Origin of the sequence: Clostridium oryzae, from assembly GCF_002029235.1 — a bacterium.
GTDB lineage: Bacteria > Bacillota > Clostridia > Clostridiales > Clostridiaceae > Clostridium_AE > Clostridium_AE oryzae.
On sequence record NZ_MZGV01000028.1, the window covers coordinates 1 to 57,671 of the forward strand.

52 protein-coding genes, 1 rRNA gene and 1 pseudogene (1 of these 54 running past the window's edge) are annotated in these 57,671 nt (G+C 33.1%); 11 read left to right on the forward strand and 43 right to left on the reverse strand.

The features are described from left to right. The 16 genes from CLORY_RS13005 to CLORY_RS13080 all read right to left on the reverse strand — a co-directional run. Nucleotides 1-131 (reverse strand): 16S ribosomal RNA (locus CLORY_RS13005); the annotation flags it as partial. Nucleotides 132-1,163: 1,032 nt separating this feature from the next. After that, the gene (locus tag CLORY_RS13010; protein ID WP_079425130.1) at nucleotides 1,164-3,392 is read right to left on the reverse strand and encodes an ABC transporter permease; all 2,229 of its coding nucleotides are present in this window, start codon (nucleotides 3,390-3,392) and stop codon (nucleotides 1,164-1,166) included. Then, nucleotides 3,382-4,149, reverse strand: coding sequence for an ABC transporter ATP-binding protein (locus CLORY_RS13015; protein ID WP_079425132.1), 768 nt, complete (start codon nucleotides 4,147-4,149; stop codon nucleotides 3,382-3,384). Before CLORY_RS13015 ends, CLORY_RS13010 begins: the two co-directional genes overlap by 11 nt. 361 nt (nucleotides 4,150-4,510) lie before the next feature. Beyond that, nucleotides 4,511-5,524, reverse strand: coding sequence for a sensor histidine kinase (locus CLORY_RS13020; RefSeq protein WP_079425134.1), 1,014 nt, complete (start codon nucleotides 5,522-5,524; stop codon nucleotides 4,511-4,513). Next, on the reverse strand, nucleotides 5,521-6,189 hold the full coding sequence (locus CLORY_RS13025) for a response regulator transcription factor (protein WP_079425136.1): 669 nt from the start codon (nucleotides 6,187-6,189) through the stop codon (nucleotides 5,521-5,523). Before CLORY_RS13025 ends, CLORY_RS13020 begins: the two co-directional genes overlap by 4 nt. A gap of 18 nt (nucleotides 6,190-6,207) precedes the next feature. Next, nucleotides 6,208-7,389 carry a pyridoxal phosphate-dependent aminotransferase gene (locus CLORY_RS13030; RefSeq protein ID WP_079425138.1) on the reverse strand — a complete coding sequence of 394 codons (1,182 nt, stop codon included), beginning with the start codon at nucleotides 7,387-7,389 and terminating at the stop codon, nucleotides 6,208-6,210. 14 nt (nucleotides 7,390-7,403) lie between these two features. Continuing rightward, nucleotides 7,404-8,393 (reverse strand): 2-hydroxyacid dehydrogenase, encoded by a 990-nt coding sequence (locus tag CLORY_RS13035; RefSeq protein ID WP_079425140.1) that lies wholly within the window; start codon nucleotides 8,391-8,393, stop codon nucleotides 7,404-7,406. An 85-nt stretch (nucleotides 8,394-8,478) separates the two neighbouring features. Further along, the gene (locus tag CLORY_RS13040) at nucleotides 8,479-9,903 is read right to left on the reverse strand and encodes a sensor histidine kinase (RefSeq protein ID WP_079425142.1); all 1,425 of its coding nucleotides are present in this window, start codon (nucleotides 9,901-9,903) and stop codon (nucleotides 8,479-8,481) included. Then, nucleotides 9,881-10,576, reverse strand: coding sequence for a response regulator transcription factor (locus CLORY_RS13045; RefSeq protein WP_423236523.1), 696 nt, complete (start codon nucleotides 10,574-10,576; stop codon nucleotides 9,881-9,883). The genes CLORY_RS13040 and CLORY_RS13045 overlap by 23 nt, the downstream gene beginning before the upstream one ends. A 14-nt stretch (nucleotides 10,577-10,590) precedes the next feature. After that, entirely contained in the window at nucleotides 10,591-12,909 is a 2,319-nt protein-coding gene (locus tag CLORY_RS13050) for an ABC transporter permease (protein ID WP_079425144.1), read from the reverse strand. After that, on the reverse strand, nucleotides 12,896-13,564 hold the full coding sequence (locus tag CLORY_RS13055) for an ABC transporter ATP-binding protein (RefSeq protein WP_079425146.1): 669 nt from the start codon (nucleotides 13,562-13,564) through the stop codon (nucleotides 12,896-12,898). The genes CLORY_RS13050 and CLORY_RS13055 overlap by 14 nt, the downstream gene beginning before the upstream one ends. A gap of 426 nt (nucleotides 13,565-13,990) precedes the next feature. Beyond that, a complete protein-coding gene (locus CLORY_RS13060) occupies nucleotides 13,991-14,914 on the reverse strand; it encodes a cation diffusion facilitator family transporter (protein ID WP_079425148.1) in 924 nt (307 codons plus the stop codon). Nucleotides 14,915-15,219: 305 nt separating this feature from the next. Then, nucleotides 15,220-16,215, reverse strand: coding sequence for an NADH:flavin oxidoreductase (locus CLORY_RS13065; RefSeq protein ID WP_079425150.1), 996 nt, complete (start codon nucleotides 16,213-16,215; stop codon nucleotides 15,220-15,222). A gap of 115 nt (nucleotides 16,216-16,330) precedes the next feature. After that, complete coding sequence (locus CLORY_RS13070; RefSeq protein ID WP_079425152.1) at nucleotides 16,331-17,980, reverse strand: glycoside hydrolase family 43 protein; 1,650 nt, start codon at nucleotides 17,978-17,980, stop codon at nucleotides 16,331-16,333. A 225-nt stretch (nucleotides 17,981-18,205) separates the two neighbouring features. Further along, nucleotides 18,206-19,858, reverse strand: coding sequence for a M4 family metallopeptidase (locus CLORY_RS13075; RefSeq protein ID WP_079425154.1), 1,653 nt, complete (start codon nucleotides 19,856-19,858; stop codon nucleotides 18,206-18,208). Between the two features lie 124 nt (nucleotides 19,859-19,982). Continuing rightward, a complete protein-coding gene (locus CLORY_RS13080; RefSeq protein ID WP_079425156.1) occupies nucleotides 19,983-20,876 on the reverse strand; it encodes a LysR family transcriptional regulator in 894 nt (297 codons plus the stop codon). Nucleotides 20,877-20,997: 121 nt separating this feature from the next. On the opposite strand from CLORY_RS13080, the gene CLORY_RS13085 reads away from it, so the two are divergent. After that, nucleotides 20,998-21,942, forward strand: a complete 945-nt coding sequence (locus CLORY_RS13085; RefSeq protein WP_079425158.1) for a phosphoglycerate dehydrogenase — start codon at nucleotides 20,998-21,000, stop codon at nucleotides 21,940-21,942. Nucleotides 21,943-22,019: 77 nt separating this feature from the next. Here the strand turns inward: CLORY_RS13085 and CLORY_RS13090 are convergent, their stop codons facing one another. The 4 genes from CLORY_RS13090 to CLORY_RS13105 form a co-directional block, all read right to left on the reverse strand. Continuing rightward, nucleotides 22,020-22,205 carry a hypothetical protein gene (locus CLORY_RS13090; protein ID WP_079425160.1) on the reverse strand — a complete coding sequence of 62 codons (186 nt, stop codon included), beginning with the start codon at nucleotides 22,203-22,205 and terminating at the stop codon, nucleotides 22,020-22,022. Nucleotides 22,206-22,379: 174 nt separating this feature from the next. Then, nucleotides 22,380-24,551 carry a M4 family metallopeptidase gene (locus tag CLORY_RS13095; protein ID WP_079425162.1) on the reverse strand — a complete coding sequence of 724 codons (2,172 nt, stop codon included), beginning with the start codon at nucleotides 24,549-24,551 and terminating at the stop codon, nucleotides 22,380-22,382. A 221-nt stretch (nucleotides 24,552-24,772) separates the two neighbouring features. Continuing rightward, nucleotides 24,773-25,192 (reverse strand): arsenate reductase/protein-tyrosine-phosphatase family protein, encoded by a 420-nt coding sequence (locus CLORY_RS13100; RefSeq protein ID WP_079425163.1) that lies wholly within the window; start codon nucleotides 25,190-25,192, stop codon nucleotides 24,773-24,775. A gap of 147 nt (nucleotides 25,193-25,339) precedes the next feature. After that, nucleotides 25,340-26,584, reverse strand: coding sequence for a helix-turn-helix domain-containing protein (locus CLORY_RS13105; protein WP_242954411.1), 1,245 nt, complete (start codon nucleotides 26,582-26,584; stop codon nucleotides 25,340-25,342). A gap of 165 nt (nucleotides 26,585-26,749) precedes the next feature. Here CLORY_RS13105 and CLORY_RS13110 point away from each other — a divergent pair, with 165 nt between their 5' ends. Together CLORY_RS13110 and CLORY_RS13115 are read left to right on the forward strand one after the other, a co-directional pair. Then, the gene (locus tag CLORY_RS13110; protein ID WP_079425167.1) at nucleotides 26,750-27,976 is read left to right on the forward strand and encodes an MDR family MFS transporter; all 1,227 of its coding nucleotides are present in this window, start codon (nucleotides 26,750-26,752) and stop codon (nucleotides 27,974-27,976) included. Nucleotides 27,977-28,051: 75 nt separating this feature from the next. After that, complete coding sequence (locus CLORY_RS13115) at nucleotides 28,052-29,284, forward strand: MFS transporter (RefSeq protein ID WP_079425169.1); 1,233 nt, start codon at nucleotides 28,052-28,054, stop codon at nucleotides 29,282-29,284. 151 nt (nucleotides 29,285-29,435) lie between these two features. Here CLORY_RS13115 and CLORY_RS13120 read toward each other — a convergent pair whose 3' ends face one another. From CLORY_RS13120 to CLORY_RS13130, 3 genes and pseudogenes are all read right to left on the reverse strand, one after another. After that, nucleotides 29,436-31,106, reverse strand: coding sequence for a ribonuclease J (locus tag CLORY_RS13120; RefSeq protein WP_079425171.1), 1,671 nt, complete (start codon nucleotides 31,104-31,106; stop codon nucleotides 29,436-29,438). Nucleotides 31,107-31,793: 687 nt separating this feature from the next. Continuing rightward, entirely contained in the window at nucleotides 31,794-32,330 is a 537-nt protein-coding gene (locus CLORY_RS13125; protein WP_079425173.1) for a GNAT family N-acetyltransferase, read from the reverse strand. 138 nt (nucleotides 32,331-32,468) lie between these two features. Further along, nucleotides 32,469-33,531 (reverse strand): annotated as a pseudogene (locus CLORY_RS13130) (IS1595 family transposase). Nucleotides 33,532-33,969: 438 nt separating this feature from the next. On the opposite strand from CLORY_RS13130, the gene CLORY_RS13135 reads away from it, so the two are divergent. Then, the gene (locus tag CLORY_RS13135) at nucleotides 33,970-34,383 is read left to right on the forward strand and encodes a hemerythrin domain-containing protein (RefSeq protein ID WP_079425175.1); all 414 of its coding nucleotides are present in this window, start codon (nucleotides 33,970-33,972) and stop codon (nucleotides 34,381-34,383) included. Nucleotides 34,384-34,542: 159 nt separating this feature from the next. Beyond that, nucleotides 34,543-34,668, forward strand: a complete 126-nt coding sequence (locus tag CLORY_RS24000) for a hypothetical protein (RefSeq protein WP_278335335.1) — start codon at nucleotides 34,543-34,545, stop codon at nucleotides 34,666-34,668. A 19-nt stretch (nucleotides 34,669-34,687) separates the two neighbouring features. Here CLORY_RS24000 and CLORY_RS13140 read toward each other — a convergent pair whose 3' ends face one another. The 3 genes from CLORY_RS13140 to CLORY_RS13150 all read right to left on the reverse strand — a co-directional run bounded on the left by CLORY_RS13140 (nucleotide 34,688) and on the right by CLORY_RS13150 (nucleotide 36,383). Next, nucleotides 34,688-35,224, reverse strand: coding sequence for a GNAT family N-acetyltransferase (locus CLORY_RS13140; RefSeq protein ID WP_079425177.1), 537 nt, complete (start codon nucleotides 35,222-35,224; stop codon nucleotides 34,688-34,690). A gap of 176 nt (nucleotides 35,225-35,400) precedes the next feature. Continuing rightward, nucleotides 35,401-35,736, reverse strand: coding sequence for a CD3324 family protein (locus CLORY_RS13145; RefSeq protein WP_278335336.1), 336 nt, complete (start codon nucleotides 35,734-35,736; stop codon nucleotides 35,401-35,403). 215 nt (nucleotides 35,737-35,951) lie between these two features. Further along, nucleotides 35,952-36,383, reverse strand: a complete 432-nt coding sequence (locus CLORY_RS13150) for an N-acetyltransferase (protein WP_079425182.1) — start codon at nucleotides 36,381-36,383, stop codon at nucleotides 35,952-35,954. Nucleotides 36,384-36,583: 200 nt separating this feature from the next. Here CLORY_RS13150 and splB point away from each other — a divergent pair, with 200 nt between their 5' ends. Beyond that, nucleotides 36,584-37,606 carry a spore photoproduct lyase gene (gene splB / locus CLORY_RS13155; RefSeq protein ID WP_079425229.1) on the forward strand — a complete coding sequence of 341 codons (1,023 nt, stop codon included), beginning with the start codon at nucleotides 36,584-36,586 and terminating at the stop codon, nucleotides 37,604-37,606. A gap of 64 nt (nucleotides 37,607-37,670) precedes the next feature. Then, nucleotides 37,671-38,120, forward strand: a complete 450-nt coding sequence (locus CLORY_RS13160; protein ID WP_079425184.1) for a staygreen family protein — start codon at nucleotides 37,671-37,673, stop codon at nucleotides 38,118-38,120. Between the two features lie 481 nt (nucleotides 38,121-38,601). On the opposite strand, the gene CLORY_RS13165 is transcribed toward CLORY_RS13160, so the two are convergent. Genes CLORY_RS13165 through CLORY_RS13180 form a run of 4 tightly spaced genes read right to left on the reverse strand, consistent with a single transcriptional unit; the run spans nucleotide 38,602 to nucleotide 42,058 of the window. After that, on the reverse strand, nucleotides 38,602-38,883 hold the full coding sequence (locus CLORY_RS13165) for an STAS domain-containing protein (protein ID WP_423236522.1): 282 nt from the start codon (nucleotides 38,881-38,883) through the stop codon (nucleotides 38,602-38,604). Nucleotides 38,884-38,893: 10 nt separating this feature from the next. Beyond that, complete coding sequence (locus tag CLORY_RS13170) at nucleotides 38,894-40,174, reverse strand: methyl-accepting chemotaxis protein (protein WP_169911620.1); 1,281 nt, start codon at nucleotides 40,172-40,174, stop codon at nucleotides 38,894-38,896. A 26-nt stretch (nucleotides 40,175-40,200) separates the two neighbouring features. Continuing rightward, complete coding sequence (locus CLORY_RS13175; protein ID WP_169911621.1) at nucleotides 40,201-40,587, reverse strand: ATP-binding protein; 387 nt, start codon at nucleotides 40,585-40,587, stop codon at nucleotides 40,201-40,203. 19 nt (nucleotides 40,588-40,606) lie between these two features. After that, complete coding sequence (locus CLORY_RS13180) at nucleotides 40,607-42,058, reverse strand: SpoIIE family protein phosphatase (RefSeq protein ID WP_169911622.1); 1,452 nt, start codon at nucleotides 42,056-42,058, stop codon at nucleotides 40,607-40,609. Between the two features lie 191 nt (nucleotides 42,059-42,249). Here CLORY_RS13180 and CLORY_RS13185 point away from each other — a divergent pair, with 191 nt between their 5' ends. Next, entirely contained in the window at nucleotides 42,250-42,795 is a 546-nt protein-coding gene (locus CLORY_RS13185; RefSeq protein WP_079425194.1) for a dihydrofolate reductase family protein, read from the forward strand. 38 nt (nucleotides 42,796-42,833) lie between these two features. Here the strand turns inward: CLORY_RS13185 and CLORY_RS13190 are convergent, their stop codons facing one another. Further along, nucleotides 42,834-43,556: an alpha/beta hydrolase gene (locus tag CLORY_RS13190; RefSeq protein ID WP_079425196.1), complete on the reverse strand. Its 723-nt coding sequence runs from the start codon at nucleotides 43,554-43,556 to the stop codon at nucleotides 42,834-42,836. 210 nt (nucleotides 43,557-43,766) lie between these two features. Between CLORY_RS13190 and rfbB the strand changes: the two genes are divergently transcribed. Genes rfbB through CLORY_RS13205 form a run of 3 tightly spaced genes read left to right on the forward strand, consistent with a single transcriptional unit; the run spans nucleotide 43,767 to nucleotide 46,248 of the window. Continuing rightward, entirely contained in the window at nucleotides 43,767-44,759 is a 993-nt protein-coding gene (gene rfbB / locus CLORY_RS13195) for a dTDP-glucose 4,6-dehydratase (protein ID WP_079425198.1), read from the forward strand. A 39-nt stretch (nucleotides 44,760-44,798) separates the two neighbouring features. After that, complete coding sequence (locus CLORY_RS13200) at nucleotides 44,799-45,989, forward strand: MerR family transcriptional regulator (protein WP_079425200.1); 1,191 nt, start codon at nucleotides 44,799-44,801, stop codon at nucleotides 45,987-45,989. A gap of 16 nt (nucleotides 45,990-46,005) precedes the next feature. After that, nucleotides 46,006-46,248, forward strand: a complete 243-nt coding sequence (locus CLORY_RS13205; RefSeq protein WP_079425202.1) for a PadR family transcriptional regulator — start codon at nucleotides 46,006-46,008, stop codon at nucleotides 46,246-46,248. Nucleotides 46,249-46,301: 53 nt separating this feature from the next. Here the strand turns inward: CLORY_RS13205 and CLORY_RS13210 are convergent, their stop codons facing one another. The 12 genes from CLORY_RS13210 to CLORY_RS13265 form a co-directional block, all read right to left on the reverse strand. Then, nucleotides 46,302-47,156, reverse strand: coding sequence for a MurR/RpiR family transcriptional regulator (locus tag CLORY_RS13210; RefSeq protein WP_079425205.1), 855 nt, complete (start codon nucleotides 47,154-47,156; stop codon nucleotides 46,302-46,304). Between the two features lie 29 nt (nucleotides 47,157-47,185). Continuing rightward, nucleotides 47,186-48,331, reverse strand: a complete 1,146-nt coding sequence (locus CLORY_RS13215) for an exo-beta-N-acetylmuramidase NamZ family protein (protein ID WP_079425207.1) — start codon at nucleotides 48,329-48,331, stop codon at nucleotides 47,186-47,188. A gap of 1 nt (nucleotide 48,332) precedes the next feature. Beyond that, on the reverse strand, nucleotides 48,333-49,316 hold the full coding sequence (locus CLORY_RS13220) for a GNAT family N-acetyltransferase (RefSeq protein WP_079425209.1): 984 nt from the start codon (nucleotides 49,314-49,316) through the stop codon (nucleotides 48,333-48,335). Then, on the reverse strand, nucleotides 49,306-50,232 hold the full coding sequence (locus tag CLORY_RS13225) for an N-acetylglucosamine kinase (RefSeq protein ID WP_079425211.1): 927 nt from the start codon (nucleotides 50,230-50,232) through the stop codon (nucleotides 49,306-49,308). The genes CLORY_RS13220 and CLORY_RS13225 overlap by 11 nt, the downstream gene beginning before the upstream one ends. 11 nt (nucleotides 50,233-50,243) lie before the next feature. Continuing rightward, nucleotides 50,244-51,824, reverse strand: a complete 1,581-nt coding sequence (gene nagZ, locus CLORY_RS13230) for a beta-N-acetylhexosaminidase (RefSeq protein ID WP_169911623.1) — start codon at nucleotides 51,822-51,824, stop codon at nucleotides 50,244-50,246. Nucleotides 51,825-51,840: 16 nt separating this feature from the next. Beyond that, on the reverse strand, nucleotides 51,841-52,899 hold the full coding sequence (locus tag CLORY_RS13235) for a serine hydrolase domain-containing protein (protein ID WP_079425213.1): 1,059 nt from the start codon (nucleotides 52,897-52,899) through the stop codon (nucleotides 51,841-51,843). A gap of 13 nt (nucleotides 52,900-52,912) precedes the next feature. Then, nucleotides 52,913-53,821, reverse strand: a complete 909-nt coding sequence (murQ, locus tag CLORY_RS13240; protein ID WP_079425215.1) for an N-acetylmuramic acid 6-phosphate etherase — start codon at nucleotides 53,819-53,821, stop codon at nucleotides 52,913-52,915. Between the two features lie 227 nt (nucleotides 53,822-54,048). Then, nucleotides 54,049-54,237: a hypothetical protein gene (locus CLORY_RS13245; protein WP_079425217.1), complete on the reverse strand. Its 189-nt coding sequence runs from the start codon at nucleotides 54,235-54,237 to the stop codon at nucleotides 54,049-54,051. A 3-nt stretch (nucleotides 54,238-54,240) separates the two neighbouring features. Beyond that, the gene (locus CLORY_RS13250) at nucleotides 54,241-55,215 is read right to left on the reverse strand and encodes an ABC transporter ATP-binding protein (protein ID WP_079425219.1); all 975 of its coding nucleotides are present in this window, start codon (nucleotides 55,213-55,215) and stop codon (nucleotides 54,241-54,243) included. Further along, nucleotides 55,216-56,193, reverse strand: coding sequence for an ABC transporter ATP-binding protein (locus tag CLORY_RS13255; protein WP_079425221.1), 978 nt, complete (start codon nucleotides 56,191-56,193; stop codon nucleotides 55,216-55,218). An 11-nt stretch (nucleotides 56,194-56,204) separates the two neighbouring features. Then, a complete protein-coding gene (gene opp4C, locus CLORY_RS13260) occupies nucleotides 56,205-57,119 on the reverse strand; it encodes an oligopeptide ABC transporter permease (protein WP_079425233.1) in 915 nt (304 codons plus the stop codon). 17 nt (nucleotides 57,120-57,136) lie between these two features. Then, nucleotides 57,137-57,671, reverse strand: partial view of an ABC transporter permease gene (locus CLORY_RS13265; RefSeq protein WP_079425223.1) — the 3' portion only. 434 nt of this gene lie beyond the right edge of the window; 535 of the gene's 969 nt are visible here — the last part of the coding sequence; the start codon falls outside the window, past its right edge — the gene reads right to left on this strand; it ends in the stop codon at nucleotides 57,137-57,139.

The following is a 57,671-nucleotide window of genomic DNA, read 5'->3' on the forward strand; positions in this document are numbered from 1 at the left end:
CCCTCTATGAGGCAGGTTACCCACGTGTTACTCACCCGTCCGCCGCTAGAAACCGAAGTCTCTCGCTCGACTTGCATGTGTTAGGCACGCCGCCAGCGTTCGTCCTGAGCCAGGATCAAACTCTCAATTTAAAAGTTTGTCTTGCTCTTACTTACTTTATCTCAAGTATCTCTTTCGAGATCTCTCAGAATTGCCGGTTTATTTTAACAAATTCCTTTGTCTTACCTTTTTCCTCTGTTCAATTTTCAAAGACCATAAGTTCATTTAATTATGAACTAAATATCGCTAATTCTCATATTGTATTAACCAACCTGTCGTTAAGCGACTTTTACATCTTAGCATGTCCATTTCTTAATGTCAAGACATTTTTCGAAGTTTTTTTACTTCGTTTTCGGACAGCTTTCATATATTAACACGTTCATTTTCTTGTGTCAACATATTTTTTGAAGTATTTTTTATTGGACTTTCCGTTTCCGGAAACCCCTCGTCTGTACTTCAGCACCAGACGGTTTTTATATAATATCACATTATCTCTGCATGTTTGTTACCTTATCAAGTTTCCAACGAAGTTAAATTATCTATAATAGCTTATTCATCTTTTTTCTCTACTTTTCGCATGCTGATACACTAGGAAGAGTTTTTATACAACAATTTACATTCATTGTGATTCTTTGTTAAAAACCAAACACAACTTTTATAAATTGTTCAAAACGATATTAAATCATTTACTATATTTCTAAGTATATTATGTTAATTATCTGCCAAATATCTACAATATGCTCTTAACTTTGTTAAATTTTTAGTGTAGATACGCTTTCCAAACTTGTTGCAAAGTTCAGAATATAAAAAAGGAAATGTTGTAGCACTACAAAGATTGATCCATTCATTAAGTAATTACACCATATCTCTTTTTAACCTAATATTTACTTAACATTGAAAGTTCTCTTGAACATAGGAGTATCTATACAATCAAAATTCAGCCATGCTGAATTTGGGTCGTATAGATACTCCTAATTATTTTAATAATCCTTTGGACGTAATAGGTATAGTCTTAGTTTTTAAAAAGTTATCTGCTGATTATTAGACTTAAATTTTCAGAAATTCTGCTTAGCAGAATTTCTTCCTTCACTTTTCTCTTCTCTCTTTTCTCTCTTTACTTGCTTCTAGCTTTCTATATTTCTCTTAAATACTATGGCCGTAAATGAAAAGTACACCAAAGCAGTTATAAAAACTACTGCTGCCGTAGCTATTACATAAAATATTATCGCTGTCTTTCCAATATAGACCTCAATAGGTAATGACAAAGCTTGTACTATGATTTTTATAACGATTCCACTGAATATTGCTGCAACTAAAGCAGGAATTCCGAACCATATGCCCATCTGCTTCAAAATTAGTTTACTTATTTTCCTCTCATCTACTCCTAACTTTCTCAATACATTGAATCTATCCTTATGCTCCATAGAATCAGAAAGCTGTTGGAGAGACAAAACTGTAAAACAGATTACAAGCAGCACTACTCCCCCGTAAACTAACAGAAGATTAGTAGATAGGGCACCCGTCATTGATTCGTTTGTCTGCAGTGTCTTTAAGCGTATTCTTGTATAATTGCCAGTCTTTGCATCCTTTTGTTGTACATGATCATAAATATATTGATTAATTTTCAATGCTTCTTTATAGGTTGGAGTATCCTCCATATTACCGGCATAAAACGTATTTGCTGCAGTAAGTTTCTTACACTCATTATCCGGAAGGATAAAAATTGCTTCGTTAAATGGATTATTGTAAATATATTCTCCAAGCCCAGCCTTATAGAATTTTTTATTCTGCAGCTTAAGCTTTGTATTCTTAATTTTCAGTACAGTATTTTTAGAGAGAAACTTGTTTATTTCTTCCTTGCTAAATGTAGCCGCCCATTGAGTTGTAAAACATCCGTTTTCTAAAGATATTTTCTCAAGACCAACTAACTTCCTCAGCTTATTATAGTCACTTAATTTCATAGCTAGTATGGGAAACTTTCTCCATTCTCTTTTATAAAAATCTTTATCATCAGTAAAATACATTCTTATTTGAACATGATCCTTTAATTTATGTCCTTCTTTTTCCATATACTTTGATATAAAGCTATAGTCTTCATCAGTTAAATTATCAAGTTTATCACCATTTGCATAGCTGCTGATAACCTGAACATCAAAAGTTGCTTTTATTCTAAGGTAGCCAAGCATATACTGTGCCATTATAGTTCCCATAACTAATGTTACTACTGCTAGCAATAATGTTATCGTTATGATTGTCATAGTTTTTGCCGTAGTTCTAAGTTTAGCTGTTAACTGTCCAAAAAGAAATAAATTTTCATGTTTGTATTTCAGCTTTGTAAATCTATTCTTAACAAATATCAAAACACTTGATAAGCAATAATATAAACCAAAAATAGAGTATGTGCTAAACAAAATTGCCGCTATAGCCAGAATAAGTTTTTCATTTCCAAGTCCACTTGTTCTTATGGTAAGAGATTTCAGTATAAAAATAACTGCGGCCATTGAATCAATAGAAAGCAATAAAACTATTAAATTTAAAATACTATAATTCTTTTTGCTTGGATGCATAATTACATAACCAGCATAAATAATATTAATTAATATAAAAATTGATGCTGTAATAATCATAGAAGATATAAAGAAATTTGGAGCTATATTCTTATTGGTTTCTCTAAGCTTATTTAGCATATCTATACCTATTACCGCCACTTTAACCGATAGAACTGATAATATTATGAAGGATACATACATCAATATGCTCCTTCTGAACTCTACTTCCGTCTTTCTTCCATCATTAAGCATATCTATAATCTTTAACTTTCTTATGGTTCTTACATTAAGTATACCTATTAGTGCAAAAATAAGTATAAAAAATAGCAGTGTTATCAACATGGTATCCGGGTATAAGGAGAAATAGATGTTATAGGGTTGTTTTAAAGAGCTCATAATTATAGCTGTAAGTACCTGTGAAAGCAAGGAGCCAAAAATGACGCCTGCCAGAATTGAAAATATACCCATAACAAAGGTTTCTATAAAGAAAAGCAGCACAGTGATCTTCTGTTCCATCCCTATTATGGTGTGTATTGCAAACTCCTTTTTTCTTCTGCTAATCATATAATTATTAACATATATAATCAAAAATATAAGTATAGAAGTTATAAAAAACGCTGCATACCGAATATATTTGTACATCGTTGTAAGATCAAATGTATCTGGAAGATTACTTCTATAATAAGAGCTTGATAACGAAGCAAAAGCGTAAAACAAACTAACGCATAAGGTCAAGGTTATAAAGTAAATAACATAATCCTTAATTGATCTTTTTACATTCCTTAATGCCAGTTTAGCGTACATCGGAGAGATCACCTCCAAGCAGAGCCATCACATCCAGTATTTCATTGAATAGTTCCTTTCTCGATTTTTCTCCTCGAAAAATTTCATTAAATAGCTTTCCGTCTTTTAAAAACAATATTCTTTTACAGTAGCTGGCAGAAAAGGCATCATGGGTTACCATTAAAATAGTAGCATTAAGCTGCTTGTTCATGCTCACTATGGTCTCTAAAAGCATCTGAGCAGATCTTGAATCTAAGGCTCCAGTAGGCTCGTCCGCAAGAATTAGTTTGGGATTATTTATTATAGCCCTAGCACAGGCACAGCGCTGCTTTTGTCCTCCGGATACTTGATATGGAAATTTGTTTAGAATCTCTTCAATTCCTAATTGCTTTGCTATTTTTAAAACCCTTGAATCGATTTTCTCCGCTTTCACTCTATTTATCGTAAGAGCTAAAGCTATATTTTCATGTATAGTTAATGTATCTAATAAATTGAACTCTTGAAATATGAATCCCAGATTTTCTCTTCTAAACCTCGCAATATCCTTATCTTTTATTTCTGTTATGTCTTTTCCGTTAAGGAATATATGGCCTGCACTAACAGCATCTATAGTAGATATAACGTTTAGCATAGTGGTCTTTCCTGAGCCCGAAGCCCCCATAACCCCTATAAACTCTCCTTCACCTACCTCGAAGCTGATATCATCAATGGCTTTCGTGATGTTGTCCTTATTCCCATAGTATTTCTCTATGTGCTCAATTTTCAATATATTATTCATTTTCTTCACCTCTGATGACATTCTACAAAGAATTCTTACATAGTTGTATAGAGTTAGATTACGATAATCTTACAAAATCTTAAGATTAAAAAGTGGCGTATAATCTCCGTCGCCCGGAAAATGCCTCCTACGATTACACGCCACTTAAACCGCCTCTATGCATCTAAAGAACATTATTTTATATAGTGATTCTTTTCAAATTTCTTTCATATTAATTTTCAAAGTAGTATTTTCTACGCAGCTTCTATTTATCTCTTCGTGAAAACTATATAATCATTTTTCCATTAGGTTCACATATTTTTTTCTATAAAAATATATCGTAGGAATAATCAAAAATAGAAATTCACAGTCACCAAAAGGATTAATTTATCTTTACAAACGTTCCTTTAGGAAAAAATAATCTAACCGAAGTATATTCATTTAGTTTTGAACTTATCGATATCCCTATGCCTAGCTTTTCACACAATTTCTTAGATAAATAGAGTCCTATCCCTGTAGATTTATCATTTTTTCTCCCATTAGAACCAGTGAAACCTTTTTCAAACACTCTTGGAAGCTCACTTTCATCTATTCCAACTCCATTATCTTTAACAAATATAGCTACACCTTTTTCCTCTTCAGAAACTAATATTTCAATAATTGCATTACATTCCTTTCTGTACTTTACCGCATTTATGATAAGCTGATTTAAGATGAATTCTATCCACTTGCTGTCAGTAAATGCTGTAAGTTTACTCTGAGTAACATCAATTCTGATGCCGTTCCTTAAAAGCAGCTGCTTATTTTTCACCACGGCAGCATTTATACAATTAGAAAGCTGTGTTTCTTTTATCAGATAATCCTTCTCAACATTTTCACTTCTAGCATAGAATAATACTTGTTCTACAAAGTTATCAACGCTCTCAAGTTCAGATAGTATCCTTCTAATTACATCATTCTTATTGTTTTCACAGATAAGCTTTATTGAGGCTATTGGTGTCTTAATTTCATGCACCCAGCTTTCTATATATTCCTTGTAAGCTTTTCTTTCATTTTTTATTGAAGTTATATTTTCTATCATAGATTTATTAGCCGATTTCAGTATATTATAAAATTGCAGATTTTCTAAATCATATGGTTTTTCCATAATCTCGGCAATAAGATATTTTTGCTTAAGCTGATTAACAGTATGAAACAAATTATCAAAGTATTTCTTTTTATAATAATACTGTATAGCTATGTATACAGTTAAAATAAGTAACCAAAATATCAAAACAAGTACTAATACATGCGCCTCCGTACCAGTAGCTATCAGAAATATAAACATGGCTAGCATAGACATTAAATTAACTAGAAGCATGATTATTTTATCCTTTAGAAATCCATATAAGCTCATATCATATACCCCTGACCGCGTTTTGTTTTTATAAAATCATCAACTCCTATAGTTGATAATTTTTCTCTAATCCTTGTAATATTAACACTCAGTGCATTATCGTCAATAAACATACTGTTATCCCAAAGGTATTCTACAATATCCATTCTTGGAGTTATCGTCCCTCGATGTAAAAATAGATAATGAAGTATCTTAAGTTCTGTCTTAGTCAATTCACTTTCTTTATCCTGATTGATAATCTTACTTGAAGCTATATTGAGCGTAACTTCTTTATAATTTATAATTACTCCGTTTTCTTCATCATTGTAAGCTCTCTTTAAAACCGCTTCTATCCTTGCCAGTAAAATTGCTGAGTTATATGGCTTTGTAATAAAATCATCACCGCCAAGTGTAATACTTTTGAGTTCATCCATATCTGAATTTCTGCTGGTTACAAATATGATTGGAACCTTAGAAAAGCTCCGTATTTCCATACAGAGCTTGAAGCCATCCTTTTGAGGAAGGTTTATATCTAAAAGTATTAAATGGGGTTTTAGTAGTTTAACATCTTCTACTATATTTTCAAAGTCATCCACTGACATTACTCCATATCCGCTGTTTCCAATTAAGATAGCAATTTCTCTTCTAATATCTTCATTATCTTCAACAACCATTATGTTTTTCATTATAAACCCCTTCTATATTTACTTATATTCCTGAGCTAACTTTTCGAATGCAGGCAGTGATTTTACAATCTGTTCCGTCTTAACACAATAGGAGATACGTACATGTCCTGGGCAGCCGAAATCATCTCCAGGCACTATAAGCAGATTGTGTTTTTTTGCTCTTTCACAGAAAGCATAGGCATCTGGCTCTAGTGATTGAGGAAAAAGATAAAACGCTCCTTCAGGCTTAACACACTTATAACCTAATTTAATAAGTCCATCATATAATAAATCTCTGTTTTTTCTATATATTGATATATCAGAAGTCTGTCCTGCGCATTTCGCAACCACTTTTTGAAACAAACTTGGAGCACATACATATCCAAGAGCTCTTCCTGCTCCGCACACAGCTGCATATACCCTCTTTGAATCTTCCATTTCGTCTGGTACAACAATGTACCCTATTCTTTCTCCTGGAAGTGATAAAGATTTACTATAAGAATAACATACAAAAGTATCATTATAATATTTCGTAACATAAGGAACATTGACATCATAAGCAACTTCACGATAAGGTTCATCAGAAATAAGATAAATCGCATGTCCGTACTGTTTTTCCTTCTCTTTTAGTAGATCTGTAAGTTTTACGATAGTTTCTTCCGTATATACAACTCCGGAAGGGTTATTAGGAGTATTTATAATAACTGCCTTTGTCTTTTCATTTATTCGTTTCTCAAACTCATTAAAATCTATTTGAAAATTCTCAATCTGTGCAGGCACCACTATAAGTTTCCCGCCAGCTGCTTCAACAAAACATCTATACTCAGGAAAGTATGGAGCAAACGTTATAAATTCATCTCCAGGGTTGGCTAAAGCTAAAAAGCATGCACTTATAGATGCTGCTGCTCCTAACGTCATATATAGATTGTCAGCTCCAAAATTTGTGCCAAACCTTTTATTTATAGATTCAGCCAACGTCTTTCTGACTTCAGCATCTCCCTGAGCACTAGTGTAGCCATGCACGTTCACTGGATTTTCCTGTTCAAGTATTTCTATAATAGCTTTTTTCACCGCTTCTGGCGCAGGAACATTAGGGTTTCCGATACTAAAATCAAACACATTTTCTGCTCCAATTTCAGCTGCTCTCTTTTTCCCGAATTCAAATAACTCTCTTATTACAGATCGTTTACTTCCAAGTTCATACATCTTTTCTGATATCATTTTCCTTATTCCTCCTAAATGTTATTAACTATATTAATTGGTCTTTCACCTTTTATGTATCTGCTTATATTATTCCATAAACATTGGTGCATTCTTCGAAAAGCACCATCTGTTGTTCCGCCGATATGAGGCGAAAAAAACAGTTTATATTTTGATTCCTCAGGAAGATTCAATAATGGATTATCTAAAGTTACAGGCTCTGGCGATAATGTATCAAGCCCAGCCCCCATCAGTTTATCCGATAGCAAAGCATCCTTCAGTGCCAATTGGTCCACAAGCTCTCCTCTGGCAGTATTGATTAATATAGCATTCTGCTTCATTTTATCTATAAAGTTTTTATCTACAATATTTGCAGTTTCTTTTGCTACTGCCAAATGAAGACTGACTATATCGCATACTGGTAAAAGCGCTTCCAACGTTCTATATTCAACTTGATATTCCTTCTCAATTTCTTCTGACATCCTAGTTCTATTATAATAATAAGTCTTAGACCCAAAGCTTGCAAGTCGTTTAGCTGTTTCTTTTCCTATAGCTCCAAAGCCGACGAGCCCAACAGTACAGTCCCCGAGTTCCGTAATGCCGCTTAACATCATTTTTTCCTTTGTTTCTATCTGGTGACCCTTTCTTACTTCGCTATCTCCCTCAAGTGCATTTCTAAGCATAGCCAGCATAAGAAATATAGTTTGTTCTGCTACTGCTGCTGCATTTGCACCCTTGTTGTTGCATACATATATGTTAAGCTGCCTAGCTGTTTTAATATCAATTTTGTCAAAGCCTACTCCTTCCGAGTGAATAAGTTTTAATTTAGGCATATTTTTTATTAGGTAGCTGCTTATCTTTTTTATTACATCCGTTACAATAAACTCTGCGTCACCAGCTAATCTAAGTGCTTCATCGTCGCTGCAGTTTTTATCTAAAAAAACAAGTTCCATACCTTCAGGCACATTGCAGTATTTGCCATATTTTTCTATTCTTTCTTTACTGCTGAATATTAAAGTCTTCACCTCTGCATTACCTCACTATATCTTTCTACTAATCTTAAAGCGATCGCAATCCTATGCTTTTTTACTAATAGTTTATCAGAAAAAATTATTGTATGCTAATATTATTTGCAGTATCCTTAGGAAGAATTAGTTCAAATATTATTCTTTGCCCTTGAATTTTAACTTCGGCTTTCCCATTATGCAGCTTTAATATTTCCTGGGTAATAGAAAGTCCTAGTCCACTTCCAACCTTTTTTCCGTTCTGCTTTCTCGATTTGTCCTGTTTATATAACCTCTTAAAGAACTTTGCTGCCTCCGCTTCTGATACTTTCTGCAGCGGCACACTGCTTACAGCTATTACACCATAACTTTTTTTATGAATAATTCTCTGATTAACATTTACTTCTACAGTAGTTCTCTTCTTTGAATATTTCAATGCATTAGATAAGAGATTATTTATCGCTCTATATAGAAGTTCTCCATCACCACTTATATTTATTGGATTATCATCTAAAGCTGCAATTAGTTCTAAATCGCCTTTCTTAAAGAATGAAGCTTCTTCCTCGATTATCTGCCTTACCAATTCCTGAATATAAATAACTTCTACATTGAATTCAATATCCTTTGAAGATAACTTTGAGTAATCGAAAAAATCATCCAACATCGTTTTAAGATAGCTGCCTTTTCTGTTCATTATAGATATATATTCATAAAGTTCAGCTTCTGTTTCGTATTTTCTTTCTTGAATCATATTTATATAACCAATTATTGTTGTAAGGGGCGTTCTTAAATCATGTGAAATGTTCGTTAGAAATTCTTTTCTTTTATCCTCTTCCGTTTGCAGTTCCGAAACCATATAATTTACATCCTGAGCCAGACGCGTCAACTCGTTTTTATATTTTATTGGTACCTTATACGTCAAATCTCCTTCAGCAATTATTCTCACTGACTTGTTTATGCTGATAAGATATCTTAATCTTCCGCTTATGAGCAAAACATATATCAATGGAAATAGAATTAGAAGATACAAAAATGCTTTGTTGTCATCTTCTACACCACCAGCATAATTAAAAAAAAGATATTGACCATTCTGTATATAATAGCAGCCTTCAACATTTGCATAGTACCTTCTGTCATTCTGCAAAATGCCGTTCTTATCAGATAATCGTGACACACTCTTATAACCATTTTTTATATATTGGGGATCAATCTTTAACGTACTGCTATTAGTACCTGTAATAACTCTGCCTTTCCTATCAACTAAATAAATTGTATAGCTGTCTTCCCAAAATCGTTTTATTGTATCTTCTGCTTTTTCTTCATTGTAGTTTTTTATTCTGTGAAGAGAATTTACCAAAATATTGATTTTATTTTTGTAAACATATTCATAAGTCTGTTTATCATCTTTTCTTCCTATGCCAAAATCATTTTTCACTATACTATTTATTAGAAGTGCTAATATTACTGAAATAATCAGAGCTGCAAAAATAAATATTACAAGTTCTATTCTAAGACTTTTGATCCTTTTCAATCTTATATCCCACTCCCCAAATAGTTTTTATATACTTGCTTCCTTTAACCTTGTCTCCAATCTTTTCTCGTAGATTTTTAATATGTGCTAGTACACTGTTGTCATTTTCAAGAAAATCTTCTTTCCATATAAGTTCATAAATATTTCTTGTTGAAAATACTTTGCCTTTATTTGCAGCCAACAACGCTAGTATTTCAAACTCCTTATTAGTAAGACTTATCTGATACTCATCCCTTATAACGGTATGCTCCTCAATATTAATTTCAAGATCTTTTACATATAAGATGTTATCTTTGTGATTCATCTGCCCGTATTCAGCTCTTTTTAATATGGCCTTAATTCTAAAAGAAAGTTCGGTAAAATCAAATGGTTTTATTACGTAATCGTCGCAGCCCTTCATAAATCCAAGTACTTTATCCATCTGCTGTCCTTTAGCTGTTAAAAGTATTACCGGAACTTGCGTAAATTCTCTCATTTTACTAAGCATCGTGTATCCATCCATATTAGGCATCATAACATCAAGCAAAACAAGAGAAAAGGATTCTCTCTTTAAAAAATCCAGTCCCTCTTGTCCATCATATGCACACTGTACAGCATAACCCTCTTTTTCAAAATAGGTACTCAGCATATCTACTATATCCTTGTCATCATCTACAATTAAAATATTATTAATCAATTCTTTCACTCCTAATTTTCCCTAAGCAACTCATAGTCCGCCTTTTTATTTGCTTTTATAACCGGCATAATAAATGAAACAATACAAAGTATAGTAGCAGCCGCAATTGCTATAAAAACATCAAACTGCGAAGGAGCCTGTTTTATGCCAAGCATATTACAGATAGCTTTAGACAGCAAACTATAAAAGCTGCAGGCTATTACAGCCGACATGATTATCAACATTATTTGTTTTATAACATAATACACAAATATAAAACTTTTACCAAGTCCAAGCGCTCTTATAATCGCATCCTGCTTTCTTTCTTCCGAAGCAGTTATATAGACTATATTAACATTAAAAAGCAAAGATGAAAATATAACCATCAATGATAAAATCTTAAAGAGTTTTATATAGCGTTCGATAAATTGCGAGAGGCTATTTCCTAACGTATTTATTGCGATTATCGGGGAGTTGTTTATTTTATTCATCCAACTATGTCCATTTGAACTTATAAAGTAAATTTCTCTTTTTCCTCCACCACTATATGGTGCCAATATACCATTACTGTTTACAAAAGAATTATCATAAACTCCAGTTATTTTAAAATTTCTTTCTCCTCTTTCTGTTTGGATTTTAAGCATATCTCCAACCTTAAGTTTATTTGTTTTTTCATAATTAGTGGTAATAAGACATCCATTATCATTTCTGAAGTCTAAATTCTTTCCATCAACTAATTTAAATTTTAATTTGTAATCCTTCTGTTTTATGCCATACAGCTCTATCTCCCCATCCTCAATTTTGTGATTTTCTATTTTTCCGGCACTGACATAACATTTTGTATAAGCTTTAACACCATTACTTTTCGTTAAAACTCCCTTTACATCATCTTTATCGCTTTTTTGAAGCAGATAATTATATGGAAGTTTCTTTTTTAACGTACTACGAACATTGTTTTTAATCGTTCTCCCCATCAATACCGACACTAATATAAAAGATACTGTTATAGCTAAACTCAAAGCTATTAAAGAAAACATCATGAAGTTTTTCTTCACATTTTTAAAAGTGTAAATAACTGCATTGTTTCTAAAAGGTATGCTGGTGAGCAGTTTTATTATAACTGAGCAAATGATAAGAAAAAGTCCGATGACTACCAATATTCCTAATGACATTCCTAGATTTATTCCACTTCCAATGTAAATTGAGTAAGCAACAATTATGACAGGCATTATCAATAATAGTAAAATAAATGTTCTCTTTTTTAATCTATTTAAATCCTCTTCATTTTCTCTCAAAATAGAAATACCTTTTATACCCTTTAATATAGTGAACGGTATGTTAATAACCAATAAGAAAAACATTATGTTTAGCAAAATCCCCTTAATACCAATAGCAATTTCGATTATCAATGATACACACTGCCCGGCATAATTTGCTCTAAGTATCACTGGTACCAGAAAAACTCCCGAAACCAAAGATATTATAACTGGAATGCCAACTATTATCAGCATTTCTAATCCTAACGCTTTCCTTATATCTCTATTTTCTATAGACATAAGCTTCATTATTGCTATATCTCTTTTCCTTCGAACAATTAATATTAAACAAGTGCTGACCATAGTGACTGAAGATAATATATATGCCATCGTAGTCAATATACCCAGGGTTCCTATCTCCATATCTTCTTTACTTTTGATTTGTGCTTTTCTATCCTTTATTGAAAAATATCTGCAGGAGCTGTCCTTTAACTTCAACTGCCTTTTTAAATACTCTCCATTTCCTTTTCCCTGTATATATGCACGGCTTGGCCTAGATGATTTTTCAGCTATTTTTGCATAACTAATTATTTCATCATCACTACTAACAGCCATAGGGCTTTCTTCTATAGCTTTTATGTCATATGTTTTAGCTCCCAGCTGTTCATTAATTACCGTAATCTTATCTCCTGCACTAAGCGAAATGTTTTTCGCAAGCTGTTCTGCAATTATTATCTGATTATTTTTTAACCCATTTTCACCCAAAATTATATTTGCATAAATCTTTCTTCCATCCTTATTTTTAAAAAAGGCTGCACCTGCTCCTTTTAACGTCACTTTATATTTACCTTCATCTAAACTATTTAGCTCTTTAATAAATTCCCTGGAAAAACAGTTTGAATATATGGAAAGCATTCCTCCATTTATAGCCTTAATGTTATTTTCATTATAATTCTTTAAGTTCAATGCAACTATTGGAACTACTATTGACAAAGTTGAGGTTATTAAAATAGAAATTAGCGTAAAAAATATAAGCAGCTTTTCCTTTTTCATCTTTTTTAAATTGTATAATCTAAATACGTTAAGATAATTCACTTATCTCACCGTCCTTTAGAATAATTTTTCTTTCTCCCAAAGCCCCTATGTCCTTATCATGTGTAACTATTATTAATGTACAGCCTGTTTCTTTTCTAATATTCATTAATAATTCTATTACCCTCTTACTATTCACACTATCCAGTGCTCCTGTTGGCTCATCACAAAGAATTATCCTAGGATTATTTACAAGCGCTCTTACCACTGCAACTCTTTGAGCTTCTCCTCCTGAAAGTGAAGCTGAATTTGAATTTTTCTTATGCTGAAGTCCCACTTTTTCTAAAAGTGACTCTCCTTTCCTCTTTTTTTCTCTGTAACTGCTTTTATCTTTCATTGCGATGATCAGATTTTCTAAGGGAGTTAGTGCTGAAATTAAATTTGCGTTTTGAAATATAAGTCCAATATTTTTTCCTCTGAAAGCCTCTATAGCTTTTTCACTCAGCTTTCCCATATTGTTATTATCGATACATATGTCTCCAGTGGTCGGAGTATCTAAAAGTGCTAATAAATATAGTAAAGTCGATTTTCCTCCTCCTGAGGGACCCATTATTGTAACAAAATCTCCATCAGCTATAGACAAATTAATATTTTTTAGTACTAACTGTTTAACATCACCTTTAACAAAATCCTTGCGTACATTTCTTATTGAAATCAAAAAAATTCCCCCTTAAACTTGTTCCTACAAATACAAGTTTAAAGGGAAAAACTTTAGAAACTATTTATTAAAAATGAAGAAAAAATGAAAAATAAGGGATGAGTGACCTCTGTCGGCTGAAAAATGCCTCCGACGGTCACTCATCCCTTTAACCGACTCTATGCATCTACAGAGTATTATTTTCTATACTACTTCTTACAAATTATTTTCTTGTTTATTTGCTGGATAGTGTTTTCTTTAGAATTACCTTTATATTACTTCGTATATTATATAGTTACTTCTTTAACAATACATGTAATATATTCCTGTAGTGTTGAAAGTTATCTGCTGATAATCAGGTTTAAAATCTCAGGAATTCTGCACAGCAGAATTTCCACCTTCACTTCACTCTTTACTCTTTTCTCTTTTCTCTTTACTCTCTGCTCTCTACTCTTTTGTACTTGCCATCTTACAGTTTATTTTATGAGGATACTTACACTCAACACAGTTTTCTGCGCAGGATTCTACGTGTATCATTACCTCAGTATTCTTTAGTAAGCTATCTAAATCTGCCTCTATTTTATCACAAATATCATGTGCGCTTTTTACTGATATATTTTCAGGCATAACTAAATGCAGGTCCACACATTTTGTACTTCCTGATTTTCTAGTTCTTAAATTATGAAAATTACAATAAACAGAACTATATTTATCAATAACATCTTGAATAACTTTTATTTCTTTATCTGATAACTTTGTATCCAAAAGCGGATTAAATGCTGTCTTTAATAATTCAAAGGATTCTTTTAATATAAATAAAGCAACTATAATAGCCACTATAGGGTCTAAAAATTCAAGTTTTGTAATGCAGATTAATAATAATCCGCTGCCTACTCCAAGGGCAGTATAAACATCGGTTTTAAGATGAAGTGCGTCTGCTTCAAGAGCTATAGAATCCTCCTGTTTAGCTACTTTGTACAACTTTCTCGAAACCATGAAATTTATTCCAGATGAAATAAACATAACTATAAATCCCATAGCTAAAAAGCCTACCTTGCCATTAGGATGCAGAATCTTATTAACAGATTCTATTATTATCCATACAGCAGCTGCAAAAATTAATAATGACTCAATAACTCCAGAAATATTTTCAAATTTTCCATGACCATAGGGATGTTCTTTATCAGCTGGTCTGCTAGATATCCTAACTGAGAAAAAAGCTATTATTGCAGCTATTAAATCCATTGTGGAATGAATTGCTTCAGATAATATACTAACAGAACCAGTGTATAAACCCACCAACAGTTTCATGCCCATAAGCACAGAATTAGATATTACTGAAAGTCGGGCCACTTTGGTCTTACTATTCATAAAATTGCCTCCAAAATAATTGTTTATTATCAAATGATAATAAGGTATTAGATATATAATAATGAAAATATGTTTGAATGTCAATATTTATACATCAAATGATTCAATCGATATGATTATCAATTGATAACTTAAAATTAACAAGTACACTTATCAATTGCACTAAATATTCATATATTTACTTCTTTCATTTTTCAATAATACTGTTCTCATTTAAAAAGTTCATTGAAAAAGAATGGAAGTGATTTTCGTCAGCCGCAAAATGCCTCCTACAATTACTTCCATTCTATATAATTAACCTATTATTATTTTAAATTAGTCATCGCTTTTTCAGCCCAACTGGAATCCTTATATATAGCTCTTCCAACACCAATTAAATCTGCTTTACCTTCAGCAAGAATTTTCTCTGCAGCCTCAACTTCTGTAATCCCTCCCGTTACCATAACAGGTATCTTTACCTGCTTTTTTATTTCTTGAGATAATACTGAGAAATATCCTTGCTCAGTAAGTCCTGGAACTAAGTATCCACAGAAACCTCCTGAAATATCAAGCATATCTACTCCTGCCTTTTCAAATTCATAGGCAGCAGCTTTACTGTCTTCAATGGTCAATCCTCCATCTTTATAATCTGATGCTCCTAGACGCAAAAATATTGGAAAATCCTCCCCTACAGCTTCACGCACAGCTTTGATTACTTCCAGGTGAATCCTCCTTCTTCCTTGCATATCACCGCCATATTCATCAGTTCGTTTATTCGTTAGCGGCGATAGGAATTGGCTTAAAAGGTAACCATGAGCCGAGTGAATTTCCACTCCATCAAAGCCTGCTTTTTTCACTCTGGCTGCTGCTTTAGCAAAAGCCTCAATTATCTCCTTTATCTCATCTCTAGATAGTTCTTTAGGTATCTCGTTATCATTTCTTGCTGGATGCTCAACTGCTGAAGGTCCAACAATCTTCATTCCAGTTACGGCTTCCTTTGCTGCTATTCCAGCATGATTAATCTGCATAACTGTTTTTGAACCATTCTTGTGAATAGTGTCTGCTAACTGCTTTAACTTCTCTACAGCACCATCCTCAGCAATAGAAAGTTGATTGGGACTAGCTTTTCCCTGCTGCATAATAAAACTATGCTCAATTACAATTAATCCTATATAGCCGCCTTTAGACTTTTCATTATAATAATCTATTACAGCTTCACTTATTTCACCCTTAGCTCCTGATTTTGCAGTAGCCATAGGCGGCATAACCAATCTGTTTTTCAATTGTAATTTTCCTTGTGTTAATTCTTTATCTAAATACATTATATCTCCTCCTGCTTTTTAACTTTCAATAATAATATATCCCTTAGATTGAACTATAAGTCAATATATTTTATATTTTATAAAAGCAGATATACATATTGATTTAAACACCATATCAATTGGCCTTTAGTTTTGCTGATTTACTTCCCCAAACACACTCATTATTTGTTCCAACTGCACTGAAAGTCATAACTTTAGAAACTTTATCTGATTCGTCCTGCTGCCTGAAAAATACTCCTTTATACGTAATATTATTTATGGTTACACTCATATTATAAGTACCGTTTTTCATTGTCCAATTGCCCTTTAGGTCTCCAGTTACAGTCCTATCCTTGTTTAAAATTATTTTCTTCGTTTCAAGCATAGTATCACCGCTATTGGAAGTACCATGATTAATGAATTCATATTCTCCCACAACGTCTTTTTCTGAATATCCCTCTTTTGAAATATTATCTCCACTATATTCGTAAGGAGCAACAACCGGCCATCCATCCTTATTAACAAACATCTGATGTACTCTAACTTCGTGATACTCTGAGCCTGTATTAAATCTAGTATGATAGATTAGGTACATTTGACCATTTGAATCAATAAACGATGAATTATGTCCACAGGATTTATATCCCACTCTCATATTCTTCAATTTGTAATTGCCCATAAGCTTAATCCCGCAGTAGGCATTATCCACATTACCTTTTAATGTGGCTTTATTGCCGGCTGCATCTAAGTACGGTCCCTGAGGGTTTCGAGATCTGAATAGCCTCATATTGTAGCCGCCGTTAGCAGCTAAGCCTGCGTAAGACACATAAAGATAATAGTAGCCTGTATTTTTATCATACACTACAAACGGGCCTTCCCCTGACCTTGTATATCCCCCTGCTATTTTAATTCCAAAATACCTGTCTGTTACATTTCCGCCAGCCGCAATTCCATCCTTACCAGGATATATAGCTCTACCAGTCTGTTCATCTATTTGAAGCATATATATTCCACCTGACCATGAACCATACACCATCCAAAGCTTACCCTCTTTATCATAAAACAAATCTGGATCAATAGCATTAGGGGCATATTCTGTATTGTAAACGCCACCATCACCAAACCATTTCGAGTTAGGACCTTTTATAGTTCCCTTATCTATTAGCTTCTTAATGTTTGTATTTGTGTACTTAGTATTGATTTCGCTTCCTGAATCGTAAGCTTCATCTTTCGTGAAACCCGAATAGACAATTGTGTCAACATATTTATATGGGCCCTCTATATTTTGAGACACCGCATATCCTATGCAGGAACGCTTATAAGTAGACGAAGTGCAATAGTATATCATATAAGCACCTTTTTTGCCGTTATCGTTTACATAGTTTTTATTCCAAAATACATAGGGTGCCCATACTGAATATCCACCTTTGCAGTCAGAATCATCTTTCCCAGCCCAAGCAAAAGAACCAGCCAGATTTTTTGATAGATTTCCATAGAGTTTATTTCCAGGAGTCTTGTAGGAATTAGTAAACTTTGTCCAATTCTGCAGATCTGTAGATTGAGCAGCTTCAATATGAGAGCCAAATACATAATATTTATTACCAGCCTTTACTACAGAAGGATCATGTACCGAAACTCTTTTTTTAGATTTCTTTACTTGAGAACTAATACTTTTCTGTTCAGACTTGCCTGTCCTCCTAACGATTTCAATTGTCACTACACAAATAACAACAACCATAACCACAATAACAAAATATAATACGGACCTTTTTGATGGCTTTTTCATCCTAACAAATCCCTCGCTTCTATATTATTAATTAACGTCTTAATTTTAAGATTATATAAAACGTTTTATATTAATAATTATATTGTGTGTTGGCAATAAATGCAAGAGTATGTTAGTATTCTCTAAAAGTTATCCATAACCGTGAAAATACGTAATTTTCATAATACTAAGTTATGGATAAAATATTGTCTAATAGTTTATATTTATTTAAACCATTTATAAAGTTTAATATATACCAACCGAATCAAATGCAACACTGATAGCCTGAACTTCAGCTTTTTCCCCATACAAATCCTCTGCTGCCTGTAAAAGACAGTTCTTAGCATCCTCAAAATCAGTAGACGGGTTCATATATTCTACTAATGCCCTATAATATATCTTAGCTGTCTTCTCCATACCTATCTTTTTAGCTATCAGATATGCTGCTTTATTCGGGATACCTGAATTTAAATGAACTCCTCCCCAGTCTTCTTCCTTTACATCATCACAATATACGTAATCATCCATATTGTCTGGTTGTTCATATAATGTAGGATCCGCCAAACTACGCAGTGCATCTCCAGTTTTACGAGGAGTATATACTCCATCGCCTATGACCCAATCCTTTTTATTAAATTTCCATTTACCTCCGCTTGAAACTTTATATTTATCATAGGTTGAAATAAGCACACCGAATACATCTGCAATTGATTCGTTTAATGAACCAGACTCATTATGATACTCTAAATCGGCAGTGTTACTTATTACACCGTGTGTCATCTCATGAGCTACTATACCTAAATCACCGCTGAGATAAGTAAACTTTTTTCCATCACCATCGCCATAGATCATCTCGTATCCATCCCAAAATGCATTGTTAAATTTCTTTTTATAATGTGTGTATGAGACAATAGGCATTCCTTCGTCATCAAGGCTGTCCCTGTCAAATAATTTTCTGTAAAAATCTATTACTGAACCTGCATTATAATGAGCACTCACAGGGGCTTTATACTTTTCGCCACTAAATGCTTTTTTAGTGCTGGAAACTAATTTTTCGCCGGAGGTCTTGTTATTAAGATTATAAGTCAATATACCCTCAGTGCCATCTCTTGTGACATCTTTCATTTTGTATTTTTCAGATACCCTATACAAACTTAATTTTCTCTTCTTACCAAACACATCAACTCCAGATCCAGTAATTGGGCCATTCATTCTTATATTATTTTCAGTCTTAATGACCTTTCCGGAATGCACTTCTACATATACATCATGGTTTGTTATATTAGGCTTCATAAAAGAAATGTTAACTTTATATACCTGATAATTTATACCGTTTTTATTTACTATAACTTCTTCAGCTTTCGGTTCAAACCTTAAGCTATCATAACTATACTGTTTTTTTGCTATAGAAACAGCATCCTCTGCAGAGATTGTTCTGCCGCCTAGAGATTTAATTTCCTTAAACTTTTCTAAATTCCCATTTACACTCGTTATATATCCTTTTCTATTAAAATGCACATTTAGGCATGTATTATCAACTTTAATCCCATTAATAACTTGTACAAATTTCACATAGGTATGTTTATTGTCATTTTTTGTTTTAACAGCTTCTAAATCGCTCGAGGCATTTTCAATTCCTAATATACTTTTATTATTTTGCAAAAAATCAATGGCTGCCTTCTTCCCAACCTTCTGCTTTTTAGAAAGTTGTCCTGATAAAAATAATTGTCCATTCTTATCATACATTTTCAATTTTCCATTGCTCAAGCCTTCAAGTCTTTGTATAGCTTGTCTCTTTTCTATACTTTTTATTGGATCAGCTGCTTTTAGACTTAAGCTGTTTATTGAAGTGCCAAATAAAATTATACTTAAAGAAGCAACAGCAAATTTTCTTTTCATATCATTCCCCCAAATCCATATCGTAATATATCCATAATAATCCAATATATATTTATAATATAATATACTTGGAATAATGCAACCTTATTTTTACTGTATTCTATTTATCCGGCATGTATTAGCTTCATAACGTATTTCGATTTATCCATTTAAGAGAGAAGTTTCTAAAATCTACAACTGTCTTTGATAATTTAGTTTTAGCATTTATTGCTAAAACCATCGATGCAGTAATGTCTTTTTCAAAATGCAATACTTTAATACGAGGATTATTAAAATAATTAACAGCTTTTTCCATAATAATAGCTACTCCAAGGCCTTCCGCTGCAAGTCCTAGCATTGTATCAACCTGAGTACAGTTATATAAGATATTAGGAGTAAATCCCGTTTGCCTGCACAAATCTATCACCGTTCCGTTCATACCTGCTGCAGGTTCAAAAAAAATAAACTTCTCATCTTTTACATCAGAAAAAGTAATGCACTCTTTTTTAACTAGTGGATGTTTTAGATCGACTACTGCTACAACCCTATCATATATTACGGGATATATGTTAAAGTATTTGCTTTCCATTGAGTCAGTGAGAAAAAAAGCTACATCAACCTGGTTTTCTTTAAGCATCTTAATAAGCTCCTTATTCTTCTTCTGAATAAATTCTATTTTTATGTACGGAAAGCTATTCTTATACGCTGATATAAGCGATGATATCATATAGTAGTTTACTACTGGCGCTGCACCTATTATTATGCTTTTGTGTGTTAATTCTATATGCTTTTTGAGCTTAAATACCATTTGATCATATTCACCTGTAGCCCTTGTTGAAAAGCCAATGAATTCTTCTCCAAAAGCTGTAAGAGATATGTTTCTCGTTGTTCTATCAAAGAGCTGGACTCCTAGCTCCTGTTCCAGCGATTTAATTCTTTTAGACAGTGAAGACTGAGATATACACAGTTCATACGCTGCTAAGGTGAAGCTTTTATATTTAACAATGGTTAGAAAATATTTCAACTGTTCAAATTCCATTGAAGCACCTCTTGATTTATTCTATTTTGGAATAATTATATCATAATAATGAATTGAACGTGAAACAACTTAAGTGTAATTTAAATTGTATACTCATCTACTTTAAAATGGAGGTCATAAAATGATAAAAGCTCTTTTTACATTCGACTATTATGCTGATAAGATAAAAAAATTCGAAGATTTAGGATATAATATAACTTTTATTAATGAAAATGAAATAAAATATTCTGATAGTATAAAAGATATTGAGATGATGGTATGTAATAATCCATTTATTAAATTAGATATAAATAAACTTCCAAAATTAAAATGGATACAACTGGCCAGCATAGGCTTCGACCATGTTCCAAAAGATATAGTAACAAAAAATGGTATTACAGTAACAAACAATTCTGGCGGATATAAAATTCCAATAGGTGAATGGATTGTAATGGACATATTAAATCTATTAAAAAATAGCATGTCCTTTTACAGAAAGCAACAGCTTAAAAGATGGGAACCAGACGAAAGTATCTTTGAACTATACGGCAAAACCGTAGGGTTCGTTGGTACTGGAAGCATAGCAACTGAGGCAGCTAAAAGACTTGAAGGCTTTGGGGTCAACATCATAGGTGTAAATACAACTGGTCATGCTGTAAAACATTTTAATAGCTGCTTTCCAATGGAAGAATTAGATGAAGTTCTAGCTAAAAGTGACATTGTTGTCATAACTATCCCCTATACAAAAGACACACATCATCTTATTGATGAAAAGAGAATCGCTAGTATGAAACATGGTGCATTCTTTATTAACATTGCCCGTGGAAGTATTGTGGATGAACAAGCTTTGATAAAGAATTTGCAAAACGGTAAGATTGCTGCCGCTGCTTTAGATGTTCTAGAACAAGAACCGCTTTCGAAGGACAGCTCTCTTTGGAATATGGACAATGTAATAATAACTCCTCATAACAGCTGGTGCTCGGAACTAGCTGTAACAAGGCGATTAAATCTTATTTACGAAAATATGAGACGTTTCGCAGCCAAAGAAGAGCTTATTAATGTGGCTAAGATTAGCAGAGGATATTAAAACAGGTTAAACTAATTGCTGATTTTATAAATGCTAAAATTTCTTACAACGAAATTTTAGCATTATATATTTAATCGCTATTTCCTAACTGCATTTAACTTGTATAGCATATACATCTTCTTATTTAGCGGGTCTACTCTCTGTTTTTCCCTAGTCACCCCAAGCTTCAGAGGTATTTTTTTTAATCCGTGAAATTTAGTTATAAACATGCCCTTTCCCTGAATCAGATTCATATATCTGAAGGCAAAAAGTACTGCAGCCATAACTCCTGCAGTACTTTCATAAATTTATTGCAAATTATATTTTAATCTTCAAGCTATTAAAATCGATAACAAAACTCTGTTATTAAGTCAATTCATGTTTAGTAAACTAAAGAGAAGTGTAAAAGAAATTTAATTCATTTGAATTTTTCTTCACCCTTCTCTTATCTTTCTTAACTATTTAGATTTAGCATGCACTACTGAAGTAAAACTACTGTACACTTTTTTAGAATTTGCAGTTTCATATGCTTTAATTTTATAATAATAAGTTTTTCCCTTTTTAAGTCCAGTATCTTTATATTTTGTCGAGGCTGTTGTCTTTGTTAATTTATATGTACCTTTACTTGATGCAGCTCTATAAACCTTATAGCCAGATGCTGCCGTTACTTTCTTCCAGCTTATAGTAATGCTCTTGCTGGATGAAGATTTTGCAGTAACGGAGGCTGGTGCTGCTAAAGATACTGTAACATTGCATTCAGCCGTATATCCTCCTTCTGCAGTTTTCACTATTATTTCTGCTTTTCCTGGTTTTAATGCAGTGATTTTACCGTTACTATCTACTTTTACTGCAGAAGTATCACTGCTTTCCCAAGTTACATTCTTATTGGTTGCATTTGCAGGCTGCACTTCAGGAGAAAGACTTACTGACTTTCCCGTTTTTAGACTTATCGAGGTTTTATTTATTTTTATGCCTGTTACTTGTACTATACCAACTGAATTAAATGCACTATTAATTATATCGACCTCATTTGAGCCTTCACCATACAAATCCTGAGCAGCTTGTACAAGGCAATTTCTAGCGTCCTCAAAGTCACTATAAGCATCTAAATAAGCTGTCAATGCTCTGTAATATATTCTAGCCGTCTTTTCCATACCAATGTTTTTAGCTATAAGATATGCTGCTTTATTAGTTATGCCGCAGTTTTCATGAACTCCTCCATAATCGCCTTCTTCCGTGTCTGGTTCGTTATCATAATGACTCATATTATCGGGCTGATCATATAATTTGGGGTCTGCCAAACTCCTTAGCGCATCACCTGAAATGCCTGGTGTATATACCTTATCTCCTACTACCCAATCTGCAGAGTTGAATTCCCAATTTCCGCCAGACGCTACGTTATATTTTGTATATGTAGAAATAAGTACGCCAAATACATCTGCCATGGATTCATTTAATGCACCTTGCTGATTATCACTGCTTAAATTCGCAGTATTCTGTATCACACCATGGGTCATTTCATGAGCAACAATACTTAAGTCTCCGCTGAGATATGTAAATTGTTTTCCGTCACCGTCTCCATACACCATCTCACTGCCATCCCAGAATGCATTGTTAAATTTGTAGTCATAACTCGTATATGAGTCAACTTCCATTCCTTTATCGTCAAGACTGTTCCTGTCAAATAGATTCTTATAAAAATCCAAAACCTTACCAGCATTGTAATGAGCACTTACTGATGGTTTCTGTCTTTCCTGTGTAAAAGCATTAGTGAAACTTGATACAAGTGTGCCTCTGCCAGAAGTTCTATGGTTTAATGAAAATGTATAAATGCCCTTTGTTTCATCCTCAGATCTGCTAAAATCCTTCATTTGATATAAATTTAGAGATAAATTCAAATTCAAATTTACTGAATTTCCAAGTACGTCTATACCTGTACCAGTTGTCATCCCATCATAATGTATATTGTTCTCAATTTTAATTACTTTTCCTGAATTTACTTCAATGTAAACATCATAATTTCCTATGGTCGGACTGATATAAAAAATATTAACTTTATACACTTCATAGTTTTTGCCTTTATTATTTAGAATTACCTTTTCCACTTTAGGAGCGTATTTTAATGTCTCATAATTGAATTGTTTTTCTGCTATATTTACTGCATCATTTTCTGTAATTAACTTATTCCCAAGTGATTCCACCTTCTCAGTACTAGTTGTATTACCGTTTATACTTGCCACAGAACCATCTTTATCAAAATGTACATTTATAGAACTATTTTCAACCTTCACTCCATTAATGACCTGTGCAAACTTCACAAACGTATCACCGGTATCATCCTTCTGCGACTTTTCAAATTTTAAATCACTATAAGGATTATCCACACTGAGTAAATTCTTATTTTTTTCTAAAAAGTTGATTGCCGTTTTCTTACTAGCAGTTTGTTTTCCAGAAAGTCTTCCAGATATAAATAGTTGTCCACTTTTTTTGTTTATGTTTATATTGTTCGCTGCTATTTTTTTATCATTATCAATAGCTTGTCCATTTTTTAAAGTCCCAATATTTTTCGCATATGCAGGCACAGAGCTGAGTAATGCTAGGCTCAAGAAAATTGATATACTCTTTTTCACTATAATATCTCCCCTAACGCTTTTCGATATGTTTATTTGATTATATCATTTATCTCAGCATATTTTCTATTTCTAAATATTTTGCCTATATATTCTTACACAATTAAAAAAAGAGGAAGCAAGCTCTAGGCTGAAAGATGCCTTCGTATTTACTTCCCCTTGTCTGCTGATTTTTTAGAGAAAACATAAAAGTGTATGATTAATTTTGCTATACAAGATTTCTAAAAATTTATTTCTTCTATTTCATTGTTCTTTATTCTCTTTGCTAAATCCTTAACTTTTTCTTCTATAATTTTTGCTGTTTTAATAAACTCGTCATCATTTTTGCCAGAAGGGTCGTCAAGTCCCCAGTCTTCTTCATGTTTCGAAGGAAGATAAGGGCACACGACATTGCATCCCATTTTAATAACTATATCTGCTTTAGGTATATCATGAAGAAGCTTTGACTTTTGTGTCTCATTCATATCTACATGATAAAGCTGATTGATTATTCTGACTGCGTCCTGGTTTATCTGAGGTCTTAGTTCAGTTCCGGCTGAATAAGAGTCAAAAACGTCTCCAGCAAACATTTTACCAAGTGCTTCTGCCATCTGTGATCTGCAAGAGTTGTGTACACAAATAAATGCTACTTTTGGTTTCATAGTAAAATTCCTCCTTGGTTTTATCTATATAAGTTGTGAAAGTTCTAATACATTCTGACTTCTAAAAGATCCTAGGGTCGAACCGATTCAGCAGTGATATTTTAGAAGCCATAATGTAAGAACTTTATTGTAACTTATATACTTTTATTATAACAGTTCTTTATAAAGCTTTGCAGCCTGCTTATATCTTCTATGATTTTCAAGATATTCTATAAGCTTTAGCTTTATATCTCTGCAAATATCAAGTACTTTTAGTTTTTCATAATAAGGTAATATCTTATTTCTTACCTCCTCGTAGAAAAATATATCGTTAAATTTATAAGCTACTAGGTAAAGAAAATAAATACAATAATATTTTTTAGGAATATCTTTACTCAGGTCAATATATTTATCAAATATAGGTTTACATTGATCTATCCTGTTCAGTTTCAAACTGGCATATAAATAGTTATATGCACTAATATAGTAATTACTGTTTTCCATACACTTGATGCTCCATTTAATACTCTCTTCGTACTGTTCCGTACAAAGATATAAATTGGAAAAACTAATATAAAGATGAGAATATAATTTATCCATATCAAAATGTTCTGCAGACATTAAAGCCGCCTTGAAATGCTTCTCTGCAGTTTCATATATTTTTAAATTACAAAATGCTAGTCCAAGATAATTGTGACACCAAACTGCATTTAGGTATCTCCCGCCCTTCTCATAACTGTCTAAAGCCTTTTCAAGATAGTAAATACCTGTAGCAGGAGTTTTGTAAAAAGTATATGTCTTTCCAAGCTCATAATTGACCCAAGAAGTGTCCTTAATTCTAAGCGCCATTTTCTGCCTTTTTATAGCTTCCTCACGGAAATGATTTTTTGAAATCACAGTCCCAGTTATATGAAGATATAAATATTTCAATTCATCATTTAGTGATAAATATACCTTATCCAGCACAGAAATATCATTTATCAATTCATCATAGCTTTTACTCTGTACAAATACTTTATACATTAATTCATATATTTTAAACTCTATATTATACGGGGACATTTCAATAATCTTTTCCATCTTTACAAGTTTGTTATATATCCTTTGGGCTGCTTCATAATTAAAACTTTCAATATCATTCATCATCGTATTAAGTTTTTGCCTTACAGCTCCTATACTAGAAAGCTTATCAATATTTCTAATGTTTAATCTATTAAGCAGCGCTTCAATTATTTCCTTTCTCAAATGTTTCTTTCCATTTTCGAAATAGCTGAGATGACTTACGGAACATATCCCATGAGCAAGGGCCTCCTGACTAAAGCCATTTTTAATTCTTATGTATTTTATCCAAGCTGACAAAAAATCATATTCAAAGATACTGCCAAATACGTTTACATCATCCTCCAAAAACACACCCCACTTTAACTGATTTCTAAAAGCAAATTTCACTGATTATAGTGAAATTTATAATCTATTATACCATTAAAAGCCTATTATTCATTAAAATAATTCAATATAATTATTTTGAATTTTCTTACTTTTCCTAGTAAAATATTATAGGTACAGGAGGATTTTCAAATGAACAAATTAATTAGAACTTATACAAACCTTCCAAAAGAAATGTATGCTATGTGTTTTGCAAAACTCGTTAATAGCTTTGGTGATTTTGTAGTACCATTTCTTGCACTTTATCTAACTCAGAAAATTGGCATGTCTGCAGCTGCCTCAGGAATTGTAGTAACGTTAGCTTCAATTATCGGTATTCCTGCATCTCTTATCGGTGGACAAGTAGCAGATAAATTAGGAAGAAAAAAAGTATATATATATGCTCAATCTATATCGGCCTTGGCCTTGATACCTTGTGCTGCTACCCAAAATGAAGTTATCTGCGTAACATCTCTATTAATAAGCACATTTTTTAATGGTTTCATAAGGCCTGCTTTTAGTTCCATAGTTACAGATATTCTTCCTGCAAATCAAAGACAAGCTGGGTTCTCTCTGCAGTATCTGTCGATAAATGTTGGCGTATCAATAGGACCTATTGTTGCAGGCTTTCTATTTAATAATCTGTTACCCATGCTATTTATAGGGGATGCACTAACCTCATTTATTGCAGTGTTTTCAGTTTGGAAATATATTAAAGAGACTAACCCATCTCATAAACATATAAAACAGCATGAAAATCATGCTGAAAAAGCAGAAAAGGGAAATGTTTTTGAAATGCTATATAAAAGACCTCACTTATGTTTGTTCTTTTTAATAAATGTAGCTTATAGCTTTATTTATTCTCAACATAGGTTTGCTTTGCCTATAACGCTTAATTCGGTATTCAGCCATAATGGCGCTAAAATGTTTGGTTATGTAATGAGTGTTAATGCACTTACAGTTCTAGCATTAACCGTATTTATAGGAGCACTTACGAAAAAAAATCACCCTTTATCTAATCTTGTCTTTGCTGGAATATCCTATGCAATAGGTTTCGGAATGCTTGGATATATAAATCATTTTTCTCTATTTATCGTATCCACTGTAATATGGACTACAGGAGAAATATTAAGTACTATAAGTTCAGGTGTATATGTGGCAAACAATAGTCCGATCAATTATAGAGCTAGACTAAATGCAATATCTTCAATAGGTTGGGGAGCAGGCGCAGCAATCAGTACCTCTTTTTCTGGAATATATATTCATAATCATGGGTATAAAAGCATCTGGACATTAACTATCTTCATAGCTCTAATATCAGCTTTATTAATGTTTGGGTTAAAGGTATTTTCAAAACGAATTGAGAAAAGGGGAAAGTGATTTCTGGCTAAAAAATGTTGCAAACAGCTATTTATAGTAATACTTAATTTTTAACAAAGACAGGAGGATTCACAAATGAAAAGATTAATCGGTATTTATACAGGACTTCCTAAATCAATGTATTTCATATGTCTAGCTACAGTTATTAATCGCTTTGGTGATTTTGTCGTGCCATTCCTAGCATTATATTTAACTCAAAAGATAGGTATGCGGGCTGTTACATCCGGTTTTATCGTTACTCTAGCTTCGCTTATCGGAATACCCGCATCTATGATAGGCGGACAAGTATCAGATATCTTAGGCAGAAAAAAAGTATATATAATAGCACAATTTATATCTGCTGTATTTTTAATTCCCTGTGCTTTAACCAGAAATGCAGTAATTAGTGTATCCTTTCTTCTGCTAAGCACATTTTTTAATGGCTTTTTGCGACCCGCCTTTTCTTCGATAATTGCTGATATTCTTCCTGCTGAAAGGCGCCAAGCCGGCTTTTCTCTTAATTATCTCGCTATAAACGTTGGTGTCTCAGTAGGTCCTGTTGTAGCTGGTTTTCTTTTTAATAACCTATTACCAATGCTATTTATAGGAGATGCTATAACTTCTTTCGCTGCAGTGTTCTTAATATGGAAATACGTAAAAGAACCAGATGCGTCCTTACATAAGAAATCTACGAAAAACAAAGCCGAAAAAGCTGAGAGTGGGAATATTCTGCAGATGCTTTATAAGAGACCTCATATATGCTTATTCATTATTATAAAATCAGTATATTCCTTTGTTTATTCTCAGCACAAATTTGCTTTACCTATAACTTTAAATGCTGTATTTAGAAACGATGGTGCCCGCATATTCGGATATGTTATGAGCATAAATGCTGTAACTGTGCTTGTACTTACTGTTTTTATAGGTGCATTAACTCGAAAAAATCATGCACTGTTCAACATGGTGCTTTCAGGAATTATGTACGCTGTAGGTTTTGGTATGATAGGCTATGTAGACAGCTATAGCCTGATTATTCTATCTACTATTATATGGACGACAGGTGAAATTTTGAGCAGTACTAATGCTGGTGTATATGTGGCAAACAATAGTCCAAGCAATTATAGAGCAAGATTAAACGCTATATACTCTATTGGAGGTGCAATAGGTTCAGCTGCTAGCACATCCTTTTCTGGAGCATACATACAGTCCTATGGCTGCAAAAGCATATGGGGATTGACGTTAATCATATCGCTTATAGCAGTAGTCTGTATGTTTGCACTAAAAATATTCACACAAAAAAGGGCAGGAAGTGATTTCCGTCGGCTATAAAATGCCTCCTCCAACCACTTCCTGCCCTATGCCGTAACTCTTAATATTCACAAAATGCTCTTATTATACTGCTTCTGTTGCCTTCTTATCTTAATTCACTAACTTCAAAATATATAATTTCCTAGAAACTAAAAATCGCTGATTTTTCAGTTTAAATCTCCATAATTATTGGAAGTATAATTGGTCTCCTTCTAGTTTTATTATAAAGAAATTCTCCCAAAGAACATTTAATATTAGATTTGATTACCATCCATTCGGTAATTCGCTTATCCATACATTTGTCTATTTCTTCCTTTACTAGCTCGGTAGCTTCCTTGAGCAAGTCTCCAGACTCCTTAACATACACGAACCCTCTAGTTATTATGTCAGGTCCTGAAAGTACAGTAAAGGATTCTTTATCAATTGTTACAACTACTGTTAATATTCCATCTTGAGACAGATGCTTTCTATCTCTCAAAACTATGTTTCCTACATCACCTATGCCAAGACCATCAATCATAATAGATCCTGAAGTTACTCTGCCTGCCATTTTAGCACTATTCCTGCTCAGTTCAAGTACATCACCAGTTTCCATGATAAAAATGTTCTGTGAGTCCATGCCAAGGCTTTCTGCAAGTAATTTATGTCGTTTTAAATGCCTATATTCACCGTGAACAGGCATAAAAAACTTAGGTTTCAACAATGAGTGCATAAGCTTCAGTTCCTCTTGGCAGGCATGCCCTGACACGTGAACTTCTTCAAGAGCATTGTAAACAACTTCAGCTCCCTTTTTGAAAAGTTCATCAATCAGCCTAGCTATTAGCTTTTCGTTTCCTGGTATCGGTGAAGCAGAAATTATAATTAAATCGTCTTTCTGAACTGAGATTTTCTTATGCGTGGAATATGCAATTCTGGACAAGGCTGCCATCGGTTCACCCTGGCTTCCTGTAGTAATTATAGTTACCTTTTCCGGTGGATATTTATCGATATCATCTACACTGATAATATTATTTTTATCTAAATGCATATATCCTAATTCCATAGCTATATCAGATATTTTCTCCATACTTCGTCCACTGAAAGCTACTTTTCTGCCATAGTGCAGCGATGAGTTAACTATTTGCTGCATTCTATTTATATTGGATGCAAAAGATGCTACAATAACTCTTCCTTTCGCTTTACCGAAAATTCTAGTCAAATTTTCTCCTATGATTTTTTCAGAAACGGTGTATCCTGGTCTCTCAACATTTGTGCTGTCAGCCATCAACAATAGAACCTTTTGTTTTCCGAGTTTAGCAAAATGCTGAAGATCAATAACCTCACCATCAATTGGTGTATAGTCTACTTTAAAATCTCCAGTATGGACTATAACTCCTTGCGGAGTTTGTATAGCCAAGGCACAGGAATCTGAAATACTGTGACAGGTTCTTATAAATTCAATTTTAAGATTATCGGTTTTAACGCTTTCCCCAGCCTTAACTTCAATAAGCGTGCAGTCCGACAGCATATTGTGCTCTTCAAGTTTACTTTTTACTAGACCGAGTGTCAGCTTAGTACCATAGACAGGCATATTTAGCTGCCTGAGAATATAAGGAATACCCCCTATATGGTCTTCATGTCCATGGGTTAAAAACAATCCTTTTACTTTGCTTTTGTTATTAACTAAATAAGTTATGTCCGGTATAACTAAATCTATACCGTACATTTCCGTATCCGGGAACGCTAACCCACAGTCAATTACTATTATTTCATCGCCGTACTCTATTGCTGTAATGTTTTTGCCAATCTCCCCTAATCCCCCTAGCGGAATTACTCTTACCTTAGATTTATTTTTTGTTACCATCGAAACTCCTATCCGGTAAAAAATACCATATCGACCCTTTACCATAAAAATATTATTTATATACTTATTTTGAATAAAAAAGGAAATATTTATACATATAGTAATGTAATGTTCTCTTTCTATTTATCTAATATTATACCATATATATCTTCTATAAATAATAAATATTATTTTCAACAACTTTTTAGTATTATTATACTTCTCCTATGAGCATCAACAATAACTTTAGCATCTTTTAGTCAAATTTCCTAACGGCTCATAACTCGGCTATGCCTCAAACAATTCGCCATCTTAACGGAAATTTGCCTAAAAGACACGGATAATTGCTAAACTCGCTCCAAATGCCTCCGTCGGGGTGAAATGTCTAAATGACCTTTCACGGGCTATTTGCGAATGACAATGAGTATGTATAAATAGCCCCGGAGGACCATTTTTATGCTCTAACTCTTAATTTTTACATAGTACTTTTATCTTATTAATTCTATTACCTTTCTATCTTAATTCACTAACTTCAAAATATATTACCGTCTCTTTTTAACTTCTTCATAAACACTTTGTACCGTTTTTTTATTTAGGCTATGTTAAAGAACAGTGTTGATAATATGCAATTTTTTAAGGGAACTTGTTAAAAGTTCCCTTAATGCACATTTTAAGAATATTATGTATTAAGTTTACTGTAGATTGTGTTTATTTTGAACGCAAAAAATAGTGCTCTCCTTCATATGCATTGCCTTCACAGAAGTCAATTTTTAATAATGTATTCCGCCTTTCAACAGCTTGAGGTATTGCCTTAGTTGCAATCATATCAACCTCAAACAAATCAAAAAAGTTCTCGTTACAAACACTAAATATTTCGTTTAAGTAATCTGCATTTTCGTATTCAGAAGAAACATCAACTCGGAGTATTCCCGTTTTAATTTTATATTTACCAACATAACCAAACATTTCCACTGTTCCAATAGCTTTAGATAGTGCTTTATCTATAATTGCAAAGCGTATAAATTCTTGTTGAGAATATGCACAAAGCCAAGCTTTAGTACATTGTAACATATCCTCAATTGTGTAAATACAAAAATCGCCTGTACACCTATCAGAGTTAAAAATTTTTTGTGCCTTACTATCAGAATAACATTTAAGTAGACCTTCGGAATCTTCTTCTGAAACGAGTCTTAAAATAAAACTTTCTGTTTCAAAAGTGGGGCATATTTCATATGGGTTCTTCATAAAAATCCTCCTCATCATGTATATTATATAAACTTTCTTCGCTTCACATTTCTTACCATTGTGCTACAAAAATCTACAATTCTCTATTTACTTTATTATATAACATGTAGAGGTATAATTTCAAATATTTTACACGCATTATACATAGATTGCTTCTCTAATCCTAAAATCCTTTAATTTTGTGTCAGTATGAGAGGTATAGGATTGAACCAATAAATTTTTGCTCTTTATAGTATCTTTCTCGGTATTAAAGATTTCAAGCCATTTAAACCAATACATATAATTAGCAAGATATTTAGTTGCAACGCCATTAAACCTATTCATCCACTTCTTTAATTTGCTATAGAAGGCGTTAATATGTTGTTATATGATATATGCCTTCTTTATGTTTACCACGCTTAATTTGTTGGAGTTCTACGCCTAAATTTTGGGCGAACTGAATATAACTCTTATGGGAGTCTGTACAAAGAATGGCTTCATCCTCAATTCTACCTGTAAAGAGCCTTTCTAAATCTGTATGCTTCATTCTTCCTTTACATATAAGTTCAGTAATAAGATTTCCTGTTATATCCATAGCACATAAAACGCATACCTGTTCCTTTGAAATACCTCTTTTTCTCTTTTCATCTTTACTGCTATAACTACCCTTAACACCTCTTTTATGGACTTTTCGGGGAATTGTAAAAGTAGTGTTTTTCCTATGGTTTCCTTTAAAGGACTCCCTGAAGAACGCCTCGTCAACTTCTATAACACCACCCACACTTCCGATACCCATAAAGGCTCTAATTGCGTCCAATATTTTATGCCTCCAGTAAAATGATGTGGGTATGCTTATTTTAACTTTCTCTGCACATTTTCTTATGGAATAGCCATTTATCATGCACTTGGCATATTGTATCCATTGCTTAACATCTTTCTTGCTATTATGCTTTGGAGAGAGTGTAAAGTCGGTAAAAGTCTTTCGGCAGAACTTGCAGATATATCTTTATTTTTCTTTATATTTTCCATTTCTGGATACTTCATCATGACCACAATGAGGGCAGACTTTCCCCCTTGAAAATCTGTTTTCCTTAACTTCATTTGTAACTTCTGTAGCAAATGAGCCTAACACAAACACTTCTTCAAGATAATGTAGTATTTCCTCTTGTCCTGCTGTACCTAAAGCCTCTATATCATTCTTTACTGACTCTACAGTTGGCAAAAAGCATAATTTCCTACGAAAAAGAAGATTACTTTTTCATTCTACTTGGTGAAAGCACGCTTTCATGAACATTTCCTAGAGACAAATAAAAGATAGTGGCATCCATCGACTATCTTTTTTATGCCCTAACTCCTAATATTTGAAAAATTCTTTTATTTCATTACTTCTGTTGTCTTCTTCTATTAATTTATTAACTTTAAAATACATTACTTTTTCTCTTTAACTACTTCGTAAACATTTAGTTTTCTCAAAATGCTGCCTCCTTCATTGCATAAGCTAGTATTCTCTGTACAACAAATATCTTCTGTTCTGAACTTATGTATGAAAAACAAACTTATCTTGTAACATTTGTTACCGAATAATTTGGAGTTTAAACGTATAATTGAGAATGTAAGGAACAAATTTAATAATTCGAATGTGAAAGTGAGGAATTTATTTATGCATATAGATAATTTAATACGACAGCATAAAACTATTTATGAAAGTATTGAAACTTTAGAAACACTAATTAGAAAAAATAATATTGAGCAGGATGCCTTTGATGTATCTCTGAAACTTAACCTACTTATGGGTACATTAAAGATACATCTTCAGTCAGAAGACGAATTCCTATATCCAGCGCTTCTAAATAGTGGTGATGATAAAATAAAAACAATGGCAAGGGAATACATAGGCGAAATGGGAAGTATAAGCTCAGACTTTCAAGCTTACAAGGTCCAATTTGATACTAAAAGCAAAATCATCGGGAATGCACAAAGCTTTATAATTTCTACAACCCAAATACTTAAATTGCTAAAGAACAGATTAAATAAAGAAGATAATCTTCTGTATCCGACTATAGAGAATATTTAGCCTTGTACTATCATTCCTAAGGAATCTACTACTTCTTATTTATTTTTTTGATTGTCATATAATACCAACTTAGTTAGCCATTGCGAAAATAATTAATCATTGAGTTATTTTTCAAATTGATATATGATTAATGTAAAATTTTCCATCAGAGGTGTTTATATGGAGATTATTTTCATTCCAAGTACAACAGTTATTACTATTATAAATATAGCACTTTGGGGTGGTATTGCTTATTTAATAATAAAAGCTGTTAAGAAACATAACAAAAAGATTAGAAGTAGTTAATTAATAAATAGAGAGGCTGTTACCATAGCCTCTTTCTCATCCACAGTATCTCTATTTTTTTACCATCTATCTCTGCTTCACAACTATCAAAAATGCTAAATCCAACCCTTTTATAAACCTTTTCCGCCCGCTGGTTGAACTTAGCTACACCAAGCCTCACGTACTGACCTCTATATTTATGGAAATCTACAGCAAAATTAATGCATTCGGTAACAAATTGCTTTCCAATACCTTTTCCTGTAAGCTCAGGTTTCAATCCAAAACCTATCCACATTTCATATGCTGCTTCAGGGTTATTTCTTACAGTTTCAATTTCCACATAACCATCATCTTCGGAGTCCTTTCCCACTGACCTGAAAAATTCCACAGTGAGCTCTCCTATCAGCTCGTTCTTGTCATCTAAAACGGCAAACCTCTCAGAGCCCCAGCTTTTTTCTTCTAACAACTCTTCAGCTTCATTCGCATAATCATATATAGCATATTCTCCATCATATTTCCATTTGTCTATCATTTGCTGTGCATATTCTCTATTATTAGGTACAATTCTAAATTTCACGCTATCACCTTCAATGTTAAGACATATATAAACTGCTTTAAAAATATTATATCGCCTTGAACCAAGACCATATATATCCAAAATTATTCTGTACTAATTTTAAACATGCAAAAAGATGGAGTGCCCTCAGCTGGAAAGTATCTCCGCCGGCAACTCCATCTTATAACCTCATGTGGCTATTTTGTCTGAACAAATTTTTTCTCTCTGCTGATAATTCTTCTTATACTCGGTTCTGAAAGGAAATATTCATTGGCTAAATCTAAAGCTTTAGCACCATTCATATATTTCATGAATATCTGATTATTTCTCTCTCTAAGGGCTTTTCTTGTTCCGTTTTTTTCACCCCAGGATTTTTGATTTTCACATTTTCGTGGTATATATAAATATTCTCCATCTATATAGTTCTGAATTAGTTTTATTATCTCCTCTGGTAATACATTATCCGCTTTAACATATCTCATATCTTTGCTCCTTCTTAATTTTAATAAATTAAGGCAAAGACCTGAAAGTATACTTTATTTACCTGTATTATCGGAGCTTAATTTTGTAGCTAAATTCTTAAGCTCCAAGCAAAGCAGCTACCCGTTCCATTCTGGTCTTTGCTTGAAGCATTTTTTTTACTGTAGCATAAAATAAATTGTAACACCCCATAAAAGACACCCCCATATACATTTATTAAATGCATTTATTAATTAGTCCATGCATTTAATAAATTATACCATTTTTATTATTTTTTTGTCCAATTCATTACATATTCTAAAAATCCAGAATCCTTATTTATCTGTTCTGACTTAATTGCAAAGTCACATCTTTTATAAAAATTCAGGGCTTTTGTATTTTCCTTATATACACATAACTCAAGCTTAGGGTACTGACCCTTACAGTAATCCATCAACTGCCTTCCTATTTGCTTTCCCTGATAATCCTGTGAGACAAATAATGCACCAATAAACAAATTGTCCATTACACTAATAAACCCTCTAACCGCCTCTCCATCCATATAAACAAAAGTCTTTGAGGCTGGAATATATTGATTCTTCACTATGTCAAAGTTGTTAATCCAATATTGTTTCGGTATAAAACTATGGGCTTCAATATTTGTTCTCAGCCAAATATCCATAACTTCATCCACATCAAAATCCTCTAATTCTTTTATCATATCCATCTCTCCCCGCAGCAAATTACGCTAATATATCTTGTCTTAAAGATAATCTATAAGTAATATTCAACAAAAATTATACTATACCTTTATGCATTACTCTATATATTTAAACAAATAATATAATACATAAATGATTTTGTTATTTAGAAAGGAGAGAATAAAACAGCTTGTAACGTTCTGTTTTATTTAATATGCTTATGTTTATACCCAAAAGAATAATTTTAGAAAAAGACGTAATGAAATATGATATGGCAAAGAAAATACTTGGCTATTATAAAAGCAAGCCTAATATAGAAATTATAAATTTAAGTTCAAATAAATTCAGTCAGCACATTCCAGGAGATGACTTTTATGAGCAATACAGAGAGGGAAAAAGAACTTTGATTGTAGGTACAAAGAAAAGCTTAAAGTTTCAATCCTGCAAGCCATCTGCACATTACCAGCTTCCACTTGTATCAGGCTGCATGGGACAGTGTGAATACTGTTATCTGAACACAAGATTAGGTGACAAACCTTTTATCAGAGTGCATGTAAATATTGATGATATTCTAAATCAAGCTGAAAAATATAGTAAAGAAAGACTTGCCAACATAACTATATTTGAAGGTTCTGCTACTTCCGACCCTATACCATTAGAACCCTATACTAACTCCCTTTTCAGAGCTATCGAGTTTTTTGGAACACTTCAAAACACGCGTTTTAGATTTGTAACTAAATACAATGATGTTGATTCACTTATTAATGCAAAGCACAATGGACATACTGAAATAAGATTTAGTATCAATACCAGTTCAGTTATTGAAAAATATGAGCATTTTACAGCTTCCAGAGATAAAAGAATCGAAGCAAGCATAAAAATGGCTAGCGCTGGGTATCCTATAGGTTTTCTTATTGCTCCTGTATTTATATACGATAATTGGAAAGAAGAATATCACGATTTGCTTTACAGTTTGAGTGAAAAACTTCCAAAAGATTTAGGCTTTCCAGTGACTTTTGAAATTATATCCCATCGTTATACTACTGCAGCTAAAAATGTTATTAATCAGATTTATCCAGATAGCGAACTTCCAATGAATGATGAGGAGCGTAAATTTAAATATGGTCAATTTGGTTATGGTAAGTACGTATATTCAAAAGAAATTATTGAAGAGATAAAGCAGTTCTTTACAAAGGAGCTGGAAGAACTTTTTGAAAATAAAGAAATTAAATATATTATTTAGAGTTACACTATTCTTTCTTGATTAATATAATATTATATTGAAATATTAATGAGGAAGATTTTATATGAGTACATTTGATCCAAATAAACTTTCTGTTGAATTTAAAAGTGGTGTTACGCCTACTGAACCCATTATTCCAAGATTATATACTCTAACGCATTCTGACATAACTGCAGAACTTTTTCTTACAATCGCTCCATACTACGATTTTGATAAACTCACACTTATGCGAGATGAAGTACTTTGCCGCTGGATAAAAACGCCTATAGGCTATTATTTTTATGTTCAGCTCCACTTGGATTCTGAAACTGGTAATCCTTCAACGGAAATACGCAATTCTATCTTTGTAAGGGAATTACCTCTAGCTTTACAGGCAATACGATATGGAGATAGATATTTTTTCGATGCTCATACTAAACTTGATGGCGCTCCTATAATAGTATATTTTCATTCTGAAGATGCTAATTATAACCGAGTAGAGAATTGGGGCACTTTTTCTGATTATACTCTATAAAAAATAGTTACACCCTATGTCGGCTAATTCCGCTCATTAAGCAATTTCACCGCATCTTTTAGTCAAATTTCCTAATGGCTCATAACTCGGTTACGCCTCAAACAATTCGCCATCTTAACGGAAATTTGCCTAAAAGACACGGATAATTGCTAAACTCGTTCCAAATGCCTCGTCGGGTGTAACCATTTTTTATGCCCTGACTCTTAATATTAACAAAATACTTTTATTACATTGCGTTTATTGCCTTCTTATCTTAATTCACTAACTTAAAAATATATTACTGTTTCTTTTTAACTTCTTCGTAAGCACGCTGTACCGTTTTTTCATTTAATTCCCACCTTTCTTACTCTTTAGGGGTATAGCTTAATCCTAATGAAAAGTTATCCACAGTTGGAAAAAAACATAAATTCCTAGAAACTAAAAAAGCGGATAATATTTCTTTATATTAACCGCCTTTTTATCTATATATTTCTACCTTATACTAAATAATATTAAATACTTTATCCAGTCTAGTAAGCTGAAAGACCTTTAAAACTTGAGGATTATTTATATGCCTGATGGTAAACTTGCCATTTGCTTCATTACATCTCTTATAAATTCCTACTAAGACTCCTAAGCCTGTACTATCAATAAAATTGCATTTACTAAAGTCAAATATAAAACTTCTCTCACCGTCTTCAATTAACTTATATATCTTTTTTCTGTATTCTGCAGCTTCTTCTACTGCAAAATTATCTGGTATTGCAATAACATTTTCCATCATCCATCACCTTCTAAACATTGTATTTTTCTATCAAATTATTCATCTTAACAGCTGTATCACTCGTATGCTCTGCATTAGCTGCGATATTTTGCATTACCGATGACTGCTGTTCAGTTGCTGCAGCCACTTCCTCACTGCTAGCACTGTTTTTCTCTGTAATAGTTGCAACAGAATCTATCAGCTTAACAATCTGTTCTGAACTTGCTACCTCATCTCTTGTTACTTCTACTATCTCCTTAACGTCATTTACTATTTTTTCCGCTGCAGAAATAATATTTACAAAAGATTTATCAGTATTGGAAGCTACCTCAACTCCGTTTTCTACTGCTTGCTTATTAGAATCCATAGACTCTACAGCCTTCTTTGTTAATGCTGTCATCTGGTTTATTAATTCTGATATTTCACCTGCACCGCTGCCCGTCTCTTCTGAAAGTTTTCTTATTTCTTCGGCAACTACATTAAAGCCTTTACCATGTTCACCGGCTCTTGCAGCTTCAATAGCTGCATTTAAGGCCAGCAAATTCGTCTGTTCAGCAATGGCATTAATTGTCGTTATGATGCCGCTGATTTTATTTGAAAGTTCATCTAATATATGCATAACTTTTTCAGCTTCACTGGAAGTTTTATTTATATTTTCGATAGCTTCTAACGTTTTAGCCACATGAGTTCGACCGTTAGTTGCAGCTTCCATAGCACTATTAGAGCTTTCTGCTGCAGTATTTGCTTTACTCTGAGCTATCTGTACTAGACTGGAAAGTTGAACAAGAACCTCAGAAGTTTGTACTATCAAACTGTTCTGCTCTTCACAGCTTTGTGCTACTTCCTGTATATTAATTGCTATTTCCTCAGTACTTGAACTGATTTCCTCTGAAGATGCAGATATCTCTTCTGAAGCAGCAGTAAGGCTTTCAGAAGAATTTCTTATATTTTTTATGATATGATCTTGGCTCTCAATCATATCATCGAAATACTTGCCAAGCATCCCTATTTCATCGCCTGTATTTATATTAGCTCTTACAGTGAAATTACCTTTGCCTGCTTCAGTCATTGATTTTTCCAACTGTTTTATTGGATTTATTATCCTCTTATTAACTAAAATGTAGGCTATACATAGATATGCAGCTAAAACAGCTATCATAACTATTATTATAGTAACCCTTAATGACTTAAAAAGTTTTGGACTCATTACATTTGATGTTGAAACATATGTATAAATTCCGAACATAATACATGGTATAAAAAACGCTACCAATATTTGCAAAACTATTTTTGTTTTTAAACTTATTTTCATAGTAACTTCCTCCCCTATGTCATTTTCTACAGAATGCATTTTGTTATAATTAATGAATTATCTTTAAACTCAACCTTGTCAGCCATAGATTGTATTAAAAAGAGCCCCCTTCCATGTTCATCTAATAGGCTATCCTCATCAATAGACTTTGGAATACTAATACTCTCTGGTTTAGTATTCGAACTGATTACTTTAAAGTTTAAATATTTTCCATCAAAATTATACACTAAATCAATTGGTTTATTTTTATCTCCGTCATTTCCATGTTCAAAAGCATTCGTTAATGCTTCTGTCAAAATCAATTTTATGTCAAAATAATACTTCTCAGCTTTTAAATCTGAAACAACGGTATCTATTACCTTATCATACTCATCAAGACCATACAATGTTTGTTTCTTGTTAATTAAATTCATCATAATTATCACCTTTATTTTATTTTATCTTTATAGCAAGCATTGAAGAATCGTCTTTTAATGAACCATTCTCTAAAATCATATCATTTAAATGTTTGTCCATATATTTTTTAAAATTTTTCATATTTAATTTTTCCAACTGAGTTTGTATAACTCTTCCATCATTAAATATGAAATCTAACCCATCTGTAAGAAAATAGAATTCATCCCCACTTTCAAACCTAATTGATTTTTTATCAAACAAACTATCTGTGAACATGCCTATAAATGGTCCTTTTACCTCCATTTCGTTAACAGTAGCATCTGCTTTTTTGACTAAAAATTCATTTATCCCAGCCCCTACCACAATCGCCTCTTTTGTCGTGAAATTAAAACTAAAACAACATGCTGCAATAAAGCTTTGGTTGTATTCATTGTACTTACTATTTAAATTATTTATTATTATTTCAGGATCATGATTAGTTAAAATCTCCTGAAGAAACAGAACGTCAAAAGCGGAGATATTAAGTGCAGCAGTAACACCTTTTCCACTAACATCTACAAGAACACCAACTACTAGCTCTTCACTTATTTTATACATTTTAAAATAATCGCCGCTGACAGTATTGGCTGGATAATATAGACACTCCACATCAGCTTTATCCCGTAATGGGAATTCCTTCTGAAGAGAGCTATTTTGAATATCAGTAGCCATATTCAAACTTTTTCTTAATTCTGTTTCATCTCTTATTATTGCCAGTACTGCATCTTTACCTTTATACACTATATAACTTAATGAAATTTGAAGATTGCTCTTCTCATTTTTTGAATTATAATAGTTGTAAGATCTTATTACTTTTTTAGATTTATTTTTAAGAATATTTCTAATCATTTTAGTGGCATTTTTTCTGCTTTCTTCAGGCATGCAATAAAATATGCTTCTATCCTTTTCATCTAAAATGCTTAAATCAATCATTTTATTAATTTCATTGTTCGCCAGAGCCAGCTTGTTGTCCTGAATAATAACTATGCCATCAGGATAAGCATTTAGAATGTCTCTATACATCTTTTCATCTCTCTTTAAAAGATTAGACGAAGTTCTGCTCTCGGTAATGTCTGTCATTCTTTCTACAACAAACTCAACTTCACCATAAGTGCTGCAAACCGGAGTATAACAAACATTCATATATTTATTGGCATTTGGATAGTATCTTTCAATATAAACCATTTTCCTTGAGGCTAGAACCTCCTCAAATGGGCAACCATCACAATGATCCATATTATCCAAAATCTCAAAACACTTTTTATCATAAACTTCTTCCTGTTGCTTATTATAAAAATCACAGGCTGCTTCATTAAAAAAAACAATTGTACGATTAGGCTTATAAATCTTTATAACATCTGGAATAGCATTAAATATTTTAAACAAAGTGCTGGGATTATTCAACGATGTATCATACGACATAGAATCTAATATCTTAATATTTTGCAAAAAAGTCACTCCCATACATAAAACAAATGCTATATTTAAGAATATTATAGTATAATTTGTACTAGAAAACAATGTTGGTTATTTTTAGAATTAGGTTTTTCAAGTAGATTAATCATCTTATCATAGTACAAAATAAAATATGAAAATAATGCAATAATATATATTATTAATGAACTGGAGGAATAAATAAAATGAAGAAATTAATAGTCTCTACATACGTTTCGTTGGACGGAATTATGGATAATCCATCTTGGACAGTACCTTATTGGAATAGAGAAATATCTGAATTTAAGTATGATGAACTGCTTTCATCTGATACCTTGCTGCTTGGACGAGTAACTTATGAAAATTTTGCTGCCGCATGGCCTAATATGTACGATGATGAGGGCTTTGCAGATAGGATGAACAGTATGAAAAAGTATGTTGTATCTACTACATTAAAAGAAGTTCATTGGAGTAATTCTAGTATAATAGACGAAAATGTTGTAGATAAAATTGAAAAGCTAAAGGAACTTCCCGGCAAGAATATCTTAGTCTACGGCAGCGCCGAACTAGTAAATACATTGATAAATCATAGACTAGTCGACGAATACCATATTCTTGTTTATCCCATCGTTTTAGGTTTAGGAAAGCGCCTATTCAAAGAAAAAACCTGCACGTCGCTTAAATTAATAAAAACTGAGCATTTTGATTCAGGTGTAGTAGCACTTTTATATGGATTAGAAAAAAATATATAGTATTATAGTGTACTAACCACACCCAGTGGTAACGGAGATTATATATTCTGAATCCATAGTAAAGCCTTAGCGAATCTTTGCGGAACGTCAGAAAAATGACCTCCTTCATTCCACTCCAATAACAGATTTTCGTTGCAAACAAGCTGCTCTTTAAGAATTTCAGCAGTCCGTTTTGTGTACTGACCTACTTTTGCCATTCTGCTGTTTCTCACAAACTCCTCATTTTTACCTAGTGACATATATATTTTTAAATCTCTATTTACTAATTTGTGTTTTTCAATAAATTCAATCCATTTGTCATACCATAAAGAACCTGAAAGACAGCCTATTTTACCAAAAATCCCTGTAATATAGGCTGTATATAAAGTTGCTAATCCAGCAAGTGAATACCCTATTAGAGCAGTATTCTGAGGTTCAACTTTAGTTCTATAATTTTTATCAATAAAAGGCTTTATAGAGCTTACTAGTGTTTCAATATAAGTTAATGCCTCCCCTTCAAAATCATCACTTTTTTTAGATAATCTAGGCGCAGGCCACGGCGAGTAGTCTCTATTCCAATTAAGTGATTGGATGCTTACAGCAATAAACTCCTCACAATCAGTATTAAAATGTGATTCTATATCGCTAATCACTTGTTCCACACCATCATCACCATTAATATACACTACAGGATAACACGTATTACTACTGTCATAATTCTCTGGAAGATACAAAATACATTTATAGCCTGTAATAATTATATTCTTTATAGTTCCTTTCATCTTTGTTCTCCTCTTATCTGCCATTATCTGAATTCTATCAAATGTCACGTGCCTGGCACGTGACATTTTTGCCTACGATACACCCATTATATTACATAACCATAAGATTGACTATATCATTGCTTTCTAAAAAACTTTAATAATTTACTTGACCCTTCCCTCACGTCATCTAATATACTTGTGTCATCAAAACAAGAGGAGAGATTCTATATGAAAACTTATTTAGTAACAGGCGGTGCCGGATTTATCGGCTCAAATTTCATTCAATACTTATTTGAAACTTACAAAGAGGACATAAGGATTATTAATCTCGATCTTCTCACTTATGCAGCTAATCTTGAAAATTTAAAGACAGTAGAAAGCAATAAAAATTACCAGTTTATAAAAGGAGATGTTTGTGATAAAGCTCTTGTAACTAATTTATTGTCAGCCTATAATGTGGACTACATAGTGCATTTTGCAGCCGAAACTCATGTAGACAGGAGCATTGAAAGTTCTGATGAGTTTGTACGCACTAACATACTAGGAACAATGAATTTATTAGATTGTTCAAAAGCAGCCTGGGAAAGCAAAGAAGGTTTTAAAAATGATAAGAGATTCTTATATGTATCTACAGATGAGGTATACGGAGAATCACCTGATGGAGGATACTTCACAGAGGAAACGCCTATAGCACCAAGGAATCCTTATTCTGCTAGTAAAGCCAGTGCAGATATGATGGCTAAGGCTTACTATGATACCTACCATTTTCCCGTAATACGTACTCGCTGCAGCAATAACTACGGTCCACATCAGTTTACAGAAAAGTTAATCCCGCTGCTTATCAATAATTGTATTGCAAACAAAAAATTACCGATTTATGGAGATGGCTTAGCTGTAAGAGATTGGCTTTATGTTAAAGATCACTGCAGAGCTATCGATTTGGCGATAACAAAAGGACGACTGGGGGATATTTATAATGTAGGAGGCCACAACGAGAAAAATACACTTGAGATAGCTGAAACAATTGTGAATCTTTTAAACCAAGAGTATAATTTTAATATTCCTAAAAATTGTATATCCTTTGTTAGTGATCGTAAAGGACATGATAGAAGATACGCAATAGATCCAACTAAAATTCGCACAAAATTAGGTTGGAACCCTAAAGTAAAATTTGAAGACGGAATAAGGCAAACTATAGACTGGTATCTAGAGAACAATTAATAATTATAAATAATTAATGAGGAATTAAGGTGGTAATTCATGAGAGATAAATGTTACTACACTTCTGGAGAATTCGCAAAAAAAGCTAATGTATCAGTACGTACTATAAGATACTATGATAATCAGGGAGTACTTAAGCCAAGTCATATCAGTGAGTCAGGGTATCGATTATATACAGACTCGGACTTTGCAAAGCTGCAAAAAATACTAATACTAAAATATCTTGGCTTTTCGTTAGAAGAAATAATCGATATAACAATCAATGATAACGATCATGATTACTTAAAACATTCCTTCGAGCTTCAGCTGAAGTTAGTAAGAGAAAAAATTGAGCATCTTAAGTTAGTGGAACAATCTATACAGGAGACTTCAAAAGTTTTTGATGTTAATCAAGATATTGATTGGAATAGAATCATTCACCTTATTCATATTACAAATATGGAAAAGACACTTATAGAGCAATATAAAAATAGTTCCAATGTAAACGCACGAATAGAACTTCATAAAAATTATTCAGTAAATCCTGTTGGATGGTTTCAGTGGATCTTTTCGAAGCTTAAGTTAAAACCCGGCATGAGAATTCTTGAAATTGGCTGTGGTAATGGAGAACTGTGGAAAGTAAATAGGTCCTTTATCCCAAAGGAAGCCTCCTTAACATTATCGGACATATCTATGGGAATGCTTAACGATGCTAAAGAAAATCTAAAAGATATAGAAACTGATATTACTTTTCAACAATTTGATTGCCACTGTATCCCTGCTGAAGATAAAAGTTTCGATATGATTATAGCTAATCATGTTATGTTTTATCTAAAAGATAGGGATAAAGCTCTTAATGAGATTAAGCGTGTACTTAAAAATAGCGGTTCTTTCTACTGCAGTACCTATGGCAAAGAGCACATGAAAGAAATAGAACAATTAGTAAAAGAATTTGATTCAAGGATTGCTCTTTCCGAAGTAAATTTATACGATATATTCGGATTGGAAAATGGAGAATCTGAATTAAAGAATTACTTTCATGAGGTTAGCAAATATATTTACGATGATTATCTTTTAGTGGATAATGAACTACCGCTGCTTGATTATATATTATCCTGCCACGGTAATCAACATGAATACTTAAATTCGAAATATGTTGAATTTAAAAACTTTATTATACAAAAGATAAATAAAAAAAATGGATTGAGAATTACAAAGATGGCAGGAATTTTTTGTTGTAAAAAAGGGTAGGAACGGTTATGAGATTATGGAAAAATTAAAATCTTATGGTTTTACTGACATAAGTGAAGGAACTATTTATCAATTACTCGTCCGCCTAGAAAAAAAGAAGATAATCTCTTCAAAATTTAGACCATCTCCACTGGGTCCAAATCAGAAATATTATTCTATTACAGCTGATGGATTAGATATGCTTCATTCTTTTGAAGACTACTGGAATAGTATTTCTGAAACAGTTAATAAAATTTTAGATTTGGGGGTAGAAAAATAATGAATTATGAGAATAAAATGTCACGTGCCTGGCACGTGACATTTTATATGATTTCACTTTATTCTTTTACTCATAGCCGCCATTCTTGTATTCTCCAATGCTTCTTTAACGTCATCAAACATATTACTGGCAACAGCAGTAAACAGTATATCAATAACATTAAGCTGGGCTATTCTTGAGGACATAGCTCCGCTTCTGAACGTAATCTCTGGTGAAAGCACAAATAAATTAATATCACATATACTGCTAATAGAATTGTTTCCAAACTTAGTTATGCTTACAGTTGTCGCACCTGCTTCTTTTGCTATCTGAATAGATTCAAAGGTGTCCGTTGTTTCACCAGAATAGGAGATTGCAACAGCAACATCACCTTTTTTTAGATTAGATGCAAACTCAACTTGAAGATGTGTATCCGGCGTAGCTCTCACATTCTTATTAATTCTGGTAAATTTCTGAAAGGCATCCATAGCAATTATCTGTGAAGCCCCTATACCGTAAAAATCTATTCGATCTGCTTTTGTTATAGCTTCAACTGCTTTTTCAACAGCTTCTTCCGATAAAACCTCCATAGTATTGTCTATAGATTTTTTATTATTGTAGCTAATATTTTTCATAATGATAGCAAGATCATCTTTTGGTTCTACATCGGTATATCTATTTTCATTATCTCTATTAAAATTAACTGTATCCTTAGCAATCATTATCCTAAATTCTTTATAGCCTTTATAACCAAGAATCTTACATAGCCTTACTACTGCTGATTGCGATGAACCACTCTTCATTGATAGTTTCTTTATTGATAGGTCAGATATCTCTTTCGGATTATCAAGAATATACTGAGCAATCTTTTTCTCTGATGGATTTAAATTATTAATTATTTCTTTAATGCGAATTAAACTACCAGTCATGTACTATATCCTCTCTTAATAAAATATAATTAATACAAATGGTATTTCTCCTTAACAGATATAAATCTTTTAACCTCATTCTGCCATAGACTATATAACTGCTCTACCTTATAAGAATTCTTCCTGACACGATCATCTCCCGTTAAATAGTCAATGCCAAAACTAGACTTCTTTTCTCCAAAAGTAATAAATTCGAATTTATCACCACTAGCTTTCCTAATTGTATCATATAAGAATAATCCTGTCTTTACAGGTTTGTATATATATCTATCTATTACATGAAGCTGAATCCCCCTGCATAGCTCTCCATTATGCTTAGAAAATGTTGGTGTAAAAAAAGCCGGCGTAAATTTTACCCCTGGAAGATTCATTGAATTCATAATATCAGCTATTCTATTAGCATTAAGCCAGGGTGCTCCTATAATCTCGAAAGGTTTTGTAGTACCTCTTCCTTCGGAAATGTTAGTTCCTTCAAAAATGCACGTACCTGTATACACTATTGAAGTATCTACTGATGGCATATTAGGTGAAGGCATAATCCAGCTTAGTCCTGTCTCATCAAAGTACATATCTCTTTTCCAATTTTTCATTGGAATGACCTCTAAATCACAGCCAATAGAAAATTCCTCATTGAATAACTTTGCAGTTTCCCCAATAGTCAATCCATATCTCTGAGGAATAGGATATCTTCCAACAAATGAACGGAACTTTTCTTTCAAAAGATTTCCTTCTACATCTTTTCCGTTGATGGGGTTTGGTCTATCAAAGACAACAAACTTTTTGTTAAACTCCCTGCAGCTTTCCATTGCATAGGCCATGGTGTAAAGATATGTATAAAACCTTGCACCAGCATCCTGTATATCCAAGGCAAGTACATCAACATTATTTAATATTTCTTCTGAAGGCTTTTTATTTTTCCCATAAAGGCTGTAAACTATTATACCTGTAGCTTCATCGATATAGCTGTCAACCTTTTCTCCTGCCTGAACATCTCCTCTTATACCATGCTCTGGTGAATAAAGTGCTGTAAGATAGGTTTTTTCTTTTAAAATATCTACCGTGCTCTTAAAATCACTGTTATATCCAGTATTATTCGTAATTAATCCAACTTTTTTATGTTGAAATAGATCTAAATAATCCTCAATATTATCAATTCCTAGACTCACTTTACTCATTTTACAAATCCTCTACTTTAGTAGCATGTTTATATTTTCTCCATGGCATAAAATTGAATTTTCCATAATAATTAATTATCTGTCTACTCGTCCAATCAATTACCATATTTTCAACATTTCGCTGCTTTAATATTTCAAGAGCTTTGTATAATATCAATAGTCCAAGTCCGCATTTTCTATAAGCTTCATCTATACCTATAGGTCCAAGACCACCATAATTACTTCCAAGTGACTGTCTCCAATATACAGGTGCACCAATAAATTTACTTTTATTATCATATATATGAGCAAAACCTATTATTTTATCTCCATCTTTCATTACAACAACATCTCTATCCTCCATGCCCATTTCGAAAAATTCTAAAAATTCCTCATACCATCTCCCAGGGAAACATCTTTCAAAAAAGCTATATAGCTCAGCTTTTTCATTTATATCAAGCAGCTTAACTGCATATCTGCTATCCCTATTAAGTGATATACCTGGAAGTCTACTAAAATCTACCTTTGATATATCAGCTATTAAATCATAAGATTCACCTTCTATTTTATAGCCCATACTGTTAAAAAACTCTTCTGCAAATATGCACTCGGAGGGTATTCCTGGAAAAAAGTGATAAGTATCTCCAGCTACATGAATGTTCTTTACTCCAGCCGCCTTCAAATCCTTTTCTGCTTCACTAAGAAGTTTTTTTGCTATGCCTTGTTTTCTATAATGCATATCTACTATTATTGAATTTATATATCCAACTTGCCTATCTGGCTCCAATAAACCGCTTTTATAAATGGACTGCTTATATACTATAAATGCTATAAGCTTGCCTTCATCAAAAACCCCTACCATTTTTTTATTTTGTCTGTCCCCTCTTAAATTTTGGCTGAACAATTTATAGTCCATAGGATAGACAGCTCCCAGATTATCGTTCCATAATCTCATTCCTTCATTTATTACTTTTTCATCATTAAAGCTTATTTCTTTAAATTCCATCACCTATCTCACTCCTTGCAATTAGAACGGCTCCCCAGGCCGAATCTTTTTTCATTTTAATTATTTCAATATTAGGATAACTCTCCAGCACTGCTTTTTTAAATTGATCATACAAATACTCTATATTATTAATACTGCCGCCAGCAGTAGTAAGATACACTTTAGCTTTATTAAAATGAAGCCTCTCTACAACTGCCTTTACAGATAAATATAATTCATATGCACAGTCGCTAAATATTTTTTTTGCTGCATTGTCACCCTTGCGACAGGCCTCGTTTACAACGACTGTAAGACTAGCTATTTCTTTTTTTCCTATGCCGCTTCTATAAATATATGCAACTAAATCCTCACAACAATTGAGCTTTAGATATTCTAAAACCATACTTTCCAGTATAGTTTTCTCTCCACGTCCATCATAGCTTTTTAAGGCAGCTTTTATAGCTCTCACACCTATATCATAACCACTTCCTTCATCACCTATAATATGTCCCCAGCCGCCTGATCTGAAAAATGTTCCATTCTTATCTTTACCATAGCATATTGAACCAGTTCCTGATATGACTATTATTCCTTCCTGTTTACCAATTCCGCCGCTCAAAGCTATCTCCGCATCATTTACTACTATTATCCTGCCTTTATAAATATCAGCTAATATTTCATTTATTATTTTTTTATCCTGAGGTCTTCCAGCTCCTGCTGTACCGATACAGATGGCTTCGCATTCTTCAAGTGAAAGGCCTAAAGTGCTTATTCCTTCATAGATTATAGACTGCAAAACCTGTTTTACTTCTTCTACATTTGATGAATTTATATTTGCTGGTCCCCTGCTGCATTCAACAAGGCTCTCACCCTCCATTGCTGCAATTCTAAGATGAGTTTTAGTACCTCCGCCGTCTATTCCTATGACATATTTCATAATGTCCACCTCTATTCAGTTAATTTAACAGGTGATATTCCTGATGCTTCTATCTCCCCTGATATTACCTTTATAACATTTTTGACAGATAATTCTGTGTACTCATAAACATTTATATAAGTTGAAACTTCATTAAAGTGAACATAATAGTAAGGGCTTCTCATAGAAACAACTATTATTTTATCTGTTACTTCCTGTATTTTCTTTACAAGTTCAATTTGTTCACTGTTTGCTTCAGCATTATAAACTCCCACTATGACTGTATCTGCTCCTTTACAGGAACCAGCTATTTCATCAATCAATTCCTTACTTGGTTTCAGTGGAATCAAAAAAGCATCTCCACCAAATTTTTCCCTTAGCATTTCACAGAAAGAATTTCTCATTTTAATTTGATCATCAGCTATATTTAGAGCCAATGCTTCAGTAGAAATGGATTTTACCTTCCCCTTTACCGGCAGCAATTTTTTCTCATCTTTTAAAATGGTTATGCTTTTCCTGCTTATTCTATCCGCAAGTTCATATCCTTTTTTATATAAAGTATTTACAGAATCAAACCTACCCTTCCTATCATACTTATTAACGCTATACTTATTTTTTATTTCTATGATTTTTATGACTGATTCATCTATTCTCTCTTCAGCTATTTCACCATTAAGAACTGCAGTCTTTATAGCATCTATACATTTTTCCTGCACTTCCTTAGTATGCGAAATGCAAAGCAAATCTGCACCTGCTTTAATTGCCATAACTGCAGCCTTATCGCTTCCATAGAAATCAGCTATAGCTTTCATCTCCATGCAGTCTGTAACAACAATTCCGTTAAAACCAAGCTCTTTCTTAAGAAGTGATGTAAGTACGTTATAAGAAAGAGTCCCAGGCTTTTTTTCTGATTCAATAGCGGGAAAAAGTACATGAGCCGACATTATTGCATCTACACCAGCGTTTATAGCTTTTTTAAATGGCAATAGCTCTATATTCTGAAGCCTCTCCATATCATGATTTACGACTGGAAGGCTTAAATGAGAATCCACATCAGTGTCTCCATGACCCGGAAAATGTTTTGCCACAGCAAGTACATTACTCTCTTTAAGACCTTTTATTAAATCTATTCCTAATTGAGAAACCTTTTCTGGATCATCACCATAAGATCTGCATCCAATTACGGGATTTTTAGGATTACAGTTTACATCCATAACTGGAGCCAAATTCATATTTATCCCTAATATTCTTAGTTCTTCTCCCTCGATTTTCCCCTGTCTAAACGTACTTCCAGCTTCATTAGCTGCTCCAAAAGCCATGTTGCCTGGAAAAGCAGTCACCTCTTCTGCTAACCTTGTAACCATCCCCCCCTCCTGATCTATAGAAATAAATCCAGGAATTCCGTTATGCTTTACAAGTTTCTGCTGAAGGTTTGTTGTAAGTTTTTTCACTTCTTCCTTATTACCTATATTTCTGGTAAATAAAATAACATTTCCTACATTTTTGTTTTTTATTATTTCATCAATATGATCATCATAAGATTTAGAAGGAAAACCACACATGACCATTTGTCCAATTTTTATATCAATGGAAAGCTTTCTTATATCAACCATAAAAATTACTCCTATCTTAATCATTTGCTAATGAACTTAAAACTGAGTTACCGAACAATCTTCTAAATCTAATAATATTATTATTTTCTCTAGTTGGATGTACCCTATTAGTCAAAAGTATAGTATATATATCATTTTCAACATCTATCCACATGGAAGTTCCCGTAAAACCAGTATGCCCAAATGAACCAATGGAAATTATATCTCCGCCGGATGAATTTCTATCACCCTTCACACACCAGCCATACCCTCTATCTTCCCCTAGGCTGGCAGTATGATTACGCGTCATAGCTGCAAATCCTAATGGTGATATAAAGTTCCTACCTTTATTAATAAGCATATCAGCAAACTTACATAAATCACTTACGTTTGAGAACAAACCCGCATGACCGGAAATACCATCAAAAAATCTTCCATTTTCATCATGACATACGCCAATGAAAGGTTTACCAGACTCTGCATCCATCTCTGTTGCTGCAATATTGTCTCCCTTAGGATTATAACCTGTGTTATGCATTTCTAAGGGTCTAAAAATATACTTGTCACAAAGAACATCTAATCTGCTTCCGCCTATTTTCTCAAGTATATATCCCAGCAGAATAAAGGAAAAATCACTGTATATGCATTTTGTTTCTGGCTCATACTCTAATTCAACCCCACAAATATACTTAACAGCATCTTCATAATTCCTGCATAACTTGTACAAAGCTTTAAAAGGTACAAAACCAGCTGTATGAGTAAGCAAATTAAAAATAGTTATACTCTCTTTATATTTGCCTTTAAAATCCTTCAAATAGTAATCAACTTTATCATATACCGAGATCAATCCTTTTTCCATAAATAGCATGAATAATGTGTTTGTAGCTACTACTTTAGTTAATGAAGCAAGGTCAAACACAGTATCTTTAGTCATTGGAAGTTTATTGGGATATAAACATCTGCTTCCTAAACTATCTGTTCTTAATACACCATTTTTTCTTCCAACAGCCACTTGTGCTCCAGGAAAATAACCTTTCGAAATAGCATTATCCACCATAGAAAACGCTGAATTCAATTTTTCTTTCTTTATAATCAAGTCATTTCACCTCTTATTTGGAATATACTTCAATAGCTTTAGCTACAAATCCATTTCCAGATTGTAAAAGCTCTTCGGCACTTTCCTTATCTACGCCTGTTTTTAGCATAACAATCGCCACTTTAGGTTTAAAATCTGACTTTTCTAAATATACTTTAGCTTTTCCTTCATCTGCTCCTGTAGCATACTTAATTATTCTTGCTGCTCTATCTACCAGCTTTTTATTGCTCATCTGCAAATCTACCATTAAATTGCCATATACTTTTCCCAATTTTATCATAGAGGCTGAAGTAAGCATATTAAGTACAAGCTTTTGCGAGGTTCCTGCTTTCATTCTTGTAGACCCCATAATGACTTCAGGTCCCACAATGGGATTAATACTAATATCCACTTCACTGCCTATTAAAGAATTCTGATTATTACTTATACCTATAGTAGTAATTCCGTTCCGTTTAGCTTCTCTTACAGCTCCGATAACAAATGGAGTACGACCACTGGCAGTTATTCCAACCACAATATCCTTTGGGCTAACACCTTTTTCTGCAACAATTTTTCTCCCCATTTCTTCATCGTCCTCAGCACCTTCTACCGCATTTAAAATTGCATCATATCCTCCGGCTATAATTCCTTGAACCATATCATGTTCTGTACCAAAGGTAGGAGGACATTCAGAAGCATCAAGTATTCCCAGTCTTCCGCTTGTCCCCGCTCCAATATAAAAGAGCCTTCCGTCATTTTTTAATTTCTCAGTAATAATATCAACAGCCATTACAATATTAGGAATTTCTTTTCTTACTGCATATGCAACCTTTATATCCTCATCATTTATACTATTAAGTATTTCTACAGTATTCATAATATCAATGTTTTTAGTATTACTATTTATTTGTTCCGTTGTAAGTTTTTCTAAACTTGAGTTCATTCTCTGCACCTCATATTAATCAACAATCGACTTTATAAATATGAAACTTTATTTCATTTTTATCATATAGTTCATAGAATAAAATGTCAAGTACCTACTTATATAATTTGCCGTTTTGACACAAAACTCCATAAATAAAAATGGTAAGAAGTTATTTCCATCGGTTGGAAAATGCCTCCTCCAACCACTTCCAATCTATGCACTATTCCTCTTGCCTGCATAATCTTCTACCTAATCCATAATTTCGTCAACAGAATTACTCCTATCGAGAAAGCCGCAAAAATAGTTATTATGATAGGCGCAAACACCTGAAAAGCTGCAATGCTCAATGCTATAAAATCTTTCAAAGAAATCCTTGCGCTCTTTTCTATAAAATCTTTAGTGTAATCTTTTCTTTTAAAGTGTCCAAATCCCATAACTTATACCCCTACATATAAATGACAAGCTACAAAATGGTTATTACCAGTGTTTCTATAAATTGGAACCTCATGTAAACACCTCTCAGTTGCGCAATTACACCTTGTATGAAATTTACATCCTGAAGGTGGATTAGCCGGACTTGGAATGTCTCCTTTAAGAATTATTCTCTTTCTTTTAAGTGTCGGGTCTGGTATAGGAACTGCCGATAGAAGAGCTTTTGTGTATGGATGAAGCGGATTTTTGAATAATTCTTCACTTTCTGCAAGTTCAACGATACTTCCAAGATACATAACACCGATTCTTTGGCATATATGCTGAACTACGCTTAAATCATGAGAAATAAAGAGGCAAGAAAAACCTTTTTTATGCTGCAATTCCACAAGCAGATTTATAATTTGTGCCTGTATTGAAACATCAAGAGCTGAAACTGGCTCATCAGCTACGATAAATCTAGGATTTAATATAAGTGCACGTGCAATACCTATCCTCTGTCTTTGTCCCCCTGAAAACTCGTGCGGAAATCTTTCTATATGATAGGGTGCCAGTCCACAAGCAGTTATCATGGCCATAACCCTTTCATTCAGTTCTCTCTTTGTACACAGCTTGTGATCTAAAAGAGCTTCTCCTACAATATCCCCAACTGTCATTCTTGGATTCAATGAACTATATGGATCCTGAAATATCATCTGCATTTCAGGTCTAATCTTTCTCATATTGTTTTTATTATATCCAAAAATGTCTTTACCCTTATATAAAACACTTCCAGCCGTTTTGTCCATCAGCCTTAGAATAGTTCTTCCAGTAGTGGTTTTACCGCAGCCGGATTCACCTACAAGTCCCATAATCTCATTTTCTTTAATGTCAAAAGACACATCATCAACGCTTTTCACAAAACCAGTAACTTTCCGGAAGAACCCACTTTTGATAGGAAAGTATTTCTTCAAGTGTTCCACCTTTATGACTACTTCTGTCATTTATTCTCCCCCCTCATAGAGCCAGCAGGAAACGCTATGTCCCTCTTCGACCTTTTTTAATTCAGGTGCTATCGTTCTACATATATCTTTTGCCATACTGCATCTAGGATTAAAATAGCAGCCCCTTGGCATATCCAGCGGGTTAGGTACTTGACCAGGAATAGAATATAGCATATCCTGATGATGATTTATCCTAGGTTTTGATTTTAATAATCCTACTGTATACGGATGCTTAGGATTTTTATAAAGTTCAATCACCGGTGATTCTTCTACTATTTTGCCAGCATACATAACAACAACGTAATCAGCCATTTCAGCTACTACACCTAAATCATGAGTTATAAGCATAATGGATGTATTTACTTTTTCCTTTAAATCTCTTAGAATATCTAAAATTTGCGCCTGTATAGTGACATCAAGTGCTGTTGTAGGCTCATCTGCTATGATAAGCTTTGGATTGCAGCATATCGCCATGGCTATCATAACCCTCTGTCTCATCCCACCGCTGAGTTCATGCGGATAGCAATTGACTATATTACCCGCCCTAGGTATCTTCACAAGTTCAAGCATTTCTATTGCAACCTTTCTTGCTTCACTTTTACCGATACCTTTATGCAATATTAAAGATTCTTCTATTTGATTTCCTATAGTGAAAACTGGATTTAATGATGTCATAGGTTCCTGAAATATAACAGAAATCTGATTTCCACGCACATTTCTGATTTCGTTTTTATCTAGCTTCAATAAATCCCTGCCTTTAAAAACAATCTCTCCACCTTCAATTTTTCCTGGCGGATTAGGTATTAAACGCATTATAGACATTGCCGTAATACTTTTTCCGCATCCAGATTCTCCAACAACGGCTAGCGTTTCTTTTTCTCCTATTTTAAAGCTTACATCATCTACAGCTTTTACTACACCCTCTTCAGTGTAAAAATATGTTCTAAGATTTCTTACTTCCAGTAACTTCTCCTCCATGGTGATACCTCCTACTTCTTTAATTTAGGATCTAACGCATCCCTTAGTCCGTCGCCAAAAATGTTTATAGACATTACAGTTAAAAATATACAAATACCTGCTGGCATCCAAAGCCATGGATAATGTTCAAGTTTGTAAAGATCCGTTACTGATTGAATCATGTTTCCCCAAGAAGGTGTAGGAGGAACAACTCCTAGTCCTAGAAAGCTTAACGAAGACTCAGTTAGAATAGCTCCCCCTATGTTTAATGTAGCAGCAACTATAATTGATGGTATTGTATTTGGAAGAAGATGTTTGAATATCTTCCTTCTATCTTTAAGTCCCAAGCAGTCAGCTGCCAGCATAAACTCCTGTTCCCTTAATGTAAGTATTTGACCTCTTACTATACGACAGAGTCCTGACCAGGAAAGGATTCCTATTACAAACATCAGAAAAGGGACTCTGTATATTGACGAGATTTTCAAGTCACTGAAAATTGCTCCTAGAACAATAAGTATAGGAAAAAATGGGACACACATAAAAATATCAGCTATTCTCATAATTATGCTGTCTATTATCCCACCATAAAAACCTGAAATGGCACCTAATGCACTTCCGACAACAATTTCTACGACGACGGCTGAAATACCTACTGCAATGGAAATTCTTCCAGCACACATAAGCCTTGTTAAAACATCTCTGCCCAATTCGTCCGTACCTAACAGATGAGCGAAAGATGGTCCAATATTGATACTGTTATAATCCATTGTTTCAGAAGTATATGATGATATTATCGGTACAAATATTGAAAGAAAGATAATAGCAACTAATATAGACAAACCTATAAAAGCCAATTTATTTTTTTTCAATCTGTTCCATACCATTCTTGATGGGCTAATAATAGTGTTGCTGCTCTTTACCTGTGATTTATTATTTTCTGCCTTCATCTCCATTTTCCCGCACCTCAATCTTCCAATCTAATTCTAGGATCAACTGCTGCATAAGCCACATCTGCTATTAGATTTCCTAGAAGGGTAAGTACTGCAATTAGCATATTAAAACCCATCAGCAACGGATAGTCTCTGTCATTAACTGCCTGCAGCGTTACTCTGCCAATCCCCGGCCATGAAAAAATCTGTTCTGTAATGATAGCACCGCAAAACAAACCTGGAAGCCACATTCCAAGTATAGTTATAACGGGAATGAGACTATTTCTAAGAGCATGTTTATATATAACAACTTTCTCTTTGAGTCCTTTTGCTCTAGCTGTCCTTATATAATCCTGTCTTATCACCTCCAGCATGCTTGTACGCATATAACGCATAAGACTTGCTACTCTTTCAATTGTTAAGACAAAAAAAGGTAGAAACATGTGATGAAGTATATCGCCAAACTTTGCAAGACCTGTCGCATTACTCCCTGCTGTTGTCATTCCAGACACCGGAAATATTTTAAGATCTATTGCAAAAAACTTAATTAAAATTAGACCAGCAAAGAAT

What these genes read in the sequence shown, in the direction of transcription:
- CLORY_RS13010 (WP_079425130.1), bottom strand. Translation starts at nt 3,392, where the DNA reads ATGTACGCTAAACTGGCATTAAGGAATGTAAAAAGATCAATTAAGGAT.
- CLORY_RS13015 (WP_079425132.1), bottom strand. Translation starts at nt 4,149, where the DNA reads ATGAATAATATATTGAAAATTGAGCACATAGAGAAATACTATGGGAAT.
- CLORY_RS13020 (WP_079425134.1), bottom strand. Translation starts at nt 5,524, where the DNA reads ATGAGCTTATATGGATTTCTAAAGGATAAAATAATCATGCTTCTAGTT.
- CLORY_RS13025 (WP_079425136.1), bottom strand. Translation starts at nt 6,189, where the DNA reads ATGAAAAACATAATGGTTGTTGAAGATAATGAAGATATTAGAAGAGAA.
- CLORY_RS13030 (WP_079425138.1), bottom strand. Translation starts at nt 7,389, where the DNA reads ATGATATCAGAAAAGATGTATGAACTTGGAAGTAAACGATCTGTAATA.
- CLORY_RS13060 (WP_079425148.1), bottom strand. Translation starts at nt 14,914, where the DNA reads ATGAATAGTAAGACCAAAGTGGCCCGACTTTCAGTAATATCTAATTCT.
- CLORY_RS13065 (WP_079425150.1), bottom strand. Translation starts at nt 16,215, where the DNA reads ATGTATTTAGATAAAGAATTAACACAAGGAAAATTACAATTGAAAAAC.
- CLORY_RS13070 (WP_079425152.1), bottom strand. Translation starts at nt 17,980, where the DNA reads ATGAAAAAGCCATCAAAAAGGTCCGTATTATATTTTGTTATTGTGGTT.
- CLORY_RS13075 (WP_079425154.1), bottom strand. Translation starts at nt 19,858, where the DNA reads ATGAAAAGAAAATTTGCTGTTGCTTCTTTAAGTATAATTTTATTTGGC.
- CLORY_RS13080 (WP_079425156.1), bottom strand. Translation starts at nt 20,876, where the DNA reads ATGGAATTTGAACAGTTGAAATATTTTCTAACCATTGTTAAATATAAA.
- CLORY_RS13085 (WP_079425158.1), top strand. Translation starts at nt 20,998, where the DNA reads ATGATAAAAGCTCTTTTTACATTCGACTATTATGCTGATAAGATAAAA.
- CLORY_RS13090 (WP_079425160.1), bottom strand. Translation starts at nt 22,205, where the DNA reads ATGGCTGCAGTACTTTTTGCCTTCAGATATATGAATCTGATTCAGGGA.
- CLORY_RS13100 (WP_079425163.1), bottom strand. Translation starts at nt 25,192, where the DNA reads ATGAAACCAAAAGTAGCATTTATTTGTGTACACAACTCTTGCAGATCA.
- CLORY_RS13110 (WP_079425167.1), top strand. Translation starts at nt 26,750, where the DNA reads ATGAACAAATTAATTAGAACTTATACAAACCTTCCAAAAGAAATGTAT.
- CLORY_RS13115 (WP_079425169.1), top strand. Translation starts at nt 28,052, where the DNA reads ATGAAAAGATTAATCGGTATTTATACAGGACTTCCTAAATCAATGTAT.
- CLORY_RS13120 (WP_079425171.1), bottom strand. Translation starts at nt 31,106, where the DNA reads ATGGTAACAAAAAATAAATCTAAGGTAAGAGTAATTCCGCTAGGGGGA.
- CLORY_RS13125 (WP_079425173.1), bottom strand. Translation starts at nt 32,330, where the DNA reads ATGAAGAACCCATATGAAATATGCCCCACTTTTGAAACAGAAAGTTTT.
- CLORY_RS13135 (WP_079425175.1), top strand. Translation starts at nt 33,970, where the DNA reads ATGCATATAGATAATTTAATACGACAGCATAAAACTATTTATGAAAGT.
- CLORY_RS24000 (WP_278335335.1), top strand. Translation starts at nt 34,543, where the DNA reads ATGGAGATTATTTTCATTCCAAGTACAACAGTTATTACTATTATAAAT.
- CLORY_RS13150 (WP_079425182.1), bottom strand. Translation starts at nt 36,383, where the DNA reads ATGATAAAAGAATTAGAGGATTTTGATGTGGATGAAGTTATGGATATT.
- splB (WP_079425229.1), top strand. Translation starts at nt 36,584, where the DNA reads ATGTTTATACCCAAAAGAATAATTTTAGAAAAAGACGTAATGAAATAT.
- CLORY_RS13160 (WP_079425184.1), top strand. Translation starts at nt 37,671, where the DNA reads ATGAGTACATTTGATCCAAATAAACTTTCTGTTGAATTTAAAAGTGGT.
- CLORY_RS13165 (WP_423236522.1), bottom strand. Translation starts at nt 38,883, where the DNA reads ATGATGGAAAATGTTATTGCAATACCAGATAATTTTGCAGTAGAAGAA.
- CLORY_RS13170 (WP_169911620.1), bottom strand. Translation starts at nt 40,174, where the DNA reads ATGAAAATAAGTTTAAAAACAAAAATAGTTTTGCAAATATTGGTAGCG.
- CLORY_RS13175 (WP_169911621.1), bottom strand. Translation starts at nt 40,587, where the DNA reads ATGAATTTAATTAACAAGAAACAAACATTGTATGGTCTTGATGAGTAT.
- CLORY_RS13185 (WP_079425194.1), top strand. Translation starts at nt 42,250, where the DNA reads ATGAAGAAATTAATAGTCTCTACATACGTTTCGTTGGACGGAATTATG.
- CLORY_RS13190 (WP_079425196.1), bottom strand. Translation starts at nt 43,556, where the DNA reads ATGAAAGGAACTATAAAGAATATAATTATTACAGGCTATAAATGTATT.
- rfbB (WP_079425198.1), top strand. Translation starts at nt 43,767, where the DNA reads ATGAAAACTTATTTAGTAACAGGCGGTGCCGGATTTATCGGCTCAAAT.
- CLORY_RS13200 (WP_079425200.1), top strand. Translation starts at nt 44,799, where the DNA reads ATGAGAGATAAATGTTACTACACTTCTGGAGAATTCGCAAAAAAAGCT.
- CLORY_RS13205 (WP_079425202.1), top strand. Translation starts at nt 46,006, where the DNA reads ATGGAAAAATTAAAATCTTATGGTTTTACTGACATAAGTGAAGGAACT.
- CLORY_RS13210 (WP_079425205.1), bottom strand. Translation starts at nt 47,156, where the DNA reads ATGACTGGTAGTTTAATTCGCATTAAAGAAATAATTAATAATTTAAAT.
- CLORY_RS13215 (WP_079425207.1), bottom strand. Translation starts at nt 48,331, where the DNA reads ATGAGTAAAGTGAGTCTAGGAATTGATAATATTGAGGATTATTTAGAT.
- CLORY_RS13220 (WP_079425209.1), bottom strand. Translation starts at nt 49,316, where the DNA reads ATGGAATTTAAAGAAATAAGCTTTAATGATGAAAAAGTAATAAATGAA.
- CLORY_RS13225 (WP_079425211.1), bottom strand. Translation starts at nt 50,232, where the DNA reads ATGAAATATGTCATAGGAATAGACGGCGGAGGTACTAAAACTCATCTT.
- nagZ (WP_169911623.1), bottom strand. Translation starts at nt 51,824, where the DNA reads ATGGTTGATATAAGAAAGCTTTCCATTGATATAAAAATTGGACAAATG.
- murQ (WP_079425215.1), bottom strand. Translation starts at nt 53,821, where the DNA reads ATGAACTCAAGTTTAGAAAAACTTACAACGGAACAAATAAATAGTAAT.
- CLORY_RS13245 (WP_079425217.1), bottom strand. Translation starts at nt 54,237, where the DNA reads ATGGGATTTGGACACTTTAAAAGAAAAGATTACACTAAAGATTTTATA.
- CLORY_RS13250 (WP_079425219.1), bottom strand. Translation starts at nt 55,215, where the DNA reads ATGACAGAAGTAGTCATAAAGGTGGAACACTTGAAGAAATACTTTCCT.
- CLORY_RS13255 (WP_079425221.1), bottom strand. Translation starts at nt 56,193, where the DNA reads ATGGAGGAGAAGTTACTGGAAGTAAGAAATCTTAGAACATATTTTTAC.
- opp4C (WP_079425233.1), bottom strand. Translation starts at nt 57,119, where the DNA reads ATGAAGGCAGAAAATAATAAATCACAGGTAAAGAGCAGCAACACTATT.